At 36.6% G+C, this 57671-nt stretch carries 62 protein-coding genes, 3 pseudogenes and 1 riboswitch (2 of these 66 running past the window's edge); of the genes and pseudogenes, 23 read left to right on the forward strand and 42 right to left on the reverse strand.

Annotation, left to right across the window (positions count from 1 at the left end):
- The 8 genes from OU989_RS12255 to OU989_RS12290 form a co-directional block, all read right to left on the reverse strand.
- On the reverse strand, nucleotides 1–100 hold the beginning of the coding sequence (locus OU989_RS12255) for a hypothetical protein (protein WP_274793326.1). It extends 101 nt beyond the left edge of the window; the window shows 100 of its 201 coding nt (coding positions 1–100); its start codon is at nucleotides 98–100; the stop codon falls past the left edge of the window.
- Nucleotides 101–584: 484 nt separating this feature from the next.
- On the reverse strand, nucleotides 585–962 hold the full coding sequence (locus OU989_RS12260; RefSeq protein WP_274793327.1) for a cytidine deaminase family protein: 378 nt from the start codon (nucleotides 960–962) through the stop codon (nucleotides 585–587).
- Between the two features lie 492 nt (nucleotides 963–1454).
- Entirely contained in the window at nucleotides 1455–2546 is a 1092-nt protein-coding gene (locus OU989_RS12265; protein WP_274793328.1) for a low temperature requirement protein A, read from the reverse strand.
- Nucleotides 2547–2641: 95 nt separating this feature from the next.
- Nucleotides 2642–3157, reverse strand: a complete 516-nt coding sequence (locus OU989_RS12270; protein WP_274793329.1) for a DinB family protein — start codon at nucleotides 3155–3157, stop codon at nucleotides 2642–2644.
- Between the two features lie 303 nt (nucleotides 3158–3460).
- Nucleotides 3461–4225 (reverse strand): aminoglycoside adenylyltransferase domain-containing protein, encoded by a 765-nt coding sequence (locus tag OU989_RS12275; protein ID WP_274793330.1) that lies wholly within the window; start codon nucleotides 4223–4225, stop codon nucleotides 3461–3463.
- A gap of 311 nt (nucleotides 4226–4536) precedes the next feature.
- The gene (locus tag OU989_RS12280) at nucleotides 4537–4926 is read right to left on the reverse strand and encodes a VOC family protein (RefSeq protein ID WP_274793331.1); all 390 of its coding nucleotides are present in this window, start codon (nucleotides 4924–4926) and stop codon (nucleotides 4537–4539) included.
- 324 nt (nucleotides 4927–5250) lie between these two features.
- The gene (locus OU989_RS12285; RefSeq protein ID WP_274793332.1) at nucleotides 5251–5802 is read right to left on the reverse strand and encodes a GNAT family N-acetyltransferase; all 552 of its coding nucleotides are present in this window, start codon (nucleotides 5800–5802) and stop codon (nucleotides 5251–5253) included.
- A 110-nt stretch (nucleotides 5803–5912) separates the two neighbouring features.
- Complete coding sequence (locus OU989_RS12290; RefSeq protein WP_274793333.1) at nucleotides 5913–6134, reverse strand: cyclase; 222 nt, start codon at nucleotides 6132–6134, stop codon at nucleotides 5913–5915.
- Nucleotides 6135–6317: 183 nt separating this feature from the next.
- On the opposite strand from OU989_RS12290, the pseudogene OU989_RS12295 reads away from it, so the two are divergent.
- Nucleotides 6318–6736 (forward strand): annotated as a pseudogene (locus OU989_RS12295) (VOC family protein).
- A 54-nt stretch (nucleotides 6737–6790) separates the two neighbouring features.
- Here OU989_RS12295 and OU989_RS12300 read toward each other — a convergent pair.
- Nucleotides 6791–7159 (reverse strand): hypothetical protein, encoded by a 369-nt coding sequence (locus OU989_RS12300; RefSeq protein WP_274793334.1) that lies wholly within the window; start codon nucleotides 7157–7159, stop codon nucleotides 6791–6793.
- Nucleotides 7160–8062: 903 nt separating this feature from the next.
- On the opposite strand from OU989_RS12300, the gene OU989_RS12305 reads away from it, so the two are divergent.
- The 6 genes from OU989_RS12305 to OU989_RS12330 all read left to right on the forward strand — a co-directional run bounded on the left by OU989_RS12305 (nucleotide 8063) and on the right by OU989_RS12330 (nucleotide 12147).
- Nucleotides 8063–8404, forward strand: coding sequence for an ATPase (locus OU989_RS12305; protein WP_274793335.1), 342 nt, complete (start codon nucleotides 8063–8065; stop codon nucleotides 8402–8404).
- A gap of 363 nt (nucleotides 8405–8767) precedes the next feature.
- Nucleotides 8768–8971: a hypothetical protein gene (locus tag OU989_RS12310; protein WP_274793336.1), complete on the forward strand. Its 204-nt coding sequence runs from the start codon at nucleotides 8768–8770 to the stop codon at nucleotides 8969–8971.
- A 500-nt stretch (nucleotides 8972–9471) separates the two neighbouring features.
- Nucleotides 9472–9789: a hypothetical protein gene (locus tag OU989_RS12315; RefSeq protein WP_274793337.1), complete on the forward strand. Its 318-nt coding sequence runs from the start codon at nucleotides 9472–9474 to the stop codon at nucleotides 9787–9789.
- 194 nt (nucleotides 9790–9983) lie between these two features.
- On the forward strand, nucleotides 9984–10172 hold the full coding sequence (locus tag OU989_RS12320; protein WP_274793338.1) for a hypothetical protein: 189 nt from the start codon (nucleotides 9984–9986) through the stop codon (nucleotides 10170–10172).
- A gap of 126 nt (nucleotides 10173–10298) precedes the next feature.
- On the forward strand, nucleotides 10299–10478 hold the full coding sequence (locus OU989_RS12325) for a hypothetical protein (RefSeq protein ID WP_274793339.1): 180 nt from the start codon (nucleotides 10299–10301) through the stop codon (nucleotides 10476–10478).
- Between the two features lie 95 nt (nucleotides 10479–10573).
- A protein-coding gene (locus tag OU989_RS12330; RefSeq protein ID WP_274793282.1) for an IS3 family transposase occupies nucleotides 10574–12147 on the forward strand; the annotation gives its coding sequence in 2 pieces (ribosomal slippage) (nucleotides 10574–11216 and nucleotides 11216–12147; 1575 coding nt in all).
- Between the two features lie 72 nt (nucleotides 12148–12219).
- Here the strand turns inward: OU989_RS12330 and OU989_RS12335 are convergent.
- The 3 genes from OU989_RS12335 to OU989_RS12345 all read right to left on the reverse strand — a co-directional run bounded on the left by OU989_RS12335 (nucleotide 12220) and on the right by OU989_RS12345 (nucleotide 14703).
- Nucleotides 12220–13614, reverse strand: a complete 1395-nt coding sequence (locus OU989_RS12335; RefSeq protein ID WP_274793340.1) for a spore germination protein — start codon at nucleotides 13612–13614, stop codon at nucleotides 12220–12222.
- Nucleotides 13615–13863: 249 nt separating this feature from the next.
- Nucleotides 13864–14064: a cold-shock protein gene (locus OU989_RS12340; RefSeq protein WP_004225195.1), complete on the reverse strand. Its 201-nt coding sequence runs from the start codon at nucleotides 14062–14064 to the stop codon at nucleotides 13864–13866.
- 474 nt (nucleotides 14065–14538) lie between these two features.
- A complete protein-coding gene (locus tag OU989_RS12345) occupies nucleotides 14539–14703 on the reverse strand; it encodes a hypothetical protein (RefSeq protein WP_274793341.1) in 165 nt (54 codons plus the stop codon).
- A gap of 422 nt (nucleotides 14704–15125) precedes the next feature.
- Here OU989_RS12345 and OU989_RS12350 point away from each other — a divergent pair, with 422 nt between their 5' ends.
- Nucleotides 15126–16547 carry a VanZ family protein gene (locus tag OU989_RS12350; protein WP_274793342.1) on the forward strand — a complete coding sequence of 474 codons (1422 nt, stop codon included), beginning with the start codon at nucleotides 15126–15128 and terminating at the stop codon, nucleotides 16545–16547.
- 83 nt (nucleotides 16548–16630) lie between these two features.
- On the opposite strand, the gene OU989_RS12355 is transcribed toward OU989_RS12350, so the two are convergent.
- Together OU989_RS12355 and OU989_RS12360 are read right to left on the reverse strand one after the other, a co-directional pair.
- Nucleotides 16631–17866 carry a Na+/H+ antiporter NhaC family protein gene (locus OU989_RS12355; protein ID WP_274797338.1) on the reverse strand — a complete coding sequence of 412 codons (1236 nt, stop codon included), beginning with the start codon at nucleotides 17864–17866 and terminating at the stop codon, nucleotides 16631–16633.
- Nucleotides 17867–18005: 139 nt separating this feature from the next.
- Nucleotides 18006–18113, reverse strand: a riboswitch (SAM riboswitch).
- A 626-nt stretch (nucleotides 18114–18739) separates the two neighbouring features.
- Nucleotides 18740–19624: a LysR family transcriptional regulator gene (locus OU989_RS12360; protein ID WP_274793343.1), complete on the reverse strand. Its 885-nt coding sequence runs from the start codon at nucleotides 19622–19624 to the stop codon at nucleotides 18740–18742.
- A gap of 130 nt (nucleotides 19625–19754) precedes the next feature.
- On the opposite strand from OU989_RS12360, the gene OU989_RS12365 reads away from it, so the two are divergent.
- From OU989_RS12365 to OU989_RS12380, 4 genes and pseudogenes are all read left to right on the forward strand, one after another.
- On the forward strand, nucleotides 19755–20495 hold the full coding sequence (locus OU989_RS12365) for an acetoacetate decarboxylase (protein WP_274793344.1): 741 nt from the start codon (nucleotides 19755–19757) through the stop codon (nucleotides 20493–20495).
- A 142-nt stretch (nucleotides 20496–20637) separates the two neighbouring features.
- Nucleotides 20638–21669 (forward strand): ketopantoate reductase family protein, encoded by a 1032-nt coding sequence (locus OU989_RS12370; protein WP_274793345.1) that lies wholly within the window; start codon nucleotides 20638–20640, stop codon nucleotides 21667–21669.
- 576 nt (nucleotides 21670–22245) lie between these two features.
- Nucleotides 22246–23156 (forward strand): annotated as a pseudogene (locus OU989_RS12375) (class I SAM-dependent methyltransferase).
- A 388-nt stretch (nucleotides 23157–23544) separates the two neighbouring features.
- On the forward strand, nucleotides 23545–24744 hold the full coding sequence (locus tag OU989_RS12380; protein ID WP_274793346.1) for a Ger(x)C family spore germination protein: 1200 nt from the start codon (nucleotides 23545–23547) through the stop codon (nucleotides 24742–24744).
- 31 nt (nucleotides 24745–24775) lie between these two features.
- On the opposite strand, the gene OU989_RS12385 is transcribed toward OU989_RS12380, so the two are convergent.
- Nucleotides 24776–25531, reverse strand: coding sequence for a class I SAM-dependent methyltransferase (locus OU989_RS12385; protein WP_274793347.1), 756 nt, complete (start codon nucleotides 25529–25531; stop codon nucleotides 24776–24778).
- A gap of 261 nt (nucleotides 25532–25792) precedes the next feature.
- On the opposite strand from OU989_RS12385, the gene OU989_RS12390 reads away from it, so the two are divergent.
- The 3 genes from OU989_RS12390 (at nucleotide 25793) to OU989_RS12400 (ending at nucleotide 27792) form a co-directional block, all read left to right on the forward strand.
- Nucleotides 25793–26668, forward strand: a complete 876-nt coding sequence (locus tag OU989_RS12390) for an AraC family transcriptional regulator (protein WP_274793348.1) — start codon at nucleotides 25793–25795, stop codon at nucleotides 26666–26668.
- Nucleotides 26665–27240 carry a GNAT family N-acetyltransferase gene (locus OU989_RS12395; RefSeq protein ID WP_274793349.1) on the forward strand — a complete coding sequence of 192 codons (576 nt, stop codon included), beginning with the start codon at nucleotides 26665–26667 and terminating at the stop codon, nucleotides 27238–27240. Before OU989_RS12390 ends, OU989_RS12395 begins: the two co-directional genes overlap by 4 nt.
- A 123-nt stretch (nucleotides 27241–27363) precedes the next feature.
- A complete protein-coding gene (locus OU989_RS12400; protein WP_274793350.1) occupies nucleotides 27364–27792 on the forward strand; it encodes a hypothetical protein in 429 nt (142 codons plus the stop codon).
- 112 nt (nucleotides 27793–27904) lie between these two features.
- On the opposite strand, the gene OU989_RS12405 is transcribed toward OU989_RS12400, so the two are convergent.
- Complete coding sequence (locus tag OU989_RS12405; RefSeq protein ID WP_274793351.1) at nucleotides 27905–28750, reverse strand: alpha/beta fold hydrolase; 846 nt, start codon at nucleotides 28748–28750, stop codon at nucleotides 27905–27907.
- A 154-nt stretch (nucleotides 28751–28904) separates the two neighbouring features.
- Between OU989_RS12405 and OU989_RS12410 the strand changes: the two genes are divergently transcribed.
- Both OU989_RS12410 and OU989_RS12415 read left to right on the forward strand, forming a co-directional pair.
- Complete coding sequence (locus OU989_RS12410; RefSeq protein WP_274793352.1) at nucleotides 28905–29183, forward strand: hypothetical protein; 279 nt, start codon at nucleotides 28905–28907, stop codon at nucleotides 29181–29183.
- Between the two features lies 1 nt (nucleotide 29184).
- Nucleotides 29185–29670, forward strand: coding sequence for a tetratricopeptide repeat protein (locus tag OU989_RS12415; RefSeq protein WP_274793353.1), 486 nt, complete (start codon nucleotides 29185–29187; stop codon nucleotides 29668–29670).
- Between the two features lie 258 nt (nucleotides 29671–29928).
- Here the strand turns inward: OU989_RS12415 and OU989_RS12420 are convergent, their stop codons facing one another.
- From OU989_RS12420 to OU989_RS12435, 4 genes are all read right to left on the reverse strand, one after another.
- A complete protein-coding gene (locus OU989_RS12420; RefSeq protein ID WP_274793354.1) occupies nucleotides 29929–30972 on the reverse strand; it encodes a phosphotransferase family protein in 1044 nt (347 codons plus the stop codon).
- 13 nt (nucleotides 30973–30985) lie between these two features.
- Complete coding sequence (locus OU989_RS12425) at nucleotides 30986–31762, reverse strand: SDR family oxidoreductase (RefSeq protein ID WP_274793355.1); 777 nt, start codon at nucleotides 31760–31762, stop codon at nucleotides 30986–30988.
- On the reverse strand, nucleotides 31759–32994 hold the full coding sequence (locus OU989_RS12430; protein WP_274793356.1) for an acyl-CoA dehydrogenase family protein: 1236 nt from the start codon (nucleotides 32992–32994) through the stop codon (nucleotides 31759–31761). Before OU989_RS12430 ends, OU989_RS12425 begins: the two co-directional genes overlap by 4 nt.
- A gap of 137 nt (nucleotides 32995–33131) precedes the next feature.
- Nucleotides 33132–34025: a LysR family transcriptional regulator gene (locus OU989_RS12435; protein ID WP_274793357.1), complete on the reverse strand. Its 894-nt coding sequence runs from the start codon at nucleotides 34023–34025 to the stop codon at nucleotides 33132–33134.
- A gap of 140 nt (nucleotides 34026–34165) precedes the next feature.
- Here OU989_RS12435 and hutG point away from each other — a divergent pair, with 140 nt between their 5' ends.
- Both hutG and gltS read left to right on the forward strand, forming a co-directional pair.
- Nucleotides 34166–35131 (forward strand): formimidoylglutamase, encoded by a 966-nt coding sequence (gene hutG, locus OU989_RS12440; protein WP_274793358.1) that lies wholly within the window; start codon nucleotides 34166–34168, stop codon nucleotides 35129–35131.
- A complete protein-coding gene (gene gltS / locus OU989_RS12445) occupies nucleotides 35128–36312 on the forward strand; it encodes a sodium/glutamate symporter (RefSeq protein WP_274793359.1) in 1185 nt (394 codons plus the stop codon). The genes hutG and gltS overlap by 4 nt, the downstream gene beginning before the upstream one ends.
- A 49-nt stretch (nucleotides 36313–36361) precedes the next feature.
- On the opposite strand, the gene OU989_RS12450 is transcribed toward gltS, so the two are convergent.
- The 9 genes from OU989_RS12450 to OU989_RS12490 form a co-directional block, all read right to left on the reverse strand.
- Nucleotides 36362–37624 (reverse strand): polysaccharide deacetylase family protein, encoded by a 1263-nt coding sequence (locus OU989_RS12450; RefSeq protein ID WP_274793360.1) that lies wholly within the window; start codon nucleotides 37622–37624, stop codon nucleotides 36362–36364.
- An 814-nt stretch (nucleotides 37625–38438) separates the two neighbouring features.
- On the reverse strand, nucleotides 38439–38636 hold the full coding sequence (locus OU989_RS12455; RefSeq protein WP_274793361.1) for a hypothetical protein: 198 nt from the start codon (nucleotides 38634–38636) through the stop codon (nucleotides 38439–38441).
- An 8-nt stretch (nucleotides 38637–38644) separates the two neighbouring features.
- Nucleotides 38645–38815, reverse strand: a complete 171-nt coding sequence (locus OU989_RS12460; RefSeq protein WP_274793362.1) for a hypothetical protein — start codon at nucleotides 38813–38815, stop codon at nucleotides 38645–38647.
- Between the two features lie 38 nt (nucleotides 38816–38853).
- Nucleotides 38854–39066: a hypothetical protein gene (locus tag OU989_RS12465; protein ID WP_274793363.1), complete on the reverse strand. Its 213-nt coding sequence runs from the start codon at nucleotides 39064–39066 to the stop codon at nucleotides 38854–38856.
- A gap of 127 nt (nucleotides 39067–39193) precedes the next feature.
- A complete protein-coding gene (locus tag OU989_RS12470; protein ID WP_274793364.1) occupies nucleotides 39194–40030 on the reverse strand; it encodes a D-alanyl-D-alanine carboxypeptidase family protein in 837 nt (278 codons plus the stop codon).
- Nucleotides 40031–40107: 77 nt separating this feature from the next.
- Entirely contained in the window at nucleotides 40108–40725 is a 618-nt protein-coding gene (locus OU989_RS12475) for a histidine phosphatase family protein (protein ID WP_274793365.1), read from the reverse strand.
- Nucleotides 40726–40770: 45 nt separating this feature from the next.
- On the reverse strand, nucleotides 40771–41190 hold the full coding sequence (locus OU989_RS12480) for a DUF3995 domain-containing protein (RefSeq protein WP_396631797.1): 420 nt from the start codon (nucleotides 41188–41190) through the stop codon (nucleotides 40771–40773).
- Between the two features lie 99 nt (nucleotides 41191–41289).
- Nucleotides 41290–41799: a TetR/AcrR family transcriptional regulator gene (locus tag OU989_RS12485; RefSeq protein WP_274793366.1), complete on the reverse strand. Its 510-nt coding sequence runs from the start codon at nucleotides 41797–41799 to the stop codon at nucleotides 41290–41292.
- Between the two features lie 196 nt (nucleotides 41800–41995).
- On the reverse strand, nucleotides 41996–43684 hold the full coding sequence (locus OU989_RS12490; protein WP_274793367.1) for an AAA family ATPase: 1689 nt from the start codon (nucleotides 43682–43684) through the stop codon (nucleotides 41996–41998).
- A gap of 93 nt (nucleotides 43685–43777) precedes the next feature.
- On the opposite strand from OU989_RS12490, the gene OU989_RS12495 reads away from it, so the two are divergent.
- Complete coding sequence (locus tag OU989_RS12495) at nucleotides 43778–44212, forward strand: hypothetical protein (RefSeq protein ID WP_274793368.1); 435 nt, start codon at nucleotides 43778–43780, stop codon at nucleotides 44210–44212.
- 28 nt (nucleotides 44213–44240) lie between these two features.
- Here OU989_RS12495 and OU989_RS12500 read toward each other — a convergent pair whose 3' ends face one another.
- From OU989_RS12500 to OU989_RS12515, 4 genes are all read right to left on the reverse strand, one after another.
- The gene (locus OU989_RS12500) at nucleotides 44241–45209 is read right to left on the reverse strand and encodes a helix-turn-helix transcriptional regulator (protein ID WP_274797340.1); all 969 of its coding nucleotides are present in this window, start codon (nucleotides 45207–45209) and stop codon (nucleotides 44241–44243) included.
- 200 nt (nucleotides 45210–45409) lie between these two features.
- Entirely contained in the window at nucleotides 45410–45724 is a 315-nt protein-coding gene (locus OU989_RS12505; protein WP_274793369.1) for a YbjQ family protein, read from the reverse strand.
- Nucleotides 45725–45726: 2 nt separating this feature from the next.
- On the reverse strand, nucleotides 45727–46215 hold the full coding sequence (locus tag OU989_RS12510; RefSeq protein ID WP_274793370.1) for a nucleoside 2-deoxyribosyltransferase: 489 nt from the start codon (nucleotides 46213–46215) through the stop codon (nucleotides 45727–45729).
- A gap of 12 nt (nucleotides 46216–46227) precedes the next feature.
- A complete protein-coding gene (locus tag OU989_RS12515; RefSeq protein ID WP_274793371.1) occupies nucleotides 46228–46659 on the reverse strand; it encodes a GNAT family N-acetyltransferase in 432 nt (143 codons plus the stop codon).
- A gap of 183 nt (nucleotides 46660–46842) precedes the next feature.
- Between OU989_RS12515 and OU989_RS12520 the strand changes: the two genes are divergently transcribed.
- Both OU989_RS12520 and OU989_RS12525 read left to right on the forward strand, forming a co-directional pair.
- Nucleotides 46843–48015, forward strand: a complete 1173-nt coding sequence (locus OU989_RS12520) for an immunity 26/phosphotriesterase HocA family protein (RefSeq protein WP_274793372.1) — start codon at nucleotides 46843–46845, stop codon at nucleotides 48013–48015.
- 112 nt (nucleotides 48016–48127) lie between these two features.
- A pseudogene (locus tag OU989_RS12525) lies at nucleotides 48128–49162 on the forward strand (YdcF family protein).
- Between the two features lie 45 nt (nucleotides 49163–49207).
- On the opposite strand, the gene OU989_RS12530 reads toward OU989_RS12525, so the two are convergent.
- The 8 genes from OU989_RS12530 to OU989_RS12565 all read right to left on the reverse strand — a co-directional run bounded on the left by OU989_RS12530 (nucleotide 49208) and on the right by OU989_RS12565 (nucleotide 56168).
- Nucleotides 49208–49675, reverse strand: a complete 468-nt coding sequence (locus tag OU989_RS12530; RefSeq protein WP_274793373.1) for a hypothetical protein — start codon at nucleotides 49673–49675, stop codon at nucleotides 49208–49210.
- Nucleotides 49676–49680: 5 nt separating this feature from the next.
- Nucleotides 49681–50163 carry a DUF4259 domain-containing protein gene (locus tag OU989_RS12535; protein ID WP_274793374.1) on the reverse strand — a complete coding sequence of 161 codons (483 nt, stop codon included), beginning with the start codon at nucleotides 50161–50163 and terminating at the stop codon, nucleotides 49681–49683.
- Nucleotides 50164–50191: 28 nt separating this feature from the next.
- A complete protein-coding gene (locus OU989_RS12540) occupies nucleotides 50192–51019 on the reverse strand; it encodes a metallophosphoesterase (protein WP_274793375.1) in 828 nt (275 codons plus the stop codon).
- 17 nt (nucleotides 51020–51036) lie between these two features.
- Nucleotides 51037–51837, reverse strand: a complete 801-nt coding sequence (locus OU989_RS12545) for a hypothetical protein (protein ID WP_274793376.1) — start codon at nucleotides 51835–51837, stop codon at nucleotides 51037–51039.
- Between the two features lie 20 nt (nucleotides 51838–51857).
- On the reverse strand, nucleotides 51858–52556 hold the full coding sequence (locus OU989_RS12550; protein ID WP_274793377.1) for a DUF4274 domain-containing protein: 699 nt from the start codon (nucleotides 52554–52556) through the stop codon (nucleotides 51858–51860).
- A gap of 18 nt (nucleotides 52557–52574) precedes the next feature.
- Nucleotides 52575–54230, reverse strand: a complete 1656-nt coding sequence (locus OU989_RS12555; protein ID WP_274793378.1) for a DUF6138 family protein — start codon at nucleotides 54228–54230, stop codon at nucleotides 52575–52577.
- Between the two features lie 67 nt (nucleotides 54231–54297).
- Complete coding sequence (locus OU989_RS12560; RefSeq protein ID WP_274793379.1) at nucleotides 54298–55359, reverse strand: suppressor of fused domain protein; 1062 nt, start codon at nucleotides 55357–55359, stop codon at nucleotides 54298–54300.
- Nucleotides 55360–55619: 260 nt separating this feature from the next.
- Nucleotides 55620–56168 carry a hypothetical protein gene (locus OU989_RS12565; protein WP_274793380.1) on the reverse strand — a complete coding sequence of 183 codons (549 nt, stop codon included), beginning with the start codon at nucleotides 56166–56168 and terminating at the stop codon, nucleotides 55620–55622.
- Between the two features lie 420 nt (nucleotides 56169–56588).
- On the opposite strand from OU989_RS12565, the gene OU989_RS12570 reads away from it, so the two are divergent.
- Nucleotides 56589–57098 (forward strand): hypothetical protein, encoded by a 510-nt coding sequence (locus OU989_RS12570; RefSeq protein WP_274793381.1) that lies wholly within the window; start codon nucleotides 56589–56591, stop codon nucleotides 57096–57098.
- A 103-nt stretch (nucleotides 57099–57201) separates the two neighbouring features.
- Here the strand turns inward: OU989_RS12570 and OU989_RS12575 are convergent, their stop codons facing one another.
- Nucleotides 57202–57671 carry the 3' portion of a GNAT family N-acetyltransferase gene (locus tag OU989_RS12575; RefSeq protein ID WP_274793382.1) on the reverse strand. 49 nt of this gene lie beyond the right edge of the window, so only the last 470 of its 519 coding nucleotides appear in the window; its start codon lies beyond the right edge, outside the window; its stop codon occupies nucleotides 57202–57204.

Raw genomic sequence — 57671 nt, forward strand, 5'->3', positions numbered from 1 at the left:
GTGGACGTCTTCTTCTACGACGTCTCCCATAACTGTCATAATCATATTCATAGTCATCATCATATCTATCTCTGTCATATTGATCATAATAATCGCGCATAATGTTTCCTCCTCTCGATATCGGTATAGGTTATGCTAAATTAGGCTTGAGGGCTATGCATTTGCCTATATTTAACATTATTCATGGTGATTGGCATTTAATCCGTTATTCAATTCCTTATTCCAAGCTCCCAAACAAAGAGCATTCGTTCGCTTTTTTTATCCAGTAAACATCCTAAACTTAATTACAAACCATTTAAAATTTATATGAAATATATCCCATCAAAAAAGCCTTCATCCTAAGATGAAAGCTTCCCATGGTTAGTTATTCGGTGCATGCAAGCCAAGCGCTTCTTAAAACGCTTGGATAGTAGGGCTTTTTGTTACAGTAGTTTTTTTATGTATAAGTAACCCTAAATTGCACAAATTAATATCGAGTGTATCGCACGCACTTGCTGTGGCGCTAGTTGACCGTCACGGCCTCCCCATTTATTACTTTGGGTCACTTCCAACTCAAGTGACCCTTTTTTATTGTTTCAATATATTTACTCCCAACGAACAGGAAGTAAGTCGTTTATAGTAAGGACAGTATTGTCTTTTACCATTACCTCACATTTATAGTTATCGTCATGAATTTGACAAATGAATTCTCTACATCTTCCGCATGGAGGTATTATTGTTCCATCCTGATAAACTGCAATAACTTTTTTTACTCTACTTTCTCCATCAGTAATCATAGCAGCAATTGCTGCATGTTCTGCACAAAATCCCATGGAGCAAGGAGTATCTATACATACCCCTTTATAGACCTTACCATTGTCACTTAAAATGGCTGCAGCAACCGAACCTGCATAAGAATTTTTTGAAATTTGCTTTGGGTTTAAGACACTTTTTGCAATATTATATAGTTCTTCAAATTTCATAACTTCGACCCCTTTTAATCATATTGTTTAGTAAATTGCTGTAGTGTCTGTAAATGCTGCAGCTTTTTTATGTTATCCTTTATATTCCAACCCAATGAGTTATTACAAAAATCGATAAATTGGTGTGTAAAGCATTGAGGTAGTGACTCTTTTGCAACGTAATGGTAGGATAATTTATGAATTTTTTAAACAATATTTTAATCATTCTTTTTCTATTCTAAAGGCAATAAACTATAAAACCCAATGTAGCTGAGCATATAAATAGTAGTGTTAAGCTAAATTAGTTTAACAGGGACCTCCTGAATTGTTACTTAGGGTCACTACTATCCCAGGTGACCCTTCTTAAATTAAACATTATGGAAAAACACTCTATTTTGAAGAAACATTCAAATAGAGTGTTTTTAGCTTGGATAATCTGCTGCATCATGTCTATTATGTATAGCCACTCAATTAACGAAAGATTACTCCATTTTATCCACTTATTAGTCTCACTCAAGTCGTTGTTAATTTAGCATAGATGATAAAAAACAGCGTCATTTCTCCCATAATTACAACGTTTGGCACTTCTACAATCAAATTAATAATAAAGAAGGAAGCTAAGATCCCTATAAATAATACTAAATGATAAAGTTTTAAACGATCTTGACTAAACCTGTATTGATGAAAAACAATAGTAGTTGTCATGAAGTATAGGCATACGGAACCGAAAATAAAATATAAATCAAATGAATAATGAACCTCATTTAGATACAATAGTTTAATGGAAGCAGCAATCATGCTCAAAGACATTAATATGAATAGATGCCCATAAATAATGGTTTGGCCTGATGTTTTGATCGATTTGTCAACTTTCTTTTCAACATTTTCAAAATACTGCCACCACATTGAAACTATAAGAATAAACGATATGAGGGAAAATAAAATAGCATCCCAATCCCCTTTTTGAGGCTGCAGCACATAAAGGGTGCTAACGACTGATTCTCCGAAAAGAATGAGTGTTAATGAAGCAAAGCGTTCTAATAAATGAGACGTATAAGACGGAGCTTTCACCAAATATTTACGCCCCAAAAAAGGCACCAGGATATCAACTAAAATCCCTGTATACAAAATGCTATAACGAATCCATGAATCAAAAAATATAGAAAAACAAGAGATGATGATGCCAATCCAAAAACGTGTACCAAAAAATTGCGCTACCTTTTTCCTATCGCCCTCTTCAAAACGTTGAACAACCAAATATTGGATAGCTGTTAGAGCTCTTAACCCAATATAGCCAAAAAGAAACGACAGATAATATTCATCAAAGTTAACCGATAAGCTGGCTGTCATAATAAGGACAAATAGCATCTGAAAAATTGTAAAAATACGCTGATATAAAAAATCTTGTCCAAAACGATTAATAAACAATGTTTGTCCTACCCAAGACCACCAGATAGGGATAAATATTAAAACAAACTTCAAAAAGTATTCCGGGCGAATTTCCCCCTTTTCAACATGAAGTAATACATTTGTGGCAGTCGAAACAGCCGCTACAAATATCAAGTCATAAAAAAGTTCTAACCAGGTTATTTTCTTTTCTTCCATTATCACCATACTCCTTCAAATTTTGAAACATCACTTATTCTCTTAACTGCTTAGAAGGTTATGGTTTGAACCTATAAATACAACTTGTAAGCACACTACCTTTTTAATTCACTATGACCATCTGCTGAAGCTTGCAATGCCGAGGAAAGTCCTCGTCTAATAAAGTTTGCAGAAACAGGCGCTCTCCCTATTTCCCTTGCCCATATCGATAATTGGCCTATATGATGAATTTCATGTGCTATAGTATGGCGAACGATTTCACCCCATGTATGTGTTTCAATTCTTCCGTCTTCTAATGTGTTATGAAGTAAACGCTCTTCCATACTGTCATCCCATTGGTTTACAAAGCTTTCAACCTCTGCATGAAATGCCGATGCCAATTGACGAACCTTTTCCAAGCTATTATAGTCGTCAAAGCTCTCCTGAAAATCGGTCTTACCTTGTAAAATACGGATCCAACTCCATTCGACATCAATTATATGGAAAAGTGTATGTAATATACTACCCATTCCCCCAGTTCTGTTTTGCAGGAGTTCCTCTTCGCTCAACTCTTCACACCAACGAAACCAGTCTTCTCTTACCATCCAATTATATTTAAAAAATAATTGCAAAAAAACCCCTCCTAGTTGAAAAATAAAATACTAGCAAGTTATTATTTCGTCAAATGAGGGTAGGATTCCTTTTTCTCTCACATATGCTCTTACTCTTTCTGATCTTCCACGCCTGTTTAATTTAAAATCCAATTAGACCTTCCACAACTACATTTCGTTACCACAAAGTCCAATGGTAATCCCCTCATTTACATATAATTAAAAAGGGATATCTGGCAGCAAAAAACTACCGCACGCGCTGCTTGTTATCCCCCTTCATCGAAATTGATAGATTTATTCACTTTCAAAAGCTAGTACAGACTTTTAAAATTTGATATTATGATTAGCATTACTCGTATTTAGTATGTAATCCATGCACTGAATCATATCGTTAATACGTTGTTTTTTTGAGTTGTAATAACGGATGTTTGAACCTTCTCGAATACTTATGGCATCTTTAATAATATTGTGCCATCTTTCAGGTAATTTTTTTAAAGCATATTTACTTGCCTCAACTTTTGAAACAATTTCACGTTCTTGCAATGTATAAAATTGTCTTAGCATCCCTGTAATTGACCATTCAACTTCTAAATCAATTAATTTATTAGGTAACAGAATTGACATAGATTGATATTTTTTTCTAGCTTTCAATCTATTTGCCCAATAGGTGTTCATATTTTTTAATATGTAGTCATTTAGAATTTTGTCATTTACATTGAAGTCGTATGTATCTATACTTGTGCCTAAAATTGTTATTCCTTTATTTTTCAGAATCCACCAAGTAATGGGATTAACCCCTTCATTACTCCATTTAATTTTACCGTCATTTACGTATAAACAATTTTTTATCTCCGACTCGTCTTTTCCAACATCCTCAACTAATAAATAACATCCATCCATCACTGTTCCCTTATATTTTTGATTCAAAGCTTTATGCAGATTAGCTATTTCTTTCACATCTAATTCAGTTAAAGGTCTGTTTATCACTGCGATAAAATCAATATCACTAGAACCTTCGCTATACGCGTTAAGAGCAATTGAACCATGTAAATATAACCCTTCCAGTGTATTTGGAATTTGTTTATTCAATCGTGTAAGATATTCATTTAATATAGTTTGAACCAACATAGACACATTTGAGTTCAGAAAAATCCCCTTCTTCCTAGCATTGATATTTATAATATCAAAATAATGGAAGGTTTTCTAATTTCGATAATCCCCCCGAATGTAGATGAATGCTATTCCCTCTATCTGTATTTGTTAAGAAGGACTACAAAAGATGGTCGGTCGTTAGTCCTAACATTTAGCAATTAAACCTCATCTCATCGACCGACATCCGAGTTTATTTTTCTATGATAAGACATACTCTTAAATTTCATTAAAGCAATCGTTTACAATCATTAAGATGCTTCTTTACAAATCATTAATAAATTCCCATCTAAATCTTTGAATACAAAATAAAAATGATCCTGAATCTCTGTAACAAGTTCCACATGATTTTCCTGCATAAATTGATAAGCAGCCTCAATATCATTCGTTAAAAATTGAATGGCTGGAACTTGGTAAGTAGAAATATCACCATCCTCTTTTCTCCACTTTGGCATGGCATCTAATATTAATCCAGCCGTACCTTCCATCGGTACCACGAATACGTGTCCAAAATATTCTTCTCCTCCTTCCAATCCAAGAATTTTTCTGTACCATTCTTTTGCTTTCTCTAGGTTACGAACTGGAATAAACACACCACCGATTTGGTTTTTAATTGGTGTTCTGTAGTCAGGTGTAGTCATAATACTTCCTCCTTTAATGATGTAATACACTTTTAATTCGCTATTTTCTAATATACACCTTTCTAATTTTGAAAAATTCTTGTGCAACAAGCCTATACTTAGTTCAATCAGAAAAAAAGAACTGCATAGGCAAACTCTTTAAGTTATAATTAACGTCTTTCGTCTTCAATGTGTTATAATGCTTGTAACTGACTAGCCTAAACATAAGGGCATAAACCAATTCGAGCCGTAGCGTCTGTAAACGCTGCGGCTTTTATGTTTGTGGCAGTTTCAAAACAAAAGAAAAAGCCCCACTTCATTGCGCGTGTGACTCTTCTAGACCTCCTAATATTCACTTTTCAAAAGTGAAAAGATGACAAGATCAACATACTTCCCTTTTTCAAATTCATGCTGTCTTAAAACACCTTCTTTGGAGAAATTCAATTTTTCCACTAATCTTATTGATGATGTATTTTCCGGTTCAATTTTCGCCTCTATTTTATTGATTCCCATCGATGTAAAGGCAAAGTGTATTATCTCGCTTAAAGCCTCTTGCATCATACCCTTCCCCCAATAGTCAGGTCTTAAATCATACCCAATTTCTATACGGTTATGTTGTTTTTCATAATTCAAATAACCACATGTTCCAATCACTTTTTGAGACTTAGCGTCTTCGATTACCCATCTTAAGCCAATTTGTTCCTTGAAAATTTTATCGTACCAATTTACTTCATCTAATGCATCTGCCATTGAATCAAATACTTTTAACGGCATATACTTGACTACATTTTCATCGGAATAAAGCTCAAAAAGATCCTGGCAATCCTCAACGTTTCCTTTTCGTAAGATAAAGCGTTCTGTCTCTATTTTTGGAAAATCTTTAAATTCGAACCCCATATTCCTCATAACTCCCCTTTTTCACCAAAACTAACATTTACTAATTAAAAGTAACATATTGCTTAGGAAAATAATCCAAAATATTTAGGTCCTCTATAACAATAGTAATATTATTCATGAGTAGGACTTCGTTTATGTTTTTCGTTAATAATTTTCTTATTAAGGATTCTTACTTTTCCCACCATCAATAACCTCATATCTTCTACTATATACTTAGCTAACTCTTCATCCGATATGTCATCACCATCAATATCAAGACGGAATTCCTGCCCTTGAATTCCACCCCCGTTTGTAAACTCAATTTCAAAGTCAAATAAAACTCGTTTATCCATTGCAGTCCCCACCTTACCTTTAGCGTGCTATCAATATATTCTGCATGGAATGAACTAATACCTTGTTTCTAATTGGCTGCTGCCGCTTCATAAATGCGAAGAAACACTCTCTTTTGCTCAAAATGGTTGCATCTGCTACTCTTGTATTATCAGAATTTTCCTTTTTAAAAGGAGGAACAATCATTGAGTGAAAAATTATTAAGAGTAGGTACCACCTATATTCCAGTTGTAAGTGTAGAACAATCAACAGAATGGTATGTAAACAAACTAGGAGCGGAATTAAGTTATCAAGATAAAGACAAGGCTATACTTAATTTTGCTAACCAAAGTATATTTCTAGTTAAGTCTAAGGAAAATCAAAGCGCCAATTTTTATGATATTTACGGCAATGAGCATTTTTCCTTAACTTTTGAAGTCAATGGTTTACATGCTTTAGAAGCTATACATCGGGAGTTTATTGAAAAACAAATTAGAGTGGGGGAAATTGAGGAAAGAGGACATACGGGGAGAAACTTTGTTTTTATGATGTAAATGGCAATAAGTTTGATGTATGGAGCGAATTAAGCCCGCTCTTTAAGGAAAAATACGAATGCTCAAAGTAATCTCTTAACCTATTTTGCCCAGGCTAATTAAAATCAGCACCTGGGCATTTTGATTTATCTATACATATCTAATAAATTTAACAAATACCTTTCTGTTTCGTTGATTGAAAACATGACTTCCTTATGAAGTTTATCTTCCATAACATTATCATCATTAAAAAGCTCTAAGTATTTATTTACTTCCAGAAAGAATTTTTCATGTTCCTGTAAAAATTCATCAATTTTTTGGTCACCAGGTGTTACGGATAAATAAATAGTTTTAAATAAATTAAAGTCACTATATGCATTACTTAAGAAATAGATGGCCAGCGTTTTATCGCTATTAACATGTGATTTCACAAAAGTTAGATTTTGCTTTAATTTAATCAACGCATTGATAAGATTTGTAGTCTGTTTAAGCATATTTGCTGTATTACTATACATTTTAATAACCACCTCCAACTCTAATAATAGCAAAAAATCATCAAATTGGAATAATTCTCTGCAAAAGTTGTCCTTTCTTCCCTGAATAAAACACTTTATAACCGAAACCATAGGGAAATGTGGCATGCACTAACTAAAAGGCATCAGGACATCTTTCACAAATACCAGCCTTTTAATTGGAACGATTTTGTTTTTATAGTTTTTTCTTTACTAAAGGCAATAAACTATAAAACCCAAGTCATCGAATCATATAAATAGTAGTGTTAAGCTAATTTAGTTTAACTTGGTACCTCCCGAATTGTTACTTAGGGGTCACTACAAGGTGGCCCTTAATAGTTCTCTATTGATCTTTCATCTGTTAAATATTTATTTAGTATAAAAACAATGAATGATATGGCTGAAATGAAAACCTAATTTCAATTCATAGCAGTTATCTACATATTGTTTCATAAATTCTTCAGGAAGCTGTGGCGTTTGCTGACGCTGCGGCTTTTTTGTGCATTTTTCTGTGCTATAAATTTGATTCACTTACTTATACGCGATAATTAAACGATACGAACAGTAGCACTTGAGTTCAAACATGAATAAAAACTAAATGACAAGCTATAGAGCAGGAAATAGATGTTTATGTCTTATTCCTTTTTTTGAGTATTTGAATTGATAACGTCCAATTTAAGTTCTTATAAAGATATAGATATTTCTACTATGTAATAAGCCTTGGTATATAAGAACACCTTTGTTTATAAGTTTTCTATTGAAAAAATATCTACTAATTCATCTCTACAATTTTTTTATTTTTTGGAAATATGATTAATACGACCAAGGAAAGTAACAACCTATTACATATTATGAAAAGGTAATCTGCAGATTATAGATCTTTACATTGGAGGGGGTGAAAATTACATGCCATTAACAACTGGACCAATAGAAAATACAGGAAATCAACCAGCTAATGCAACTAGCGTTCGTGTCAAAATTCTCAATCTTACTGGAGGTCAACTTACTGGCGTAGTTCGAGTTTTTAGACTAAACGGTACAAGACACCTTATATCAACAACTCCATTTAGCGTGGGTGCAAACGCTTCTGCTTTTGTAACACCAGGTTTAGGAAATTCGGCTCAATATGAAGTTGAAATTGCTCCTAACCAAACAGGAGGATTATATAGTGTTTACGGACGAACTGCTTCAGGGGTTATCATTACTGCCCAAAGACTTGTGCACTCAGAATTAACAGAAATTCTTTAATTTCCCATCAGATTTTAACAGTTAAAATCATAAAAGCCCTATAGCTTGCTATAGGGCTTTCCTATTCATTCATTTACCTCCGACTTATCCCCTTTCTGTATTGATCAGTAACAAGAAAAAAATCTATCTCCTTATATTTCTTCAAATTTCATATTATACTTTCAATTATTTAAGCTATACAAAAAATCACATTCATTAAAGGTTGAAATCATTTCTTTATAGACATATTACCAATCGCCTTCCAATCTTTATTCATAAAATATTTATATAGGATAAGATGTATTCTCTTGGGGATTTTTTCCTTGTAACAGATACCTATAATTTACAGGGTCCACAACATATTAAAAAGGGAGGTGAGGAAAGATGAAAAAATTGGACCAACAAAAATTTATTTGCCACAGTGAAAATAATCGAGTATTTCGGCACCGTATAAACGCTATTGACATAGATTCCAATGAATCACCTTTAGAGGTTATTCCTGAAGAAGAAGTTATTCTCCCAATAAAAAATAGATATTTCTATAAACTTGCAGATGATATTGCTTTAACAAATGGAGCAATCTTCTAAATTTATTTTCGGATAATAATGGCAATTCATGAACATAATTAAAACACTTTAATCCTCATGGATAGATCAATCTTTACCTTAAAACTGTCACCTAAGAGACACCGGTCAGTATAAAGTAACTTAAGATTCGTTAACCCGAAACCCAATTCATACTGGTACAATCACAACCAGAACTCCATTAGAAAGGTAAATATAGTTTAGCTTTTAGCCTAACACTCCTATTTTGGTGCTAAGGGTTACTTTTATCTGAGTGACCCTTAAGATCTTTGTTTTATTTGTCTAAAAATCAGTTACATCTAATCCCTAATATTTACCGATACTTCACGAATAAATTACTGAAAAATGAATTCTTTATGGAAGGCAATATGACTGATATTTGGATCGTTATCCTTCAATTATAGTACTGCCTCCCTGCCGAAGTATATTTACCTTTTAAGGATGCAAATAAATTATAGAAGTGCCATATTATATATAGGAGGATTTTTAAGTAGTGATGGTGATTGGGATTATGCTTTACACCAACACCACTAATAAAAAGTTATCGATCACTACTTTATGGACAACTATATATCATACAAAAGCCAATTGAACGTATTTTATTATTTCAGGAAACAGGTGAACAGTATACTCGAGAACAACGAGCACAACTATTTGAGCTACTATATGATGCATTTGCGGATGTTGCTAATCATACTGGTGGCGGTCTACAGATGGAGCCCTCTATTAAAGAACAATATTTTGGAGGATTTCAATATAAAGAACGAATATCTTCAATGCTTGAATGCCTACATAGAAGCGAGAACCCCAGAAAAACGTGAGGAAGCCCATTTACAACTGAAGGAACAATATGAAGCCTATCAGATATTTTTAAAAAAGGCGGAAACAAATTAGTTAAACCATTTGAGTAAGGGCTTCGATACACCTGATTAAGTTTCATAAAAAAAACCTATATGTTAACTTAAATAATAATCCGTGTTAACATATTATATATCATTATTTTGGGGGTGTTTTTTTGTCTGGCAAGAATAAATCATTGCTTGGCTCGGTTACTAGTTTGGCTTTACTTACTTTAGGAGGATATCGAATCTTTACAAACAACTTAGAAGCTATGTCCATTCTCGTAGCCTATGTTTTCTTTATTTGCGGACTGATAGGCTTTATTTTTAATGTAATAAAGTTATCTAAAATTCCTAGAACCTAACGTTGTCATATTACAACCTTTCAAATTTAAATCGAGTACCGTTCCCTTTCTTTTTTCTAACAGGCCCAGAAATACTTCATGGGTTTACATATGTTAAGTCTAGAGCACAAAGAAGGGCGGAATGAAATGGATCCACGGTTAGCACAATTGCTTCAAAAAGTAAGTTTATATGGTACGTTAGCGAAATACTATGAACATATTGATCCAGAGAAACATATGTATTTTTACGAACAACATTTTAAGTATGAAACACAACTTGTTCAACTGTATTGGCAACTTCACAGAGAAAATCCATATGCCTATTAATTCAAAAAAGACCAGTAGCTCCTTTTTTTGATATGCTCCCTATTAGGTAGACAGATGAAAAAATAAAATCTGTTTATCTAAGGGGAGTATTTTTTATGGGGCGAAGCAAACATTCACTCGAGTTGAAACTATATATCCTTCAATTGTTCGAAGAAGGTCACTATTCTATCAATGAATTGTGTGAAAGGTTTTCAATAGATCATCAAACTTTTCATAGATGGAAAATGAAATTTGAGGCAGGTGGACGTGAAGGATTACAAGAAGCTACTTCATGTAAGTTCTATTCAAAAGAGTTAAAATTAGCGGCTGTGGAGGACTACATTCAACGAAATTATTCACAGATGGAGGTGTTGGCGAAATACGAGATTAGCAGTACCTCCGTTTTAAAAAGCTGGGTAAAAAAGTATACTAGTCATAGTGAAATAAAAGATTCAGGTAAAGGAATGAGTCAAGCTATGACCGAAGGAAGAAAGACAACTTTTGAAGAACGTATTGAGATTGTCGAGTACTGTTTGAAGCACCAGAAAAATTATCAGTTGGCAGCGCATACCTATGGTGTTTCGTATCAACAGGTATATCAATGGACGAAGAAATTTGAAACGAATGGTGAAGAGGGATTACGTGATCGTCGTGGTCGCACAAAAGATGAAGTCGAATTAACCGTTGAGGAGAAATTGAAATTAGAGATTCAACGTATTGAACGTGAAAATGAACGTTTACGTGCAGAAAATTTATTTTTAAAAAAGTTAGAGGAAATCGAAAGGAGGCATCGTTAAGCCAAATACGTCTACAGCAACGCTATTTAGCGATTCAAGATTTACATCGAGAGGAAGAACTTTCGATTCTTTTACTATGTGAAATAGCTGATGTTTCGCGTGCAGCTTACTATAAGTGGTTAAGTCGCAAGCCTTCTAACAGAGAAGTTGAAAATGAAGCCATTTTAAAGGACATTCATCTCCTTTACCAACAAGTAGATGGTATTTACGGCTATCGTCGTACAACGTTGACAATCAATCGTCAGCGAAAAGAAAATAATCAAACGATGGTTAACGAAAAGCGTATTTATCGTTTAATGCAGATTAGTGGATTGAAGTCTGTTATTCGTAGAAAGCGCAAGCCTTATCGTAAATCCCCAGCACATCATGTGGCGGAGAACGTATTAAATAGAGCATTTACATCGAAAAAGCCCAATGAAAAATGGTGTACAGATGTCACAGAGTTTAAGTATGGAAACGGGAAAAAAGCTTATTTAAGTGCAATTATCGATTTATATGATGGTTCAATTGTGAGTTATGTGTTAGGTCATTCGAATAATAATTCCCTTGTTTTCAAAACAATCAAATCAGCTATTCAATCATTACAATCAGGCGAACAGCCATTAATACATAGTGATCGAGGTTTTCAATATACATCGAAGGAATTTAAGCGAATTGTGGATACAGCCAATATGACACAGAGTATGTCCCGTGTTGGTCGATGTATTGATAACGGACCAATTGAATCATTTTGGGGCACATTGAAGTGTGAGAAGTATTATTTACATAAGTACGATTCATATGAAGAGTTAAAACTAGCGATTGATGAGTATATTCATTTTTATAATTACTATCGTTATCAGAAACGATTAAACGGCTTGAGTCCGTTAGAATTCAGGACTCAAGCCGCTTAATACATTTTTTATTATTTCCACTGTCTACTTGACGGGGTGCAGTTCATTTAGAGAGCCTGGTCTTTGTTTTGCTCAATTTTTCTTTGTTCCTGAAATACCTTTCTTGTCCCTTATATAGTCTATTGGAGCTCGAATAATACTATCGAATAAATCAGTTGGTTTACGTGGTATAGCAGGTGTCATGAAATTAGTGCCTAAAGATTTTAAGCTTAGTAAATGATGGATTAGCCATGCAAGGGCGAGCATTTGTCCAAACAAGCCAAACAGTCCGGCAGATAAGATAAAAATATATCGTACAAATCGACTTGCATTACTCATTAAAAATATAGGGGGAAGAAAGGATAGTAACGCTGATGTAGCTACTAATACAATAAGAATATTACTTAAAAGACCAGCTTGCACTGCAGCTGTTCCAATAACTATACCGCCAACGATACCGATTGTTTGCCCTACCTTTGTCGGCATTCGAGAACCCGCTTCTCGTAAAACTTCAACGATCAGTTCAATAAACAACACTTCTATAAGAGGTGGAAATGGAACTTTACTCCTCGATTCCTGAAGATTTAATAATAATTCATATGGTAAAATTTCCGGATGAAAAGTTAAGGCTGATATATACATCGGCGTAATCATGATTGTAAGGAAAAAGCCAAAAAAGCGTAACATTCTTAATAATGAAGCCGTCGTCCATCGGTTATAATAATCCTCAACCGACACAAACATCTCAAAAAATGATGTTGGACAAACAATCGCAGTTTGGCTATTGTCTAGAAAAACAATAATTCTGCCGTCAATTAAATAGCGACAAACACTATCGGGTCTTACGGTCATGTAATATTGTGGAAATGGTGAAAAAGGATTGTCTTCAATTAGTTGTTTCAAGACTGAGACATCAGTAATTAAAGGATAATCAATTTGATCGATTCGATTTCTTAAATTCTCTAAATTTTTCTCATTGACTATGTTTTCCATATACATAATAGAAATTTTTATATTTGCCTCGGAACCAATGATACGGTTTTCATTTTTTAGCATAGGGCTTTGAATGCGCCTACGCAGTAAAGAAATATTCGTTTCTAACGATTCAGTAAAGGCATCCTGTGGGCCAATAACAGTTGATTCTGTTTCTGTGTTAGCAATTGCCCTGGTCGGTGCACTATAAGTATCAACACTTACCAATCCGTTCGTTTCATGAAAATATAAAAGCGTTTGCCCCGCATTTAATTTTTTGACAGCTTCACTAATTTTCTTTGAATCCACATATTCAGAAATTTGATGTATTTGTTTAATATTATTGGCTAAAGGGATATAAACCATCGTTTGAATGGTCATCTTTTCCACTAAAGAAGAAAAGTAAATAACCGTCACATCTCCTTCTTCAGTAGAAGTCATTTTAAATTTAACATCATCTACTTCGTAAGTTTCCTGTTTTAGTTTAGCAATTATTTGCCAAGCTGCCTCGTCCATCCAAACGATCCCCCTTTGCTCAATTTTCTTTTTAGTTTATCTGGTTCTTCATGTAATTATGCTAAAAAATGAAAGCTATATATATAAATAAAATAAGAAAACCCATTGCCAATTAAGGCAACGGGCTTGAATTACGATGACATTTAAAATTTAACACATCTTACTAAACAATTTCTGAACAAATTTCTCTGAAATAAAAAAGAAAACCACTCTATAACAAGTGGTTTTCTTTCTTCATTCATTTAAGAATTAAAGTTTTACGATGTTAGCAGCTTGAGGTCCGCGTTGGCCTTCTTCTACTGTGAATTCAACTTTTTGGCCTTCTTCAAGTGATTTGAAACCTTCACCTTGGATTGCTGAGAAGTGAGCGAATACGTCTTGTCCGCCTTCTACTTCGATGAAGCCAAAACCTTTTTCTGCATTAAACCATTTTACTGTACCTTGTGTCATAATCAATGACCTCCATTTTAAACTTATTAAATAAAATCATAATACTTTAAAAAAAAACACATACTACAAAAAGTATTAATCAAAAAACGAATACTCTTTGTAATATGTGAATTCATTGTTTGTTTACGCACGATTTTATTAACTTAACTATATAACAAAAAATTATATTTGTCTAGTCCAAACGTAAATTTTTTTAAATTTGGTCTTGGAAACCAATTTGGTTAAAACCTTTGATCTTGTCTAATTAAAGTGATTTACTAAAAATTCACAACATAAAAGGGACATTTTTTTGTATAAGTAGCCTTTTTTTACACAAATTAATAGGGAGTGTATCGCACGCACTTATTTGGTTGTGACGCTAGTTGACCGTCACAGCCTCCCCATTTGTTACTTAGGGTCACTTTAAAGCCCGGTGACCCTAAATTATTTCTTCACCTGTTGAAGCAAAGAAAAAAGCATCTCTTTTAAAGATGCTTATTGAGACAATTCTTCAGATGAAGTTTTTTCAAACTCTAATATATGTCCATCTATTTTTGCTTTTTCTTGTTCCTCGATAAATTCTTCTTTTAGTTCATCAAGTCTGGAATTATGTGTTTTTTGATAACCCGGAAATAGATTGTAATCTACTGGTTTCCCCATAAGTTCACCTCTTATCTCAGTTTTTATTTTATTATAGGGTATATTGATATTTTCTGACAATTGTTTATACTCTTTTTGATTATATGGACTGACAAGACACTACAACTGAAGCCTTATAAATCATTGATAAATATACATAATGGCCTAGGAAAATATTATTTGAATACTATGATTTCATTAAACCTTTATTAATATAAATGTCACTATTAAAATAAAAACACTCATTTGACGTTTCTATAAAATAGGTGTTCAAGATTACCCCTCTCCCCTCCCCATATATGATGAAAAAATCTTAAGAAATCTTCATAAATATTCTCAATAATTATTAATAATTGCCATTTACAATAATGAAGGTCGACAGTCAACACATGTTTTATGTGTGTGGACCATGAACAGAATCAATTAGTTGGGAGCGTTTTATCTTGGGAGTAACAGAAATTATTATTAATATTCGAATTTTAATGTTGCCCGTCATCATTATTATTGGCATTGAGTTTTTGCTTATTGCCCTCTATTATTTCGTTTATTATAAAAAACAACCATCCGAACGAAAAAAACTAAGTATTACTAAAATGATGCTTGGCGCACTCTTCATTGGGTATATCGTATTTGTATGTGAGCTAACGATTATTGGACGTGGTTCTTCTCATTTCCTAGAGATGAATCTTCAACCATTCAGTGGTTATATCGATGCCTGGAAAAAATACTCGTTACGTGATCTTCAAAATTGTATTTTTAATATATTAATGTTTGTGCCGCTTGGGATTTTCTTACCCTTACTTTTCTCTAAATTTAAAGCTTTTAAGAGGCTTTTCCTTGTAGTCGTATGTGCTACACTTTCAATTGAAACATACCAAACACTTACAGGAGCAGGGATTTTCGAGCTTGATGACTTATTCAACAACTCACTTGGTGGGGTTATCGGATACCAATTATACAGACTAGGGGCTTCTATTGTTCATCACAAAAAAGTAAAAATAAAAAGTCTTGTTGGAACTTTGGCTATCCCTCTTATCATGGGATTGATTTTTATTGGGATGTCATTGGTATATGCTCAACAAGAATTTGGACATCTGCCAATAAACGCTTATACAAAATCCAATATGTCAGGTGTTCATGTATCTACTTCATTGCAATTAGACTCAAACCCTACTGTTGCGCCCGTTTATAAAAAAATTATTTATAATGAAGAAGTTGAAACATTGTTGCAAGATAAATTAGGGTTATCGGAGTTGAGTGCAAAGAATTATAAAGACGACCGAGAAATTTTATTGCAAGACAAAGCAGGTATGCAATATACATTATTTATAAGTTCAATGGGGAATTGGTCGTTAACAGCGAATAATTATTCGCAGCAAGCGACATCGACTGGTCAGGAACACTTGATTGATAAGGCGAAGGCATTGATGGACGAACTTTCTATCCTCCCTCAAGAAGCAGAGTTTTCTGTACTGGAAAACGGGGAATTTGAATGGAATCTTCCAGATCGTCCCGATTTAAATGTCGACTATTGGTATGGGGATGTAGTTCTTGATCTTACACAAGATGGACGTGCATATTCATTAGCCTATAATGTTCAAAGAAATCAATTTACACGGGAAGTAGATATCTTGTCCCCTGCTGAAGTATATGAGCAAATAAAGAATGGAGAATTTCCTCAAATAAAGTATAATGCACTCGTTACAGAAGAAGAGCTGGTTCTAAAAAAAGACGATCAGCTTGAAATTGAATTAATCGAGCTAACGTATATGTATGACACAAAAGGTTTCTATCAGCCAGTATACAACGTTTCTGGAACATTAAACGGAAACAACTGGTTTACACTAATACAGGCAAGAAAGTAATCCTTCTAAATCTAAACCATTACTTTAAGAGATGAAAAAGACCAGCTAAGCTAAAATTTTGCTTTGCTGGTCTTATTTGAGCTTTAGGCTTTCTTTTTTGAAGGGTATCCGATAGAAATAGCTATCATTCCGCAAATACCAATAAGAATGGGATAGATCGAGTATTGCAGCATACTTACTGGTGATATTTTGGCCACGCTTGCGGCAGCAAGGAATTGAGCCCCATACGGCAGAAGCCCTTGGACTGTACAGGAGAAAATATCTAATATACTTGCGGATTTTCTTGGCTCAATGTCATATTGTTCAGCAATATTTTTAGCAAGTGGCCCAGCAATTAATATCGCAATTGTATTATTAGCAGTAGATAAATTCGTTAAACCCACAAGGCTAGCAATGCCGAATTCAGCACCCTTTTTCGATTTAATTCTACTTGTCGCAAGGTGCAGCAAAAAGTCAATGCCTCCGTTAAACTTAATAACCTCTACCATTCCAGCTATTAATATGGCAAGAAAGGCGATTTCATACATACCGGACATGCCTTCTCCAATCGTTTGCAGAAGGCTCATCAAGTGATAGCTACCATCTACTAAGCCAACAGCACCTGAAAGGACAATCCCTAGTGCCAGCACAAGGAAAACATTCATCCCAGATAACGCTAAAATGATCACTAAAACATATGGTACAATTTTAACCCAATTATAGCTTACATGCGCCACTTGTGCTGTTTCACCCATTGAAATGATTGCTAAAATAATGCTCGTTACAATCGCTGCTGGCAATACAATCCAAAAATTAACCTTAAACTTATCCTTCATTTGTGCGCCTTGTGAACGTACGGCAGTAATGGTTGTATCTGAAATAAAGGATAAATTATCACCAAACATTGAGCCACCAACAACAGCCGCCATCACTAAAGCAATAGAAAGGTCTGTAAGATCACTTATTCCAACGCCTATTGGAGCTAATGCAACAATCGTTCCCACGGATGTACCCATTGAGAGGGAAATAAAACAGGCAATGATGAACAAGCCCACAACCAGTAAGTTTTGCGGAACGACCGATAAAGCAAAGTTAACAGTGGAATCTACTGCCCCCATACCTTTTGCAACCTCTGAAAAGGCCCCAGCCAAGAGAAAAATAATAACCATCATCATGACATTTAAATTCCCTGCACCTTGACAAAAAATATCAACTTTTTTCGTAAACGATTCTTTTCGATTCATGGCTAGAGCCACAGCACCTGCAATGGTGATAGCAACAATGACAGGAAAGGCATAAAAATCACCTGTAATAACCCCAGAACCAATAAATAATATCATAAAAACAACAAATGGGATCAGCGCCCATGGATTCTCTTTCTTCACTGTTTTACCTCCAAAAAAATTAAAATCAGCCTTTTTCCATAAAAAAAGGCCTCATCTTGAATGAACAAGAAGAGGCCTTATATTGAAAATACACCTCTTATCTATCAAGTCATTTCTTGCTGGATTTGGCACAGTAACTTAATGACTAAGTTCCGCTGCCGAGATTTCATCGGGCCAGTCCCTCCATCTCTCTTGATAAGAAGAAAAAATATTATTTTTTTGACACAATATTAAAAGATTAAAATAAAAAATTAATATTTGCAACAAGTTTTTTCTTTAACTTCTATACGTACATAGATTTTCCGATTAATCTTAGAAGAAATCTGCTTATTGTAGCTGATTTTGTGTATTACTGAATAACGCCGATAGCGGATATTCCATCTTGCTCCTCGGGTATTCATCCTGCTTCGCGGGTATTTCACCTTACTCCGCGGGTATTCAGCCTTGCTCCGCGGGTATTTCGCCTTGCTTCGCGGGTATTCAACCTTGCTTCGCGGGTATTCAGCCTTGCTCCGCGGGTATTTCACCTTGCTCCGCGGGTATTCAGCCTTGCTCCGCGGGTATTCAGCCTTGCTCCGCGGGTATTTGCCTGCTAAATAATAGAATATAATCCCAGGTCGCTTATTGTGCAACTAACAAAAAACCAGGTGCTCTTCTAAGAAGAACGCCTGGTTTTATTGTGAAAGTGAATCTTACTAACTTACTTAGTTTTGATTCGTTATAATACTACGCTAAGTTGAGGCAATGAACAAGTTAAAATATTTTCCAACAAAATTTTAGGGAATTTTTATGTTTTTTCGAGCATTTCAGGAACCCGTTTCAAAGGTATTAAATTTTGTAGTGCTCATTATTTTCTTTAAAGTAAGTAATAATAAAGTCCCGTAACTGTTGAACGGCAGCTGACGAGATGGAATTTTTTACCCAGGACAGACCTACTGTATACGTTGGATGCATATTAGCTATTTTTACATAATGTAAATTGAACTTTCTACAAACCGATATGGGCAACAAGGCTACACCCTGTTCCAGCTGGATAATTTCTGCCAGGAGGGTTGAATCTACTTCATAGTTTTTGATAGGCATAAATCCCGCTCTTTCACAAAGTGACGTTGTAAAACGGCTATATTCTGCATTGTTGGCTAAGGAAATAAAGGATTCATTTGCAAACTTAGCTAGAGAAACCTCTGATTGACCAGCCAATGGGTGATTAGAAGGCAACACAAGTACTACATCCTCTGCCACAAGCACACAGGTTTCAATTTCTTCATCAATGATTGGAGGGCCAGCTATGCCCAGATCAATATCCCCTTTCTTTAAATTTATACGTATATCATCCCTTGTCTCAATTCCCTGTTGAATTTTGGCATGAGGAAAATCATTAATATATTGACTAATTAGTCCAACGAGAAATCGGGTATTTGATATGGCTATTTTAACTGTACGAGCATTGATTTCATCAAGTGATTGAATATCCATTTTTGCATTTTCTAGTTCGATAAATACCTTATTAACATGCTTGAGCATAATCTGTCCTGCAGCACTTAATTCAATATTTCTTCCTTTTCTATGAAATAATTTTGTGCCTAGTTCATCCTCCAGACGTTTTATAGTCAAACTTAAGGATGGCTGTGCAATATTTAACTGTTGAGCCGCCTTCGAAATATGCTCTGTATTTGCTACTGTTTGAAAATACTTCAATTGTAAAAGTTCCATTTCGCTTAAGCCCCCTAATTCATTTATCTAAATAAATATATTTATATCTTATTATGTATTAGACGCAATGTAAAATCCGCATTAAAGTAGTTATTGTAAGAAGACAAAGTTGAAAGAATGGTGGTTTTTCATGAGAAAAGATGAAGTAATGAGACAATTCACAACACCGTTGGATGCAGGTGCTTATCCCATTGGACCTTATCGCTTTTATAACCGTGAATATTTAAATATCGTCTATAAAACAGATATGGAAAAACTTAAGAAAATTGTTCCAGAACCATTGGAAGTGAAGGAGCCCTTTGTCAAATTTGAAATCATGAAAATGCCAGATGTTACAGGGCTAGGTTCTTATACAGAGTGTGGTCAGGTCATCCCTGTTAGCATGGATGGTGAAGAAGGTGATTATTTACATGCAATGTATGTTGATAGTCTCCCCGCCATTGCCTCTGGTAGAGAAATTGCTGCGTATCCTAAAAAATTAGGTAAGCCTAGTTTATTTGTAGATTCTGATACATTAGTTGGTCTCTTAGATTATGGTTCATTAAGAGTGGCTAATGCAACAATGGGATATAAACATTTCCCACTGGATCATCAAGAGGCACTGAAAGAAATTATCAAACCCAATTATATGTTGAAAAAGATGCCTGGTTATGATGGACGACCAAGAATTTGTGAGCTAGTGAGAAGTGAAATTACGGATATTAAAATACTGGGAGCATGGTCAGGTCCAGCGAGACTTGAACTTTTTGCCCATGCACTTGCCCCAATGGCTGATCTACCAGTGTTAGAAGTTGTATCAGCTTCCCATATTGTTACAGAACTATCGTTGGCATCACCTACTGTTGTCTACGATTATTTAACTGAAAAATAGAAAGAACACTAATCCATACATTATCTAATCAAGCAATGACGCCGTATGGAACTATGCAGATGAAGCTATTAGAGAAACAACGTGACAAAATACAAATAGCTAAGCTTAATTGAATAATTAAATAAACCAAGGAGGCATTTAGATGAGAATCGCCGTTTTAGGAGCAGGATCTTTAGGAACAATCGCTGGTGCATATATTGCTGCCGGTGGACAAGATGTCGAATTAATTGATGTTTATCAAGAACATGTAGACGAATTGAATCAATCAGGGGCAAAAATAACAGGAACTACTGACTTTCAAGTGAAAGTAAAAGCCATTACGCCTAAAAATATGTCAGGAACTTATGATTTAGTTTTACTGTTAACAAAACAATTGTATAATGACTCGGTTTTACAAGGCTTACTACCATTTTTAAATGAAACAAGTGTCGTTCTTTCTTTACAAAATGGGATTCCAGAAAAAAAAGTCGCTGCAATTGTAGGGCGAAATCGTGTGATTGCTGGATCAGTTGAGTTTGGTGCTACATTCATTCAACCGGGCATATCTAGTTTGACAACAGAATATAACCACTTCAAACAATATGCATTTCAAATTGGTGAATTAAATGGAGAAACAACAGAAAGAATTAGACAAATACAAACAATTTTAAATCTTGTAGGTGGCACACACATCTCAGACAATTTAGTTGGCACAAAGTGGTCTAAACTATTAATTAACAATGCTTTTAGTGGTCTTTCTGCCGCGCTCAATACGAATTTTGGTGGCGTTCTTGATCATGAGACGAGTAGTATTAGCGCCGTGCATATTGCGGATGAAACGATAAAAGTGGGGCATGCTGCTGGAGTACAATTTGCCAAAATGAATGGCTTCGATATAGCTTCATTAGAAGTGAAAAAGGCTCATGATATCCCTGAACGTGTCAAAGCCTTCCAACAATTGATGGCATCCTCTAAACTACTTAAAGCAAGTATGCTACAGGATTTAGAGAAAAAACGTAAAACGGAAATAAATTATATTAATGGAGTAGTATCGGAGCTGGGCGAAAAGCTGGGTGTTGCCACACCTTTTAATAACCTTGTCGTTCAATTAGTAAAACAGGCAGAAGATTTACAGAGCGTTACTAATTTTGAAACAAACATGCCATTCTTTGCTGAACTAGTTAATCATCATTAAACAAAATGACCAGTCACTCTTCACAGAGTGCTGGTCATTTTGCGTTTAGGTAAAGACTATGAAAATCTTCTTGAATAGACTAACATATTGTTCTGAACAAAATCTGAACAATGATACAAAAAAGACTAGACCCTACAACATGCTGTAAGTCCTAGCCTTTTAAGTGAAAGTGAATCTAACTAAATTTTTGCTTAGCTTTTGATTCACATTATAATACGAATGAACAGCCTAAAGGTTTCATATTTTTTTAATAAAATGGGTCTCCCTACACAAAAAGACCAGGAAATCACGAAAATGTGATCCTGGCCCTTTTGTGAAAAGTGAATATTACTCGTTTACTTTAGTTTTTTTGTATTCTACTAATAAGTTAGACGGCTGTTAGTTAAAAAAGTTACATTTATTTTTAAAATTTTTTATTTAATTTTATAGTATGATCTATCTTCCCCTCTCGTATAATCAAAGTACTGAAAACTTGACAAAAAAATTATTTTATGCTAAAATTTACATTTAAAATATTGTTTTGTATAATAGGATTCTCCTGGCCAGGGGAATCCTATTTTTTTGAGGAGTGTTAATATGAATAAACAGCAATCTAGTATCACTTCATTAATAGCTGCCTTTAGTAGAGCTTATCATAGTCAAATGGATACACCGAAAATTTTTGATGATTATGTAGCAAAAGAGTTAATCTCACCTGAAGAGTTTCAAAGTATTCAAGATTACCTGATACAAGGCATCGACTTCTTTAACAAGGACATGGCTATACCAACTAAAGACAATGTAAAAAATTTAGTAAAATGGATAACGCAAATTCAACTCGCTCCTACTCCCTTGGCACGTGCAGCATACAACGAAAATGTCTTGCATCATGAAATCCGGCTTGGTATCGAGCAATATGTCATTTTAGGCGCTGGCTTGGATACTTTTCCTTATCGTCATCCTCAGTTAGAAACAGTTGTAGAAATTTTTGAGGTTGATCATCCTACAACCCAGGCTTTTAAGAAGAAACGATTACAAGATCACTTCCACCAATGAAGCATCTTCATTTTGTTTCAATGGATTTTACTAAACAATTCCAATCTCAACCCCTCTTTGAGCAAGGGTTTCAGTATAAAAAGACGTTTTTTAGTCTGTTAGGTGTCTCCTATTATTTAACGAAAGAAGAATTAGCAAGTTTACTCACTCACTTATTTGCTCTTGTTCCATCAGGCAGTTCCATTGTGTTGGATTATGCCGATGAAACTCTCTTTCAGGAAAATGGCCTTTTTAATAGAGTGGACAACATGGTGAAGATGGCTGCTGCAGGTGGCGAGCCGATGAAATCGTGTTTTACTTATAAGGACATGGAGAAGATGTTAGATCCATTGGGTTTACTCATATACGAACATCTTACCCCTCCTGCTATTCAACAGCTTTATTTCCAGAATCGGACGGATTACTTATCAGCTTTTGAAACCATCCATTACATGCATATTGTTAAAAAATAAGTATAGTTAATTTATTTTTATATTATTCTTAATTTTCTTTCTATTTCCCAGGCAATTAACTATTTCAATATATAAATTTAGTATACTATAGTAGTGTAAAGCTAATTAGCCTTACACCTCCTAGATTCGTTACTAGGGTCACTGTGAATGCAGTGGCCCATCTATTATTAACAACAACCCTTAAAAGGGCCAACTTAAAGTTTTTTACTAAAAAATAAGCCTCATCCCAAGTGTATGCACGTTTACTAGCCAGACAAGCGGACATGCTCTGCTTATCCTAATAACAGTTTACAAAAAGAGTTACCTCAATATCACTTTTTGATTATTTTGGCTGTTATTTGCTTATCCTTAATAATGTTGGACTATCTTTGCCCTTTTCCTTGAGGAGGTGCCGATCATCAAGCACACACTGTCATTCATACTATTGCTTTTCATTATTCTTTTGTTAGGTGGATGTTGGAGTAAACGAGAGTTAAACGAATTGGCTATCGTTACGGCCTTTGGGGTCGATAAATCGGAGGAGCTTGTTGAAATTTCCGTGCAAATTGTTAACCCTAGTCAGGTAGCCTCAAACAAAGCCTCTAGTTTCCAAGTCCCTGTTTTTACCTACCATGCTAAGGGAAAATCCTTATTTGACGCCATGCGAAAATTAACCACTTTGACGCCAAGGAAACCCTATTATTCCCATGCGCAAATTATAATCATCGGTGAAGAGATGGCTAAAGAAGGAATGAATAGCATTTTAGATTTACTACAAAGGGATCCAGAGGGTAGAAGCGAATTTAACATTATTATTGCCCATGAATCGACTGCCCAAGAAATTTTGAGTATTTTAACACCATTAGAGGATATTCCAGCTAGTAAATTGTTTAAATCCTTAAAGGATACTGAAGCAACCTGGGGAACGACTGAATCTGTTATTCTCGACGATTTAGTTCAATCTTTGGGTCATATAGATAATAGCGCCGTATTACCTAACATTCAAATTCATGGTGATGCGGATGCTGGAAAATCTAGCAGCAATGTTGAAAAAATTAAGAGCCCCGCACAATTACAATATGGTGGACTGGCTGTTTTTAAAAATTATAAGCTTATTGGTTTTTTGACAGAAGAAGAAAGCAGAAATTATAACTTTTTACACAATAATATTAAGAGTACCTTTGAAACGCTTGCCTGCCCTGAGCAAGGGAAAATATCGACAGAAATTATTCAATCTTCAACAAAAGTGACAGGACGTATTCAGCATGACATTCCCTCGATTACGATTCAACTGGATATTGAACAGAACGTCGCTGAAATAAGCTGCCCTCTAGATTTAACCAAGCCCAAAACCATCGATGCTCTAAATAAAGCAACGAGCAAGCAAATTAAGGAAAGTATAGAGCGCACAATCCAAACGATTCAACAAACCTATCAGGCTGATATTTTAAAATTTGGCGAAGTACTACATCGTGAGGATTATAAAGCTTGGAATCGAATAAAAAAAGATTGGTCGACTCTTTATCCAGAGCTAGAGGTTAATCTTGTAGTCGATGTCCAGACAAAAGGAGTAGGTACCGCAACAAAATTAAAACTCAATAAAAAATGACCAGTCGCTACGATGACTGGTCATTTTGTTTTTAGCGAACAGCTTCAAATGTCATGAGTGACGTTTCTTGACTTGGCTGTTTAGTATACATGTAGTTTGCTGAACAAGTAATAGTAGTGAAACCAATACTTTGTAATAGAAATTTAAATTCCTCTACACCATACCAACGCAATGGGAACTTTTGTAGTTCCGTATCCACTAATTTTCCTTGTCGCCATTTTTCATATTTTAATACTGTTAATGTTTTCTGCTCCACCCAGTTCATGGCTATCGATTTTCTTTCAAGCGCAATTCCTTCATCTTCCGAAATTTGATAATAGGTTGTCGCCATTTCTCCCGTTTTCCAGTCTGTCGGAAATAATAAATCAATGATAATCCGTCCACCAGGAACTAGATGCTGATACATACACGTTAACGCAGAAACAGCCTCCTGATAACTTTCGATTAAACAGAACGAGCCAGTAGGCATAACAATCGCCTCGTATAGCCTACTTAATGAAAAATTACTGACATTGCCCTCATAAAGCACTGGTGTCAGCCCTCTTTCTAGACATTGTTTTCGACAGGAAGCTAGCATTTCCGGAGAATAATCAATCCCCTCTATATCAATGCCTTTTTCCTTTAAAGGAATATAGAATCGACCAGAGCCAACTCCAGCTTCAAGTACCTTACCTGTAATACCCTGCAATCGTTCTAGATAATATTCAATATCCCCACCAAGGGAGTATCCTACTGGTTTTGTAAAATCATAAAGCTCTGTGCTTAACGGTCCGTAATTTTTGTACATTTTTTCTCCTCCGATTGTTGCGGAAGAATCAAATTTTTAATCCCCCCACACCTTCATGTTATTTAGTGTAAATACAGAGCTGACTTTCATTATATACCACTCACTTTCTTGTAAATTTAGTTAAATTATACATTTATTAATTAATTTTCTCAATGTTACTATTGATTTCTAGTTGATGACAATTTAATGTACGAAATAGCACAAATTATCAAAAGCTCATCCACCATAAACGGTAATATAGAGGCAAGAAAGGATGATGGTATGGATTATTTTGAAAGAATTCAAAACGCCATAGAGTTTATTGAGGAAAACCTTCAGGAAAAGTTAATGATTACAGCTATTTCTTCCCAATCTTACTTTTCACCATTTCATTTCCAAAGACTTTTTCAGGCCATTACAGGTTTTTCGGTGCAGCAGTATATTCGGAATAGGAGGCTTTCAGAAGCGGCTTTCCTCTTAAAAACAACCTCACAAACTATACTTGAAATTGCAATCAACTTTCAATATGGTTCTCAAGAGGCATTCACAAGGGCATTTGTACAGTATTTCGGAATTACACCTGCTAAATATCGAAAAGGGGCCTACTCCATACCACTTCAAGCCAAAATGAACTTTTTGGACTATAAATTGGAAGGAGAACTCCCTATGCAGCGACCAGAAATACTTCAATTATCTAAAAAACTAATCGTGGGCTATGAATACAAAACAACATTACAAGACGATCACTATTATGGAGATATTTCAGGCTTTTATTTGAATTTTGGTCAACAAAAATATTATGAGCGCATTTCCTATAAAGTTGCTCCTAATATAGCATATGGAATTTCTTCACACTTTCAGGAGGATGGGCAATTTTCCTTTATTGTTGGAGAGGAAGTTAAAGCATTTAAAGATCATGTAGAGGAAGGTTTTATTCATCTTGAAATTCCAGCTGGTAAATATGCTGAGTTTTCATTGACTAGTACTGCAGAGGGAATACAAAATACGAGACGTTACATTTATGGAGTATGGCTTCCCCATTCTCATTATGAGCGAGATACTGGTCCTGACTTTGAAGTAACTGACGTCATGCACTCTACCTATCCACATGCTTTAAACATGAAAATTTATATTCCCTTAAAGGAGCAACCATCATGATAATTGAAAAAGTATTTAATGAGTTCCCAATCTTAGACTCAACAAATCTAGAACTCAAAAAAATAGAAGACATTCATATACAAGAGATATTCGCTATTTATGATAATGATAAGGTTTTTGAGTACTGTGGAATTATCCCCAAACACAACCTGCAAACTGTTCAAAAAATGATAGGCCATTTTGAACGAGATTATATGAAGAAAAGCAGAATAAAATGGGGAATTTTTGAAAAATCTCAACGCGAAAAATTAGTTGGCATTATCGAAGCAATGGATTTTAATCAAAAAGTAAATATGGTGACAATCGGTTACTATTTAGCTGAAACATCTTGGGGAAAAGGTATTGCAACAGAGGCACTTCAAATCGTTGTAAAATTTTTATTGGAGGAAGTTCATGTTCATCGAATCCAGGCAGAGGTTATGCCTTTAAACGAGCCTTCGAAAAAGGTGCTGCTAAAAAATGGCTTTATAAAAGAAGGTCTATTACGACAAGCTACAGTGTGGTCCGGTAAAGGGGTTGTTGATTTAGAAATATATGGACTATTGAAAGATGATTATAGTAAAAATGACTAGACTCTATTTGTGAGTCTGGTCTTTTCTTTTAATCTTCAGATAAATGGACGTTTTACCATCTTCCAGAAGGCTCTATGACATAGATTAGAAATAGATAAATGACATAAAGGAGCGTTGTATGAAATGGATGACAATAGATATTTAACACGAATAAATTGGGAATTTAATAATTATCATAAATTTGCTAAATGCTATTGTGAATCAAAGAACTATTACTTAGGCCAATATGATGGCAATGATCATTTGGCTGAAGAAGATTCCTATAAAATCAAATATTATAATAGCCCTCAATTTGAAAAAACAGTCCAGGAGAAAGGTCAGAGCAAAAAGCATTGTGAAAATTGTATCTGTCATCATTTAGAATGTTTCGAACCAGGGACATTAGTAGATGTTTTCCTATCTGATGGCACAAGATTTTTACGTATTTATTTCCTCTACTTCGATTCCCAAAACTGCTGTGGGAATTTCCTTCAAATCGAAGGAAATAGACTGCCTGTCATCATTGATTGCCGTAAAATTGAAGCGATTCGTAAAAGCTGTACAGCAAAATAACTCTTTGGCTCTTCCCTTTTTGGAAGTAGCCTTTTTGGAAGTAGCCTTTTTTGCAAAACATAATAAGGAATAAGGCCGGTTATACGCCATATAGCGTAACCAGCCCTCATAATTATTCTTTTTTGATCCATTGTATAAGTTGTTCATCGAAATACGCAGGTTCTTCAAACATTGGATTATGACCGCTTTTTTCAAAAATGACTTTCGTTACGTGGGGAACTTGATCTACTGTTTCCCATAAGGCTACAGGTGCAACTAAGTAATCATACTTGCCTAAACCTACAAAGATTGGCTTATGGAATTGGTGTACAAGTTGACTTAGATTCTGCTGGGCAAAAGCCACACCCCAAAGATAATCAATGATTTCCATATTCGTATCAACGTCTTCCCACATGGATGCGGCATTAAAAGTATAATCATAGAAGCTATGTGCCCCCATACGAATACACATATGAACAAAGCGTCGTTTGGGGTCCTGTTCAATATCCTGCTCCAACAAAGCAATATCTTGCTCAAATTGTTTTTTACGCGCTGCACTTGCATGTGTTTCAAAATAGGAAATGCTTTGCTGCTGTCTCTCTTGGCTATTTGTTGGGGCTGTATTCAATAGGATGACTTTTTCAACATGCTGGGGATAGGCTATAGCATACGTCATCGCCATAAATGCGTGACCTGAATGTCCTAAAATAATCACATTATCCAGCTTTAGTATTTGCCTAGCTTGTTCAATATCTTCAACTATTTTATCTAAAGTATAATCTTCTTGTTTCATAGGTCGTTTTGTTGATTTCCCAAATCCTCGATGATCTAAAAAAATAAGTTGAAAATGTTGGGATAATTCCTGTGAAAACAGACGTGGATAATAAATACTACTACCCACAATTAGAATGGGCTGACCATGCCCCTTTATACAATAGTTCAATTCAAATCCATCACAAACCATTTTATTATATGTCATATTGGTATCCTCTTTTCTTTTTTTGTGCTATCACGCCCTTTCCTCTTGGTGTTCCCGTGTCTTTTCCATTGAACGATCTAGCATTCTATTCACCTCAAAGATGGTACTTTTACACAAACAATACCATTTGTAGCGCTTTCTAGCAATTAGTATCATGTATAATGAACAAAAGGAGGAAGTATATGAAGGAAAGTCTAATGGTGCGGCTGAAAGCATTCCTTCTCATACTAATTATGTAGAGTTCATCACAACATTTGGGGGCGCCTATGCCGGAATAGCGGTCCATGCTTTTTCTAATGGTTCCAGTATCGGAAATGAAACCGTTGTTAATTTAGCGCTAGATTTTCGTCAACAATTCCTCGATTATCTACCTCCAAATATTCTAGCTACTAACTATGTTTATGAATGGGAAAACAACAAAGGAGTTAAATAAAATGGATAAACAATTAGAACCTATTATTACGTTAAGAAAAAATGGCCAGCTTGAGGAAGCTAATCAATTAATGGTAGCTCTACTAAAGGGAAACCCTGAAAATGGCTACTATCAATTTCAATGTGCCTGGACATACGATTCTTTAGGAAAAGAAAAGGAAGCAGTTCCACACTATGAAAAGGCGATTGCATTAGGACTTGAACCTGATGTTTTAGTTGATGCCTACCTCGGATTAGGTAGTACCTATCGTACTCTAGGGCAATATGAACAAGCAAAACAGATACTTGAACAAGCCATGCACGAATTTCCGGAAGCTGAGCATGTCAAAGTCTTTTACGCCATGACACTCTATAATCTTGGCGAGCATAGTAAATCAATGGAAACATTGCTAAATACATTAGTACGGACAACCAGTCATCAAGGTATAATCGATTATAAAAAAGCTATTCACTTCTACAGCGATAAGCTTGATCAAATATGGTCATAATATTAAACGGGTTCTCGAATGAACCTGTTTTTGTTTTGCCACCGCCTTTCTCATAGCCCTTTATAAGTGAGAAAATGTATGATAAAATAAGAACACACATTCGCTCTCTCTTATTTTTTTACGGGCGATGTTAGGTTATGTAAATAGGTCTTCGTGCGAGAAGTCATACATAGATAAAAAATATAGCGTCGGATAATCTGTTATAAATGCCTATAAAAAACAGCTACTTTTGGTGAAAAGTAACCGTTTTTCTATTCTTTATATCGATTCTGAGGCTTGTTGAATTAATGCAGCCACCATTTTATCCATTTGGGCAAAGCGATCATCCTGTGTTTGCCCTTTCACATAGCGGTAATAAATTTGCTGACAAATGACGGCTAATTTGAAATAAGCAAATGTACAGTAATATTGAATGTTTGAAACGTCTCGCCCGCTTTTCTCTGCGTAGCGTTCAATAAATTGCTGTCGTGTATAAAAACCTGGCATGATGGTTACAGGTGGTTCACCAAGTGCATGTAACAGCATTTTCGGGTCATCCGCCTGCATCCAGTAACTCATCGCCACGCCGACATCTGCTAGTGGATCCCCTACCGTCGTCATTTCCCAATCGAATAGACCAATCATTTCAGCATAATCATTAGAGAACATGGCATTATTCAATTTATAATCATAATGAATAATTGTTGCCTCTTTATTATTTGGAACATGTTTCTTTAACCATTCTGTCAAAGTAGCTACTTCGGCAATCTCTGCCGTTTTCGCCCTTTCATAGCGCTCGATCCAGCCATGGACTTGTCTTTCCATAAATCCATCAGGCTTCACCATATCCTTTAATGATGTATCTTGATAAGGGATGGCATGAAGTGCAACTAAAGAGTCGACCATCATTTCAGACAACTGGCAAGCTAGTTCCTCTGAAGGTACTGTACCTGTTGGAAAATGTGTATCCAGGACAACACCTCTTTTGCGCTCCATTAAAAAGAAATCACTGCCAATAATATCGGAATCCTCCACATAAACATACGGCTGTGGAACCGCTTTGAAGAAAGGATGCAATGCCGATAATATTGTAAATTCTCGCTTCATATCATGTGCCTTCTTGGCAACTGGTCCAAGTGGTGGTCTACGAAGAACGACTTCAAAATCAGCTATTTTTAAACAATACGTTAAATTAGAATGTCCTGCACTAAACTGTGTTATTTCCAGTTTCCCCTTTGGAAGTTCAGGAAAATGATTTGCTAAAAAGGCTTGTAATTTAACAGCATCTAGACGCTCACTTGCCCTTACTTGCATTGTATCCATTTTATTTTCCCCCTTATATAATGGAACTCATGCCTCCATCTACTACAATGACATCACCTGTTACATAGTCTGAAGCTGGGGCCGCTAAAAATAATGCTACTCCCTTGAGATCATTTTCTGAGCCTAAACGTTTTAAAGGTGTAACCCCCATCAAATAGTCTTGTCCACGTTCAATTAAAACATTGGACATTTTTGTTGGGAAAAACCCAGGTGCAAGGGCATTGACATGAACACCGTGTGGTCCCCATTTGACCGCTAAATCCTTCGTTAATGTGATAACAGCCCCTTTACTTGCATTATAGGCAATGGTATCCATAAAGGCTGGTAAGGTACCACCCAGTCCTGCAATCGAAGCAATATTAATGATTTTGCCGCTTTTTTGCTCTAACATAATTTTGCCAACTGCTTGACTCATCAAAAAGGTCCCATTAACATTGACATCAAATACTTTTTGCCAGGCTTCATAAGGCATATCAATAGCAGGTGTGCCCCAAGATGCCCCACTGTTATTGACTAAAATATCAATCTTACCGAATGTTGTGATCGTTTTAGCCACCACATTAGCAATATCCTCAGGCTTTGTGACATCACAAGCTAACGCTAATGTTTGGACACCTAATGTTTCAAGTGCTGCGGCAACCTCCTCACAGGCTTCTACTTTTCGTGAGCATAGAACTACATTGGCCCCTGCCTCTGCAAATCCTTGGGCAATTTGCGCACCAAGACCACGGCCACCACCTGTTACAATAGCTGTTTTACCTTGTAAGCTAAATAACTCAAGTACTGTCATTTCACCAGCTCCTCTTGTTTAGTCGCATGTTTTTTTAATTCCAGCTTAGCAATAGTATTTCGATGTACTTCATCTGGTCCGTCTGCTAAACGCAATGTGCGAGAATTCGCCCACTGTGCCGCAAGCGTTGTATCGGGTCCGACCCCTGCCGCGCCAAATGCTTGGATAGCTCGATCAATGACGCGCAGTGCCATATTAGGTGCAACCACCTTAATCATCGCAATTTCTGCTTTCGCCTCTTTATTCCCCACCGTATCCATCATATAAGCTGCCTTTAAGGTTAAAAGTCTTGCCTGTTCAATATCGATGCGAGATTCAGCAATACGCTCACGCATTACCCCTTGATCTGCTAATGGGCGATGAAAGGCATGTCGCTGTTGTACCCTTCTACACATTTCCTCCAATGCACGTTCAGCTGCGCCAATTAGACGCATACAATGATGTATTCTTCCTGGACCAAGACGACCTTGAGCAATAGCAAAGCCTTTGCCTTCTCCCCACAAAATATTGTCTACTGGTACACGCACATTCGTAAATGTCACCTCACCATGACCCTCTGGCGCATGATCGTAACCAAAAGCCGTCAGCATCCGCTCTACTTTTACCCCTGGTGTGTCCATTGGTACTAGAATCATAGACTGCTGCTCATGGATTGGTGCTGTTGTATCTTTATGCTTTCCCATAAAAATGGCCACTTTACAGCGTGGGTCACCAGCACCTGTTGTCCACCATTTATGGCCATTTAAAATGTATTCATCCCCATCTCGCTCAATGCTTGCCTCAATATTCGTAGCATCACTGGATGCAACAGCAGGCTCGGTCATCGCAAAGCAAGAGCGAATTTCTCCTTTTAGTAACGGTTCAAGCCATTGCTTTTTTTGTTGGGCAGAGCCGTACCGTACAAGCACCTCCATGTTACCTGTGTCAGGCGCATTACAATTGAAAACTTCTGGTGCCAGAAGGGAACGCCCCATAATTTCACATAAAGGCGCGTATTCTAAATTTGTTAAACCTGCCCCATATTCGCTATCTGGTAAAAATAAATTCCATAATCCTGCCTGCTGTGCCTTCTGCTTTAGCTCGTCCATAATCGGTGGAATCGCTCCCCAACGATCCTCCATTGCTTCAACCTGTGCCGTATAAACTTCTTCATTTGGATAAATGTATTGCTCCATAAAATTCGTCAGCTTGTCTTGTAACTCCACCACTTTTTCACTATAAGAAAAATTCATGGAAGATACCCCCTTTGCTTGAATTTTGATAAAATGAATGAATGTTCATTTTCATTCTTACATTAAATGTTACCGCTATATTTTTGGTAAAGCAATGCTTTATTTCGTGAATTTTCTAATATAACAGAAAATTATTTCTATATTGTCTTTGTTTCAAAATACTGCAAAATGTCTTGCAACAATTGACGAATGGCCAAAGGTAAATGACGCTTTTTTAAATACACCAAATAAACATTTCGACTTAGATTTGCCCCTTCAATTTCTTTTTTTATAATGGTTTTAGCTGTCGGGCCTTGTAAATAATTTTCCGGTAAAATAGTTACTCCTAAATTTTCTCGGACAAGGGAAACAGCTGTTTCAAAGCGTTCAATTTCAAATTGAATATGAATATTTTTACCTGCCTGTTCAAAGGTATCTAAAATATCACGTCTTGTTTGAAAGCCTTCCGTACTAATAATAAATGGCTCTTCACTTATATCAGAAATAGTTACTTTTTCTTTTTTGGCTAATGGGTGGTGTAATGGTAACACTGCAACCAATCTCTCTTCATATAAGGTTTTGACTTCCAACTCTGGATCATCCATCAACTGATTGGTAATGATTAAATGAGTTTTATAGCTCTTTAAGGATTTTTTCACACGCTTACTGCCTAAAATGTCAACTAAATGGATGATCATTTCTGGATAATCTTTTTTATAATTGGCAATAACTTTAGGCAACCAATGCTTAATAGATTCCATGACACCTATAGTGATTTCCCTCGTACCGTGGATAATGACTTCATCCATTTCAATTTTTAGCACTTCCATATTTTTTACAATAACTTTTGCACGTTCAAATAACACCTCACCCGCTTCTGTTAACTGCAAATTTCTCGTATTTCTCTCCAATAAAGGTGATCCTATCTCCTCTTCTAATTTTTTGATGGCATTACTTAATGATGGCTGTGAAATATGCAGTCTTTCCGCGGCTTTTGAGAAATTCATATGTTCTGAAACGGCAATAAAATAGTGTAATTGTTTAATATCCAAAAGCAAAATCCCCCTACATTTATAGCTAAAAGCTATAGATTAATATTAATTATATATTAGTAATTATAATTATGTGAATATATAATGAATTACAACAATACTTTTTCTACAATAATATTAGCAATGGGGTTGATAAGGTTATGTATACACTAACAGATCAAAAACAATGGAAAGGCCGTATAGATTCTACGACAAATAAAAGTAGCTTTCGTTTACATCAAAAAGTACAAAGATTAGCGATTAATGATGTAAGCGCTTCAGCGAAGAAAAGTGCTGCACTAGTTGGGTTTATCTGTGATGAAGGGGTACGTCGAAATCAAGGTCGTGTAGGAGCTGCAAATGGCCCAAATGCACTGCGAGAAGGGCTATCTAGCTTACCGTGGACGTTTGAGGACGAGCAGCAAATTATCGATGTCGGCAATGTCGTTTGTCTCAATCATGCTTTAGAGGAAGCACAGCATGAGCTTGGCGAAGTTGTCGGAACCGTATTGCAAAAGAACTTACAATGTGTGGTGCTTGGTGGTGGACATGAAACACTGTATGGCCATTATTTAGGCGTTCGCTCTGCCTTACCAAAGGAGGCTAAGGTTGGTATCATCAATATCGATGCCCACTTTGATTTACGACCATACGATGAACAACCTTCTTCAGGTACCATGTTCCGTCAAATTTTAGAGCAGGATCCACATACCGATTATTTTGTCGTTGGTATCCAACGCTACGGCAATACAAGAGAATTATTCGAAAAAGCAGATGAATTAAATGTGAAGTATATTTACGAAGATCAAATGACCGTAGCCAACCAACAGCAATTAATGGATGACCTACAACACTATATGGATCAGCATGATTATATTCTTTTAACATTATGTATGGATGTCTTGAATGCAGCATTTGCTCCAGGTGTAAGTGCTCCTTCACCATTTGGACTTGATCCATCCACTGTACGTTCACTACTACAAAAAGTAACGGCACATCCTCATACACACTCATTTGATATTTGTGAGGTCAATCCGTTACTAGATGAAAATGGTCGCACTGTAAAACTAGGGGCATATTTTGTCTATGAAGCATTAAACAACTTACTTGGGGGGCAAGGCTCATGATCGAAATAAATCAAATTACAACTGTGTTTTTAGCCGTTGCACTCTTTGCATTGGGTAGCTTTCTCATTAATAAAATAGGATTTTTAAAACGTTTCTGTATTCCAGCACCAGTTGTGGGTGGCTTGCTATTTGCCGCCCTTGCAACGATTTTAAAGACAACAGGTGTTATAGAAATTTCACTTGATACTTCATTACAAAGCTTATTTATGATTACATTCTTCACTACAATTGGATTAGGGGCAAGCTTTAAACTAGTGAAGCTCGGTGGTAAATTACTTATTATTTACTGGCTAGCATGTGGCTTCCTCGCTTTAATGCAAAATGTGATTGGTGTTTCTCTTGCCTCACTCATGGGCATACATCCTTTAATCGGAATGATGGCTGGCGCAGTTTCAATGGAAGGTGGTCATGGGGCTGCCGCTGCATTTGGACAAACATTAGAGGATTTAGGTATTTCTTCTGCCATGACAATAGGTGCTGCTGCCGCAACATGTGGTTTAGTTGCCGGTGGTTTAATCGGAGGTCCAATTGTAAAATACCTAGTAGGTAAATACAATTTAACACCGGATGAACAAGAGTCTGAAGAAATCGACTATGAAAATAAACAGGAACAAATTACTTCTGAATCGTTCTTTACACAAGTATTATTAATTACTTTCTGTATGGCTGTTGGGACATATGTTGGGACATTATTCTCAGAAGCAACAGGGTTCGTCCTACCAGGTTATGTCGGAGCTATGTTTGTCGCTGTATTAGTGCGTAATATTATGGATAAATTCAAACCTGAAGCCATTAATATGAAAAGTATTTCCTTAATCGGGGACGTGACATTAGGTATTTTCCTTTCAATGGCGCTAATGAGTATCAAATTATGGGAAATTGCTGATTTAGCTCTTCCTTTATTCATCATCGTCTTTGCACAAGTATTCTTTATCGTTGTATTTAGTACTTTCGTGTTGTTTAAATTACTCGGCAAAAATTACGATGCCGCTGTAATGGTTGCCGGTTTTGCAGGACATGGCTTAGGAGCAACCCCAAATGCCATGGCTAATATGTCAGCCGTTGTACAACGTTTTGGTCCATCTAAAAAGGCCTTTCTCGTGGTACCAATTGTCGGCGCATTTTTAATCGATGTGTTTGGTATTCCTATTATTATTACAACGATTAATTTATTTAAATAAACAACAAGCCGTGTATAGGTCTCTACAAGACTATTACACGGCTTTACTATTATTGTAAAATCTCACTTACCGTTACAAAGTCGTAGCCTTGTTTTTGTAAGTATTGCATAACATTTTCTAGACCATTCGCTGTCGTTTGATGAATATCATGCATTAAAATAATGCTACCATCTTTAACAGATGCTTTAACAGAAGCTAAAATCTTATCTGGATTGTGGTGCTTCCAATCCAGCGTATCAATCGACCATAAAATGGACGGAATAGTTATGACGGAACGGACTTGCTCATTCGTCGCTCCATAAGGTGGTCGAAAAACGGTAGGATACTGCCCAATGGCCGTATAAATGGCATTACTTGAGCCATTGACTTCTTGTTTAACACCCGCTATAGATAAAGTCGTTAATTTCTTATGGCTTAACGTATGACTACCAATTTCGTGTCCAGCCTCATAAACCTGCTTGACGATCGTTGCATTTTTTGAGACATTTTTCCCTACCATAAAGAACGTAGCCTTCGCATCATATTTTTCTAAAGTCGCTAAAATTTGTGGTGTCACTTTGGCATCAGGCCCATCATCGAACGTTAAAGCTACACGTTTTTTCGCACCTTTTGCTGCTGGAATTCCTTTATTATATACTTTATTATTCGTTAGTTGAATATTGGCTAGCTCTGAAGCTTTGACATACCCCTTTTGGTCACCCACTTCCACATAGGACCAGCCAGCAAGTGTTATGTAATACTGAACAGTCGTTTTATTGGCAAGTGTACCAAGGACCTCTCCACTTGGGCTAGCTGTTAAACGTAATTCAGCACCATTCACTGCATTAATTCGTTTCTTTGTTGGGACAGGTTTTTTTAAAGCGTTCGTCGCAACATAGCCTGTATCTTCACCATATTGGACGAATGACCAGCCACCCGGTGCTGTACCATATACAAAAACCACGCGTCCTTCATATAGCTGTCCAACCTTTTGTGCGTTTTGCCTTGGCGCTGTAAATAACGTCGTGCCACCCTTTTGCATTACTACATAACCCTCAGACTTCAACTTGACTAAAACATCAGACGCCACATAGCCCATCTGCTCTGGCGTTTGAATATGTGTCCAGCCTTTGCTTGCTGCTAGCACAGTAACAAAGCTTCCCTTCGTTAGTTCACCAATTTCTGCACTATTCGAGGAAGGCTCTTCATAGATGATAGTATCCTTGGTTACTTTCTGAATGACCACGGACCCTTCAGCATTGGTAGTTAATGGTCCAATCAATAATGCCAATATAAACGTCAAAAATATAGTATAGGGTAATAATTTTTTCATTGTTCTACACCGCCCTTAGATGTCTTTCCATGTCGTTTGCTAAAAAAATACGAAGATTTAACTTTAATTATAGAGTAATCGTTCATGCCAGAAAATAGTAATAATCAACTAGATTCCATTCTATAAGACCGTTCACATCTGCGCGTTTGTAAACCTTTATACACTGCTTGTTCCCGTTTTTCTACGAACCACAGCATAAAAAACGTTATATAAAGATTTCACCTCCTTTTGCGGGTCACGCTTGGAGTGAATGGCGGACCTGTGGGGGGAATTTCTTTGGGAATGTAGCGCCTTCTTCATCATGATGAGCGACTTTCTCAAGGATTGGAGCATCTCCTTTGCTTTGGTCAGCGCTTTGCTCCGGGAATGGGGCGCATTTTTCACTTTGGTGAGCACTTTGATCCTTAATTGGAGCGCTTCCTTCACTTTTATGATCACTTTTCTACCTAATTTGAGCGACTCCTTCACTTTTATGATCACTTAGAACCTTAATTGGAGCGCTTCACTCTCTTTTATGATCACTTTACTTCTAATTGGAGCGCTTCCTTCACTTTTATGATCACTTAGAACCTTAATTGGAGCCCTTCACTCTCTTTTATGATCACTTTTCTCCTTATTCGGAGCGCTTCCTTCTCCTTTATGATCACTTTACTACCTAATTGGAGCGACTCCACTACTTTTATGATCAATTTTCTCCTTATTTGGAGCGCCTTCTTCTCCTTTATGATCACTTAGATCCTTAATTGGAGCGCTTCCTTACTTTTATGATCACTTTACTCCTAATTTGGAGCGCTTCCTTCACTTTTATGATCACTTAGAGCCTTAATTGGAGCGCTTCCTTCACTTTTATGATCACCTTTTTATCTAATTGGATCGACTCCATTACTTTTATGATCACTTTACTCTTTATTTGGAGCGCCTTCTTCTCCTTTATGATCACTTTTCTCCTTATTTGGAGCGCTTCCTTCACTTTTATGATCACTTTACTACCTAATTGGAGCGCTTCCTTCACTTTTATGATCACTTTACTTCTAATTGGAGTGCTTCACTCACTTTTATGATCACTTTACTACCTAATTGGAGCGCTTCCTTCACTTTTATGATCACTTTACTACCCAATTGGAGCGACTCCATTACTTTTATGATCACTTTACTCTTTATTTGGAGCGCCTTCTTCTCCTTTATGATCACTTTTCTCCTTATTTGGAGCGCTTCCTTCACTTTTATGATCACTTTACTTCTAATTGGAGTGCTTCACTCACTTTTATGATCACTTTACTATCTAATTGGAGCGCTTCCTTCACTTTTATGATCACTTTACTACCCAATTGGAGCGACTCCATTACTTTTATGATCACTTTACTCTTTATTTGGAGCGCCTTCTTCTCCTTTATGATCACTTTTCTCCTTATTTGGAGCGCTTCTTTCACTTTTATGATCACTTTACTACCTAATTGGAGCGCCCACTTTTCTCCTTAATTAAAACTTCTTCGAATCTCCTAGAACGGCCCGCACTATTAAGACGTTTCAGGCTATGAAAAAGTTGAGATGTTTTCATAGATTTCCCATCTACAGGGCATTGTAGGCAGTTAAAGCATCTTCAATATGCGGGGGTGGTGTCCGAACATCGCCTGGGGCATTGGTTGTTATGAATAGAAATGATTTGCCTTCTTTTTCGATGATGGACGCGAGACATAATCCGGCTTCAGGTGTATACCCCGTTTTTCCGCCTAATATGGGTCCTTCTAAACCAGGCATTTTTGTAAACAACGAGTTTGTGATAATTAGCTCATTAGGTACATGGGTCGTATAGCTTTTTGAAGTAAATATGTGATAAAAGGTAGGGTTCTCTAACGCATAACGTAGCAGTTTACTAATGTCCCGAACGCTTGATACATGTGCCTCGTCATGTAGACCACTTGTATTAACGAAATGGGTATCATTCATGCCTATTTCCTGTGCTTTGTTATTCATATAAGTGACGAATTTTTCCTCACTGCCTGCAATTGCCTCAGCAAGTGTTCCCGTTGCATCAGCGCCTGAGGCAAGCAAAGTGCCATATAATAAATCCTCAATTGTCACAAAATCACCAGCATGAAAGCCTGCCATTGAGGCATTCTGAGCAGTATAGGTAGCAATCGTTTGCGGTTCTACAATGGTCTGTTTTTGTAGATCTTCCGTTAATTCAATTGCCACTACGGCTGTCATGATCTTTGTTAAGGATGCAGGATAAATAATGGCATCAGCATTTTTTTCAAATAATACTTCGCCTTGTGTATTGAGTAACAAAGCATTTTGACTATGTAATGATGGCAGTTCTAGTTGAACCTTTTCATATGTTTTGTTTGTATAATACAAAGCGAACACCACGATACCAATACAGCAAAGCAACACCAAATTTTTCATAAAAAAACGCCTCCTACACAATATAATAAGAGGCATTTCTGAATATTCCTTCCTAAATAAAAGCAATTAAAAAGGTTTTATAGATAATAGTCATCTTCAAAATTAGAACAAATTCTTGTTATTTTTTTATTAGCTAATTTAAAAAAGATATCTTGAGAAACTTCTAATTTGAGAGCATCCTCCTTCTGAAGACCCGCGTAAATTCCTCGTAAGATCCGACTAGTTAGCCCATGTGAGACAACAATTAGCTTTGAGTATTGTTGTATATCTTCCAGCCATGAGGTTAACCTGCTTACTACAGCTTCGTAGCTTTCCCCACCTGGCGCACGGAAATACCAATTAAAAACATCCGTGTCGGCTAACAAGTCTGGCCAGGTGTGCTGTATTTCTGCCATGGTTAAGCCAGCCCATTGCCCTACAGCAACTTCTGTCAAGCGATGATCCTGTTCCACATCATTCACATCATAACCGATTGTTTCACAAAGCAGGGCAGTGCTTTGCATAGCTCTCCCCAGTGGACTTGTAGCGATTTTCCAATCGGTTGCATCACCAATTAGCGTTTTTAGCATGCGTGCATGTTGTTGAACCTGTTCTCGACCAAGTTCGGTTAATGGTGAATCGAGCTGTCCCTGATATCTTCCTTCTCTATTATAGTTCGTCTCACCATGACGAAGTAAATAAATCTTTTGCTGCATATTTTTCCCCCTATCCCTTGCTTTCATGTTAGAGGATGATTGCTGTTAAAACAATAGCTCGAGATAAATGAAGCCTAAAAACAAACATAACGGACTATAAAATCTCGTATCGTTTTTGGCAAATTGTGAATGTTTGATGCTTTTAAAAAACCCAACATATTTAAAATCACCAATAGCCCTTGCAATAAATACACATGCACAAACTGAACTTCCTACTTTAGAAAAACTAGAGGGTTGAAAATACGCCACAAATCCTTGCTGAATGAGGATAATTAGGCTTGCCAGTAGTATAAGGGTAGCAACACAGAGCGTTCCCCATTTTCTTGGCACGAAAACTGCTTGTTGTCCCCCTCCTTTGACTGGAATCACTGCACCAATTCCCCATCGTCCCCCAAAAGCCCAATAAATATGAATGATACTAATCATCCATAAAAGGACAATCGCCATAATTGATAAACTATACATAATAGGTTCCTCCCTCGCACTCAAAACATACGATATCGTATGTTTTAGCGATAAATAGAGTCCCAAGAAGCATACTGCTGCTTTCTAGGGACATCAGTTCTACTGTAATAGTAGTTTAATCATTTTTTCTAAATCAAAATGAGGATTAGCTTCAAATCGTGTCATCCAGCCTATATAGGTTAAATAAGCTAATCTCGCACGATCTTTGGAGACCTCTTTCGTCATCCCCTTTTTTTGATAGAGCTTTGCTACACAGGCAATGCGTTGTTCCTCAATTTGAACAATACGTGTTGCGACATTGGCATCATATTTAGCCCAAGCATATATGCCGATTTCTATCTTTTTATCTTTATGAAAGCTTATGCGTAACAGCTGTTCTAAAGTTGCATCCTCCTGCTCCATACTTTGAATGATGGCATTTGTTGCATGTGTTTCCCAATAGTCAAGCATGGCATCTAATAGCTGCTGATGATCACGGAAATAATGATAAAAGCTACCTTTGCTAATTTTTAACGACCGAGCTAATGCCTCGATGCGTACCTTATGGATGCCGTCTTCTGCTAATTGTTGTAGGCCCGCCTTAATCCAGTCATCTTTTGTTACTTGCATATGAACCCCCGAAAAAAATACGTTAGCGTATGTTTTGTATTATATTACCATTTTATTCATTGACTATCAACTCTCTTTCTTATGACGGACATTAATATTATTATTGATTGTAAAATTAATCGTCATGACACGCGGTAAAATACATGCACACACTAAAATAATTGCAATTAGCTTTTTCATTCTTCTACTCCTTGCTTTAAAAAGTATTATCAAATAAATTTTCTGAAATACCTTGTATAATATCTTGCTCCTCAAAGGTCATCAGTTCTTCCTTTGTAATCATTGCTTGCTGTATCAATCGATTGGATTGGATCGTTACTAGTTTTTCAAACAAGTTTCGGATATAACGTCCATTAGAAAAATTAGGAATCGTTTCAATAGGTATTTGGTGGAGTTGAGCTTTCATACGCTGGGCAAATGCTGCCCCAAATTGGTAATCATTTGTTTGACAAAGCATAGCAAAAATATCATAGAGCTCATCCGTACTAAAATTATCAAACTGCACAAAATGATTAAAGCGTGATTTAAAGCCTGGATTTGATTGTAAAAATTCCTCCATAAGCGCTGTGTAGCCAGCAACAATAATGACTAAGTCATCTCGTAAATCCTCCATAGCTTTTAATAAACTATCAATTGCTTCCTTACCAAATGCATCCTGTTTATCATTAATCAATGAATAAGCCTCATCAATAAACAAGACACCCCCCTTTGCTTTATTGACGACCTCCTGAACCTTTAGGGCTGTCTGTCCAACATATCCTGCAACTAACCCTGCACGGTCTGTTTCAACAAAATGTCCACTCGATAATACGCCTAAATGCTTATAAATTTGCCCAATAATACGTGCCACTGTTGTTTTGCCTGTGCCTGGATTACCTGTGAAAACAAGGTGGTAGGTAATAGGAAAGCTTGTTAAACCATGGTCTACACGTAAGCTTTGAATTTTAATAAAGTTAATTAAATTATGTAATTCTTTCTTTGCATTTGGAAGACCTACAAGACCATCCAATTGCTTTTGAAGTTTGTTAATTTCCTGTTCAATTTCGGGCGTAATACGTAATCGTTCGTCATTTATAAATTCTCCGCTATAAATAATTTTGCCCTCTTCATTATAATAATCGCCTCGTCCATGTTTTTTCCCCTGCACAAGATCTCCAATATAAGAAGCCTGTCCATTATCATAATAAAGCGTTCCATGACCCGTCATTGCATCCTCTTTAAAATGTCCTTCCGCTTCCAGTACACCTTCTCTAGAATAGACCTTTCCTTTGCCATGCTTCAGATCCTCAAAGAAATAACCTTCATAATAGAGTGTAGTCACTCCACGGTCAAGCTCCTCTCCTGTTGGAGACTCTGCAGGATAATATAATTTCCCAGCTCCCTGCATATGATGCCAAATAAAATCACCCTCGTACTGTAAAAATCCGGTCGGATAATATTGCTTGCCTTTTCCTTTTTTCATACCATGGACAAAATCACCCTCATATTGTGGTTGATTTAAATGTGGATACATTGATCGTAGTTCTTGATACGGTGCAATTACATCTTCTTCATAATATAAAATGCCATAGCCATCCATTAAATCATTACGAAAATGGCCTTCATAATGAATTTGACCATCTTTATACAAAATACCATTACCTTGTTTTTTATTTTGAATAAATTCACCTTGATAAATGAGTTGTCCTTTTAAATACATGATGCCATTGCCTTGCTTCATATGATTGATGAATTCACCCTCGTATAATGGTTGGCCTTCTTGATCAAATAGTGTGCCTTTGCCATCATAAATATCGTGACCAAAATCGTTTTTTTTGACGCCACCTCGATACATGATTGTACCATCTGGATAAAATAATTCTTTTTCTTCATAATTATATGTCATTTGATTGCCTTCCTTTATCATTTCAGTATATGCTCAATTATAGCGTGGAAAAGAATACATATGTGTGAATTTTTAGAATTTAAGGAGACGAGCATGAAAAAACGATACAAACTACTACTAGGCATTTTACTCCCACTACTTATTCTGTATATCTCGACAATGCTGTTAACAAGGGACACAGATTTTACAACAGAGGTAACAGAGCGTCTCGATCTAGAGGAAATTCATGAAATTGAAATTATTCGTTCTTCAGATGAAAAAACAATCACTTTGACAGATACAGCCAAAATCAATCAGATGATGGAGCCATTTAAAGACCTGCCGTTAAAAAAAATATGGTTTGCTAAATCCGATTTCAAGGAAGCTTATTGGATAACTTTATCAACTAATAATGACAGAGAAATTGGCTTACGTTTAGATGATGACAAGCATTTATTTGTTTATTTATATGAAGAAAACTACATGAAAGATTACAAACTTACCCAGGATTTTGATATGACATTCATTGAGCAGCATTTTCAGAAATAGAAAAACCCGTGCACTTAAGCACGGGTTTTCAAATACAACGATAATTTTGCTGTATAGCTTGGATTGTTGCAATAATCTCTTCTCTTAGCTCAATTGGCTCTAATACCTCGATAGTCGCACCTTGACTCAGCAGCCACATTTTGATGCCTATTCCAAATACCTCTGCCTCGAAAAAGTATTCGCTATCGTTTTGTGAAAGTAATTTAGCTGAGGGTAATCGATTGAAGATGGTCTTAGGTGATTTTCCTTTGTAGAGAAATCGAATAGGTAAAAGTTCACCCGCATCCATAAACGGCTTGCGCTTGTGAAGTTCTTCCACTTGAAAATGGTCAGTAAATGGCTTGTAAAATTTATTCGTTAGTTCACGACTATCTTGAATGTGATCCATTCGATAGGCAATGGGTACATCCTTTTTGGAATGATAGTCATAAGCAATTAAGTAAAAGTCATACTCTGAAAAGATAATAGTAAGAGGCTGTAACATTATTTCCGTTGGGGTTATGTCATCCTCATGAAGATAATCGATTTGAATGATTATTTTTTTGGATATGGCTTCTGAAATACGCCAAATTAGTGGAATGAGAGATTGTTTACGATATGTATCTACATCAAAATGATTTTCATTTAAAACCATTTGTTCCCGTTTATTTGCCTGCACATTGGAAGCAAGCTTTTCAATAATAGTACTCAACTCTGATTTTACAAGCGCCTTAGATGCTATCAAAATTTTAATAATCGTCAATACTTGCTCTTTCGATAAACGGTTGTTATTTGTATGGATTAGCTTGTACACCTTTTCTGAACGCGCATATTGCAAATGGCAATCGAGCTTCGCCTTGGCAATATATGCTCGTATTTGATCGATGTCTCGTTGTATGGTTTTTTCACCAACCTGATGTGTTAATGCTTCCTGCTTCTTGTTGATCCCATGGCCATCCATTAGTCGATTAAACATCGACAGAACCCGATAGCCTTTGCTTTGCTGTGAATCCACCATATATCCCACTCTTTCTTCCTTCTATCAATTCTAGATATTTCTATATCTTATTGGTACTATACGCCTCCTACAATAAAACACCATTCAAAGAACGAAATAAACGTTATTCTTGACATAATTAACTAAAATTTTACAATTAATTAGCTAATAATAGCTATAAAAAAGGACTTTAATAAAATGCATTAAAGTCCTCACACCCATTATCTTAATTTTACAGCTGTTCCGTACACTAACACTTCTGATGTACCATCCATGACAGATGAAGTTGCATAACGAACCCCAACTATTGCATTTGCGCCCAATTGTCGTGCTTCCTCCTCCATGGCTTGTGTGGCGATTTCACGAGAACGAACGAGCATTTCAGCATATTCTTTCATCTCGCCACCCACAATATTACGAAGTCCAGCTATCATGTCACGACCAATGTTTCGGGATTGAACAGAATTTCCTTTCACTAAGCCTAATGTTTCGATAATGTCTTTGCCTGCGACAATATCTGATGTAGCTAATAACATGATTATGCCTCCTTGTTTGACAATTTTTGTACTGCTTCCACCGTCTCTTGAATGGAAGATGTAATGATTCCATTACGTTTAATTAAACCAATAACAAATAAATTACGGTAAACAAACTGATTTTCTAGTCCATCTCGGACAAGTGCCTCGATTTTTTTCATATTATCTCGCCCTTGCTGACGAACATCTGTCAGTACACCAACAATAGGACGATTGAGCATAGCAAACGCACCAATTTCAGCGGCTACCCCTGAGTCAATTTCAACCCCATCTAATACAGCGATTAATACATCACTCTTTTCTAACATCTCTAAATCAGCTTGCGCAATTGCCAAACTATCTGCATAGGCAGACTTATCATTAATGGCATCGTTCTCCTGTGGTACGTATAAAGCGATGCCTGGCACTGCCTCACGAATAGCTGCAGCTAGCTGCTCGTTGACTAAACGATCTCCTAACGAAAATAATCCATTTGCTAAATATGCTTTCATGTTTCGAACTCCTTAAAGTGGTTTTTCTAATATAATTTTATGTCTGCCTTTCTCGTCAACAAATGTGGACACGATATCAAACCCATGTTTGAGGTTGGCGATAAGCATTGCTTTGAATGCATTTCTGCCATATGTACGAACTTTCTGAAAGCCTAATGTTTTGATATGTGCGTGCTGTTGTTTCATTAATTCACTTGCAATCCCCAGCCCTCGTTTCGTTTCATGAACGCCACCCAACCAACTATAAAATACATTATCTGGATGTGGATAGCCTAGTTTAAAGCCAATTAAAGTGTCATTTTCAACTGCTAATAGACAAAGAAGACCTTCTTTCTTTTCTAGCTTTTCGAGTGGCAAATAATCGCCGTCAAAGACATGCGCATGGACTTCCTGTAGTTGCTCCAACCAAGCATAGGGTATGCCTTCCGTCATCACAATATGCATGTTCATCACCTCTGTCTATCATTATAGCAGTTCTATAGCCTGAAGAAAAAGGTGATCATCTAATCCAAAAGCAATCATGATCATTGCACAAAAGTAACTATTTTCGGCTTGAGCTATTTTCGACACCTATCTAATTCAGTATACTTGACGAAAATAGGAAACGATAGGTAGGAGGAAGTTTAGTTGACACCATTTACTAGTTGGTTAACCAATTCATTGCGCCCTTATTTCGGCCTTGACACCCTAGAAGAACACTGGGACATATTTCAAATTAGAGAGGATTATTTTATTTTCCTCGAAGGAGATGTCATTAAAAAAAGAATTTTCGTTAATGAGCATAGCTACCAAGAAGCAGATGTCGACATTTCAACACGTAATCGTGAAGTCATTGTCCCTCAAACCGCACGTGGAAAAGAAAAGAAATTGAATTACACAAATATTTCTGCAGTGAAAGCTACAGGCGTTGTTTTTTCGGCTGGTTTAGGCAATCAAAATCATCCATCTAGCTATATTACGGCTCGTAATACCAAAACATATTATCAGTTACCACTAACAGGCTTTGAGCATTTAACGACTAAATCAGCTCTATTGAATTGGCTTCAGCAATTTCCATCCCTACTTCCTGTAGATTACCCTGACAAGCTAGCTAAGCTAACAAAGATGAAAAGTTTACGCTATAAGACTGTGCCAGGCGATATTTTTCGTGTAGAAATTGATTTATTTGAAGATGGCTATGTGCTTGTAATCGGTGATTTACGTCAAATGCAGAAAGATCATTTATTTGCAGAGGATAGTATTTGGCATAATGTTATGACGATGCCTTTATTTGTCCGTCCCTACTTGTTGACAACGACAGAGCGCTCGCCTTCTCTTGAGGAAATCCAATCCGCTCCATTGGCCGCCCAAACCTATATTGTTATGGACGATCATTTTATGCGTGGGTGCTATGAAAAGGTGGGTCACAAAATGCTAATAGAATCAGATATTGTCTTCCCAATGGGATATGGCGTGACACTAGACTATGGTAAAGAGCCTCGATATCGTCTTTCCTGGGGCTCAGGAACAATTAGCAAACCTGCACCTTTAACCTCATTTCAAACAGCTAGTCGTTTTACCAATCATGGCGTCTATGCAGGCGTAGCAAGTGATTGGTTGAAGCCAGAAGAAGGAATTGTAGAGGAGTCACTAGATCACCTTGACTATCGCGAGGAACGACAACAGGCGTTAGCTGAATTCGGCTTGCCGGAAGACATCACTTATGATGATTTTAATCGCCAAACTGGTGGATTGACGCGCGAGAAATATATTCATTATGTCAATAAAATGTATAGTCGCAGTCGCTCTCACAAAAAATAGAGGGAGTATGCTCATGCTCTCTCTATTTTTTATTGATGGTTGATTTCATCCAATAATTACTTATAATATAAAGATATCATTAACCCACTCCATCACTAGAGGTGCTTTTTTTATGTATTTTGGCATTATACCACTTATTTTTTTCATCATTTTTCTTATATCATATTTAAAAGACCCGAGAAAAATGATCAACGGACTATTATTTAATGTATTTATCTGCTCATTTCTATTATTCTGCGTCATTCTATCTTTAGCATCTGACCATTACTTTATAAGGCTCATTGTCATTATTCCATTAATTGCCTTATTCATCTTAATTCCTTTTGGCATTGTTGCTTTAATGTTTGGTTTATTTTTAAATGCAAGAGTATTAATGTAGCGAGAGGGCAGGCGTTTAGCTAATTCTTTAACTTTGCTTGTGGCTATAGGCATTTTACTTTTTATGCTATTACCGATTATTAGTCCTGCTAGCTTGTTTTCAAGTCATCTTCAACCGATATTTGGAGCGATCTCACTGATTACGTTTTATTTCTTTATCCACCTATCCAATTTTTTATCAGCCTATTTTCTCTATCAATTCAATCGACCACGATTAAATCAGGATTTTATCATCGTGTTAGGTAGTGGGCTAATCAATGATAAAGTACCACCGCTGTTAGCAAGTAGAATTCAAAAAGCGATCGATTTTTATCATAAGCAGGCAGCTGTTTCCACACCACCGACCATCATTTTATCTGGTGGACAAGGGCCTGATGAAAATCTTCCAGAGGCTGAGGCGATGCAACGTTATGCCATTGAAAAGGGAATACCTATCGAGCATACATTACAAGAAAATCGCTCTGTTAATACTTATCAAAATATGCTGTTTTCGAAGCAACTCATGGATGAAATAACACAAGGTAAAGCTTACAATAGCATTTTTACAACAAATAATTTTCACCTATTTCGTGCGGGTATTTATGCAAGACTTGCTGGCTTAAACAGTCAAGGCATTGGCTCAAAGACGGCCTTTTATTACTGGCCAAACGCTATGATTCGTGAATATGTTGCAATTGTAGTTATGGAGCGAAAGCGTCATATGAAATTAATTGCACCTATTCTCGGTATTGCCATCATTTTATCTGTTGTTAGTTATTTCATCCTATAACGTAGTACTGATTCGTGCACTTTTTAAGGTGTCACGGATCTTTTTTTACACCAAGTACTGTTTTATTTGTTGCTCATAGACCGTCTCATAGTAATATTTGCGAGGATAGCACTCCTTTTGGAGTACCTGATAAAGGATGGATTGACCTTCCTCGTAACGAATGGAAAAATCGCAATGATCATATAGTTCTCGTGACAACTGTTTGATTATACGAACATCTTTTACAGTCACCCTCCAGCCGAACTGAATTAGATCCTGTTGATCAAGTGGATCACGATACGTATCAAGCACAATACAGGCATGTGGCAGATGCTTATTGGTAAATACTAAAACATCCCCTGTATGGATGGATTGATCAAAAAAACGTTCGTAAATCTCTTTTATAGGCACTTGGATATCCAGCACATCCATAATTTCCTGAAAAGTTGGGTGAGGGATATAGTCATCATTTGTTTCATCTGGATATTCAACTAATTCCAAAATGGAAGCCATTATCCAAAAATCATAGGTCATTTCATTCACTTCCATTTTTCCATTGATGCTAAATGGCTAATTTCTTGTTCCATTCTCTCAATAAGATTGGCAAGGTTGGCTTGCCATTCAGGCCAACTTTGGGATTCAGACCATAATTCAACAAGCTCTCTACTCCCATGTTGGTCAGGAACATCGTCTTTAATATCTTTTAAATATCTTAAAATAAATGTCAAAGAGCTTTTATCTGCCGTCATGTGTATGTTTGGATCATTGCTGTCTTTACCGTAAAATTGACCAGTATTGAGATAGTGGATGTAGAATTCCGCTAGTGCCATTGCACTCATATCATAGAAAAAATCGATATCTTCAAAGGTCTCCCCGAAAAAGCCTTGATTTTTCATTGCCTGGATACTATTCCTTAATAGTAACTGTTTTGATTCATTGTGTTGGTTGATAAAATCCTGTAAAAAGCCCACAACATCTAATCCTTCATCACTTTCCAACGCTTTATAACCCCAAGTCCCCATTTCATGCTCCTCCCTTTCTTAACTTCCTTTAATCTAATGAAGCTTTCGTAAAAATAAAAGCTCGGCCATCTGTATTTAAAATTTGCAACCCATTATCACACTCTACCATCTCCGTATCCCAATGAACGTGTCCACAGCAAACAATTAAATTAGAAGCTTGCTGTAGCTCATTCCAAATACTTGCGTTTCCAGGTTGCCTATGTAGCCTCACTTCAGGACTTTCATGTAGCAATAAAATTGCAGGGTTTTGCCTTAATAACTGACGTAAATGGGTTAAATAATCAGCTTCGCTCATACGATTCGATTTATCAGCCCTACCAATAACTCCCCCTAATGCTGCAATCGTCATTTCACCGCAGTGCAGCTTGCCAGCCTTAGGGAAAAAATGAATACCTGCTGTAGCGCCCAATATAGCTCTTGCCTCACATGAGAAAACATCATGATTCCCCGCAATACCCGCCACAACACCAAATTTACTATGGAAAGCTTGCCATACCGACAATGGATTGCCACTGGACCCCCTCTTTAACGGATCTACATACAAATCTCCACATAAGCAAACCACCACTTTGGATGGATTTAAATCAGAAAAGTGCGTTTCAAACAATTGTGCTAATGTATCAGCAAGCCCTTCTCCCAGCAATTTTTGCTCGTGGTCAATAACTCCCTGTAAATCAGAGGTAACGACCAACGCATCTAGCTCCTTAGGTAGGCCCACCATCTCTCCCCAATAAATAGGAAGCACTTTATAGGCTATGCCTTTTCCATTAGGGGCGGCTGTTTGGTATGGTAGTCTCTTTAATGGTTCCTTTGCAATATCGACAATTTTAATTGAACGATGGACTGGTTTCTTCATCCGTGAACGCTCCTTTCTTACAGATAGGAGCCAAAGTAGAACTTCAACTTTTCTTGTGAATAGCCGTCTTGCCCCCTCCAAGTAGCCATTGACATGAAATCTGTTCCTCGTCCTCGCTCCTTCCGAAAGTCATTCTTTGATACAAGTATTCCTGCATAGCCCCATATTTCCATGACAACATCTCGTTCATATTGATTGGACTTAAAAACATCTTTCCACCGTTTCTCAAGCTGTCTAGCTGCATCCGTGTCTTGACAGGATCCAATCGCCTCTACCATCTTTTTCAAAATGGCTACATCTTCCTCGCAAACAGTAAATGCCTGTTGTTCTTTCACTAAGCATTCTAAATCCAGCAAACAATACAATAGCCAATTTAGACGAATACCTCCCCACTTGATTCGTTCAAAATTCAGCACATTTAAGTCTTCATTTACATACAATTCTTTTGGCATTATTTTTTGTTCATTACAGTAGCCACACGCACTATAGGCTACCGAAGCTACAGGTCGTTCGTGATAGGCATGATTCGGTAGATCATAGGTAAGGGCCCAGCTAGATAGGGCACTGCGCAAATGAACTTTGCGAGTTGACAAACTATGCAAAAATGCTTGGATCACCAGTTCTTTTGTTAAGACTTCATCATGGAGTTGTCTGAGCCTTTCTATACATTCATCATGGGATATCGTTAAGCGATCAAACATCAAACCTTTATCTTTCGCATACTGAAAGTCTTCAACTGTATAGGTAGCCCCTTCAGCTCTCCATCTACCCGATTGCCAATAGGTTTGCATTAAAATTTTCTTGGCTTTTTGATCCATTATAAATCCCCTTATCTCTGTCATGAATAATCTATTTGTGCTGCTAATTTTTCGGCCATCTCTTTCCATGGACGTTTCCACTGTGAACCCGCAATTTCTTCCTCTGTTTGTTCTAGCCAATAATCACCTTCCATTAGCTCAAACATCTCCATTAATGTAATAGGAGCACAAATTGGATTGGTCATTGCCGCGAGCATAGGCTCTGGTCCATCATCCCAGTTATAGCTAATAACAATGGCGTGTAAAATGATAGCCGACGATATCTTACTAATGCGGCTGCACATCATTTCAATAGATTCCTCATATAAAATGGCGTTCACCTGTTGCTGTTCTTCTTCGCTCAAAGTCAGTCTAATTGTGCCAGGAGTATCCAGCAATAAATCTGCTATCCCTTTATGCTCTCTTGCCGCATACCAAGCCGTTGCCCTAATCCCTTCTGAAGCGTTTAACGCTACACCCCTAGTAAGTAGGTAGGAAATAACATCTCTTTGCTTAAACTTCACCGCTTTTTTCAGCGCACTATCTCCTAGCTTATCTTGAGCTTCTAAGTCTATGTTTTCTGTTAGTAGAAGCTTAATACCTTCAAGTGGCATACGATGGGTAATAAACAGCATTAACGGTGTTCTTCCCCGCTCATCGCGTTCATTTACATCAAGCTTGGTCACAGCCTCTAATACCCTCTCAAGGTCTTTAGATTTACTAACCTCTAGCCAATCCATTTCGATTACCTCCATTATTTAATTCATCCATTGTAATATTCTATCTAGCTCCTTACTCGATGTTTCTTCTTGCTTCCTACGCTGGGCTAGCTTCTTTGGATTACCAAATAGTCGGTATAACACAACTTCTCGCTCGTAGTCCTTCTTATTTTCTAACTCTTGCACAAGAGCCCCAAGTAAGTTTGGCTGCCACATATCAATGCCTTTTAGTGGCTTAGCCGATTCATTCGAACCCATTAATATGGCTACCAAAACAGGCATTAGCTCTACTGAGAGGCCATGAGCTTCTATAAAGGCCTCTGCATAACCATCTTGCACAGACTGATGCTCTATATCAACGAGCGCCATGTAGGTTTGGATAAGCGAGAAATAGGCATCACTAGAAAGGCCTAATCCAAATACTGCATAGGTGCCCGGCATTGCTGATTTTTCACTTGGCTCCACATCCTGATACCAAGCAAATTCTTCCATAGCTACTTGTGCATAGTCCGCTATTAAAGGGAAAAGGGTAGGAAATGCTAGGCAATTGGCAAAAAACTGATGAAGCTTTGATTTAGCCAATTTTTTTATAGGAAGATAATTTTTTACTTTAGACTTCAATGACAACTTGTAGCCTTTAGGAAAGCCTTCCTTTAGAAGATCAATGATATAATGAAGTGCTTCTCGATAAGCCGCTTCCTCTTCTGCTATGATTCGTATATCAATTGTTTGCAATATATCATTCGCTTGTCCTTGAAAAACATCGCGCTTTCGCGTGCTTTCAAAACGACCGCTCCCTGTTTGCAAATAATCAACTGCCTGCTGAGAGCCGAGCTGCTTGGCAAGCTCAAGGTATTTTAGGCAAGTAGCAGGCTCTTTCTGACCTATTTTTAACGCCACATACAGGAAAAAATCTATATGTTCCTGCTCAAGTTGTGGAGGGCGATCAGTAGTTTTAAGCACCCACTCTTTAATATACTCTCCTGTTTGTTCAAAATAGTGCGTTAAAAAATGCTCCTCTGCCCACTGCTTAAATGCTGAAGTATAATAATAAATCCATTTATCTAAACGTTCTTTGTTGGCAAGATGCTTCTCTTGTAGTCGACGAATTAGTGGTTCGATTTCATCAGCTACTGGATGAAAAAAATGCGGATTGACCAAATATTGTGCGAAGAAAAATTCATCATTATCACTTGGACGCACAGGTAGCTTAGCCATCACTTTTGTTTCAATAAATGTTGTCAGCGCTTCTTTTGTCAACTCTAGTTTGCGATTATTCAACAGCTTCTCTTGATAATGGAACACCGTATTATCCTGTTCGAATTCAAGCACGATTTGAAAGTGGTAATCAAAAAATCGAGGGCCGTATTGTTCTGATAGAAAAATCGTTTCCACTTTTGTACATAATGCCGTAAAAAGTTCTACTATATAGCTTTTTTCTGTAAACTCTTGTATGTATGGACCCGACTCCACCTTATAGGCACTATCACTCCAACTAAAGGGCTCATAGACATCAATAAAAATAGTACCGTTAGGCGTTTTTCCTTTTTTCCAAGTAACTTTTAAATAATTAAAAATGCCTGCTTGTAGTCGACTTTGACCTTTCAATGAACGTATTCTCTTACTTTCTTGTTGATAAATGGACGTAAGCTGCTCCCATACATCTGCTAGAAAATGTTCTACACATTGCTCCAAACATACAACCTCCTTTTCCATGCTTAGCGAAAAATCTCCCGCTAAAAAGCCTAGCGAGAGATCCACCTTATCCGATTGTTTTCACAACCGCTCCTTCTTGATTTTTAATATGCGTTTTCAAAATTTGAAAGCTCACTCCTGCTAACGTAGATATAGTAAATTGGCCTTCTTGCGGCACAAGATTTTGACTTAGTTCCTCCACCGCGTCCTTGTTTAATGTTATGGTAATTTCCTGTTCAGTCTCATGATAGCCCACCTGATCATCCGCTTTAAAAAGGATTGTAGTTTGTTGACCAACTAAGCTAAGATTCTTATTTTTTAATAGACGTCCTCGTAATAATTTACTTATAACCTCCGCTTGCTTGGCTCCTAGTTGCATAATATTGGATTGTTTATGAAACCAACCCTTTTTCCCCTCTTCCCAAGCGAGTTGATCGACAAAAAGAAAGCCTGTATTGGACCCCTCTTCCTCTATTCCTCGCTCAACTGCCTCTTGTACTTTGGGATTTTGTAGTAGAGAAGGTCGTGTTAAATCAGTAATATAGCTTGGTATTTGCTCAATCCCCGCCTCTAACACCCCTAATGTATTCCATGTCTGCATCGCTTCAAGCTCATCCTCTGAAATACCAACCATTTGAATAAACTCCATCTTGCCATTAGGTGTATCCATTTCTGCAAGCTCTGGGTCATGTGTAAAGGCCAGTGCGGTTAATTGCGTATCAGAATCAAGACAAATAGGACCATTGGCATCCAAATAATCGCCTTTTCTAAAAACATTGCCACTATTAAAAACATATCTGCCCATATTTTGAAGTAAGTTTAAGGCCCAAGCAGGTGGCTCCTCCTCGTCCTCGTGACGCACTAATCGAAATGTCAATTCAAATCCATACCCACTGTATTCCTTATTTTCCAATTCCTTTTCATATAATTCCGAGAATCCATATGTAACAAAATGCCAATGTGGAATGGGTGATTCACTTTTATAGGCACTTATCCCATCTAAAGGGTCTTGTCCGCCTAGTGAATAAGGGATCATCGTTCCATAATGCATAGGCTCCTGGTCGCCATATACTTTTGCTAAGGCCTGATCAATTGCATCCCATCCAACTGCTGTTACTTCTTCGCTCATTTCTAAGTCCTCCTTAGGTGATCATTCAATCGTTGCACATACATACCTAATAGTTATAATACCAATTTTATGGTAGCTCTTTTAACAGGAATAGGACTCATTTTCTGTTTTTCAGTACCTAGGTTTATTTTCATTCGGAACAAGGTAAATATGACTAATGACAGTAAACAGGCTATCTTTTCGTACTAAACAAAAAGATAGCCTGAGTATTATGCAATTTTCAACGTATTGAATAACATGGTGAAAAGAAAACGGATGACTTAGCCATACATCATGGCAGGCTCACGTACAGCATGTAAATAGTCTGCTAGTTTCCCTGCGTATACTTTTTCTAAATACGGTAATTGTGCTAGGCAATGAGGCGTCATTAATGCTGGATTTTGGACTATCTTTAAACCGCCCACTTTTAATAGCGTCGCTACAAATTGGGAACAAAAATAAGCACGCTCACGTCTCACTTCCTTTTGCATCACTACCCCAAAAAGACCGATAAAATTATATTTATAGCGATCTCGATTCCAATACATATATCGAACAATTTTCATCATCTCTAAATATTGATAATGAGATATCCGACAACGATAAATAACACAATCAGCGGATTCAAATAGTCCTCTTTCCGCATCCTCTCGTAAAAAACCTCCACTTAATGGATTATTTAATTGTCTTCTACCAAAGCTATACATTTCAAATAGCCCCTCATCAAAGGCTATGGATGCATGATTCATCTCTTTGCCTGTATACATGCCAATTGCTTTCGATAATAATGTGCCTGTTTTGGTTAATACTATGTAAATCGTATGTGCCATATCTTCACCTACTCCAATGTTCTCTCCTACTACCAATACGTTTTAAATCTTCAAATGGTTTCGTGAATTTCCTTTTTTTATAAGTATACACAGCTAATCTTAAATTTTTCCTTAGTAGAACCTGAAGATTTCCTTAAGATTTCACTTTATGAGGGTGTATTTACAATGTAACAGATCCCTTAAACTCAACGTTTCTACGATGCTTATTTTTCTACTACCTTTATTTATATGTATGTATTTGTATTCTTATGTGAGGTACATTTGGGTGCAGATACTTTTTTTCTGGGGTACTTGTGGTGCAAAAAACGGCTAATAGATAACTACTTATTAGTTTATATGAGTGATTATTTATGCCAATCCACACTTACAAAATTAAACATTTTTGATATAATTTTACCGAAGGCCGGAAAGGAGGAAAATATGAGGAAACGACTCTTCATAACAATTAGTGTTCTTGCCGTCGTAATTGGCTTAATGGTATGGGATGTGTACGAAAATAAAGAGTTAAAAAAACATGAAGCCATTGCTAAAGCTGAATTTGAAAAAATTTATACAGTAGCAGATATTTTTGAAGATGCCATTTTAAATAAAAAACCAACTTCTTTAAACATCCTTATAATTGAATCAGAACCGCTAAATCCTGAAAGAGTAAATGTCACAAACGAAAAACAACAAAAACAAATTATGGATGCGATAAACAACTTGCAAGTACAAAAAACACTCGGTGCAACTCCTTATGAAGATATGGATTATTCTATTAACATCGAATCAAATAAAGGCTATGGATTGCACGTATCCGAAAAGAAAAAACAAATTGCATTTCTAGATTTAGATAACGATTCAACTAAAACAGAAAATAAATTTCTTTATGAATACAAGATTCTAAAAGGTGCTAATGAATTTTTCAATGCTTTAAAGGATATTCAATAACACAATATACAAGCAGGTTTCAGCTCAGACTATCGCCAAAAGGAATCGACAAGAAATATCGATTCCTTTTTGTTATGAAATGGTACCAATTTTTATTCCTCACCTATAAGTTCTTTTGAAATAAAGTATGCCCATCTCCAATGCCGACTTGTTCAAAACCATTGCTACGATAAAAATCATTTAATTTATTATTTTTCTCTACGCAATCCAATCGTAACGTATTTTTTCCTTCCTTTTTAAGATACTGTTCAAGCCATTGTAATAATTCTTTTCCTAAACCAGAGCCCATATTAGAACGAGATACAGCTAATCGATGAAGATAGACGGCTTCATCATTTACATGTCCCCAAGTATGTTTGTCCCAAGAGCTCGGTGTGTCATACAGCGTAAATGTTGCTACAATCTCTTCATGTCGTTTAACAATAAAAGTGTCCTTATTACTGATCGCCTGCCTTATTTCATCATCTTCTCCTCCAGCAGCTAAAAATCCCCATTGATCGATTTCTTGTTCCTTTAGCCATTTTGCTACATCCTTTAAAAGATGAACTATTTGGTCTGCTTCTTTACTCGTTG

It is taken from the genome of Lysinibacillus irui (assembly GCF_028877475.1).
GTDB lineage: Bacteria > Bacillota > Bacilli > Bacillales_A > Planococcaceae > Lysinibacillus > Lysinibacillus irui.

What these genes read in the sequence shown, in the direction of transcription:
- OU989_RS12260 (WP_274793327.1), bottom strand. Translation starts at nt 962, where the DNA reads ATGAAATTTGAAGAACTATATAATATTGCAAAAAGTGTCTTAAACCCA.
- OU989_RS12265 (WP_274793328.1), bottom strand. Translation starts at nt 2,546, where the DNA reads ATGGAAGAAAAGAAAATAACCTGGTTAGAACTTTTTTATGACTTGATA.
- OU989_RS12280 (WP_274793331.1), bottom strand. Translation starts at nt 4,926, where the DNA reads ATGACTACACCTGACTACAGAACACCAATTAAAAACCAAATCGGTGGT.
- OU989_RS12285 (WP_274793332.1), bottom strand. Translation starts at nt 5,802, where the DNA reads ATGGGGTTCGAATTTAAAGATTTTCCAAAAATAGAGACAGAACGCTTT.
- OU989_RS12290 (WP_274793333.1), bottom strand. Translation starts at nt 6,134, where the DNA reads ATGGATAAACGAGTTTTATTTGACTTTGAAATTGAGTTTACAAACGGG.
- OU989_RS12300 (WP_274793334.1), bottom strand. Translation starts at nt 7,159, where the DNA reads ATGTATAGTAATACAGCAAATATGCTTAAACAGACTACAAATCTTATC.
- OU989_RS12305 (WP_274793335.1), top strand. Translation starts at nt 8,063, where the DNA reads ATGCCATTAACAACTGGACCAATAGAAAATACAGGAAATCAACCAGCT.
- OU989_RS12310 (WP_274793336.1), top strand. Translation starts at nt 8,768, where the DNA reads ATGAAAAAATTGGACCAACAAAAATTTATTTGCCACAGTGAAAATAAT.
- OU989_RS12325 (WP_274793339.1), top strand. Translation starts at nt 10,299, where the DNA reads ATGGATCCACGGTTAGCACAATTGCTTCAAAAAGTAAGTTTATATGGT.
- OU989_RS12335 (WP_274793340.1), bottom strand. Translation starts at nt 13,614, where the DNA reads ATGGACGAGGCAGCTTGGCAAATAATTGCTAAACTAAAACAGGAAACT.
- OU989_RS12340 (WP_004225195.1), bottom strand. Translation starts at nt 14,064, where the DNA reads ATGACACAAGGTACAGTAAAATGGTTTAATGCAGAAAAAGGTTTTGGC.
- OU989_RS12345 (WP_274793341.1), bottom strand. Translation starts at nt 14,703, where the DNA reads ATGGGGAAACCAGTAGATTACAATCTATTTCCGGGTTATCAAAAAACA.
- OU989_RS12355 (WP_274797338.1), bottom strand. Translation starts at nt 17,866, where the DNA reads ATGATATTATTTATTGGTTCTGGGGTTATTACAGGTGATTTTTATGCC.
- OU989_RS12360 (WP_274793343.1), bottom strand. Translation starts at nt 19,624, where the DNA reads ATGGAACTTTTACAATTGAAGTATTTTCAAACAGTAGCAAATACAGAG.
- OU989_RS12365 (WP_274793344.1), top strand. Translation starts at nt 19,755, where the DNA reads ATGAGAAAAGATGAAGTAATGAGACAATTCACAACACCGTTGGATGCA.
- OU989_RS12370 (WP_274793345.1), top strand. Translation starts at nt 20,638, where the DNA reads ATGAGAATCGCCGTTTTAGGAGCAGGATCTTTAGGAACAATCGCTGGT.
- OU989_RS12385 (WP_274793347.1), bottom strand. Translation starts at nt 25,531, where the DNA reads ATGTACAAAAATTACGGACCGTTAAGCACAGAGCTTTATGATTTTACA.
- OU989_RS12390 (WP_274793348.1), top strand. Translation starts at nt 25,793, where the DNA reads ATGGATTATTTTGAAAGAATTCAAAACGCCATAGAGTTTATTGAGGAA.
- OU989_RS12395 (WP_274793349.1), top strand. Translation starts at nt 26,665, where the DNA reads ATGATAATTGAAAAAGTATTTAATGAGTTCCCAATCTTAGACTCAACA.
- OU989_RS12400 (WP_274793350.1), top strand. Translation starts at nt 27,364, where the DNA reads ATGGATGACAATAGATATTTAACACGAATAAATTGGGAATTTAATAAT.
- OU989_RS12405 (WP_274793351.1), bottom strand. Translation starts at nt 28,750, where the DNA reads ATGACATATAATAAAATGGTTTGTGATGGATTTGAATTGAACTATTGT.
- OU989_RS12410 (WP_274793352.1), top strand. Translation starts at nt 28,905, where the DNA reads ATGTATAATGAACAAAAGGAGGAAGTATATGAAGGAAAGTCTAATGGT.
- OU989_RS12415 (WP_274793353.1), top strand. Translation starts at nt 29,185, where the DNA reads ATGGATAAACAATTAGAACCTATTATTACGTTAAGAAAAAATGGCCAG.
- OU989_RS12420 (WP_274793354.1), bottom strand. Translation starts at nt 30,972, where the DNA reads ATGGATACAATGCAAGTAAGGGCAAGTGAGCGTCTAGATGCTGTTAAA.
- OU989_RS12425 (WP_274793355.1), bottom strand. Translation starts at nt 31,762, where the DNA reads ATGACAGTACTTGAGTTATTTAGCTTACAAGGTAAAACAGCTATTGTA.
- OU989_RS12430 (WP_274793356.1), bottom strand. Translation starts at nt 32,994, where the DNA reads ATGAATTTTTCTTATAGTGAAAAAGTGGTGGAGTTACAAGACAAGCTG.
- hutG (WP_274793358.1), top strand. Translation starts at nt 34,166, where the DNA reads ATGTATACACTAACAGATCAAAAACAATGGAAAGGCCGTATAGATTCT.
- gltS (WP_274793359.1), top strand. Translation starts at nt 35,128, where the DNA reads ATGATCGAAATAAATCAAATTACAACTGTGTTTTTAGCCGTTGCACTC.
- OU989_RS12450 (WP_274793360.1), bottom strand. Translation starts at nt 37,624, where the DNA reads ATGAAAAAATTATTACCCTATACTATATTTTTGACGTTTATATTGGCA.
- OU989_RS12470 (WP_274793364.1), bottom strand. Translation starts at nt 40,030, where the DNA reads ATGAAAAATTTGGTGTTGCTTTGCTGTATTGGTATCGTGGTGTTCGCT.
- OU989_RS12475 (WP_274793365.1), bottom strand. Translation starts at nt 40,725, where the DNA reads ATGCAGCAAAAGATTTATTTACTTCGTCATGGTGAGACGAACTATAAT.
- OU989_RS12480 (WP_396631797.1), bottom strand. Translation starts at nt 41,190, where the DNA reads ATGTATAGTTTATCAATTATGGCGATTGTCCTTTTATGGATGATTAGT.
- OU989_RS12485 (WP_274793366.1), bottom strand. Translation starts at nt 41,799, where the DNA reads ATGCAAGTAACAAAAGATGACTGGATTAAGGCGGGCCTACAACAATTA.
- OU989_RS12490 (WP_274793367.1), bottom strand. Translation starts at nt 43,684, where the DNA reads ATGACATATAATTATGAAGAAAAAGAATTATTTTATCCAGATGGTACA.
- OU989_RS12495 (WP_274793368.1), top strand. Translation starts at nt 43,778, where the DNA reads ATGAAAAAACGATACAAACTACTACTAGGCATTTTACTCCCACTACTT.
- OU989_RS12500 (WP_274797340.1), bottom strand. Translation starts at nt 45,209, where the DNA reads ATGGTGGATTCACAGCAAAGCAAAGGCTATCGGGTTCTGTCGATGTTT.
- OU989_RS12505 (WP_274793369.1), bottom strand. Translation starts at nt 45,724, where the DNA reads ATGTTATTAGCTACATCAGATATTGTCGCAGGCAAAGACATTATCGAA.
- OU989_RS12510 (WP_274793370.1), bottom strand. Translation starts at nt 46,215, where the DNA reads ATGAAAGCATATTTAGCAAATGGATTATTTTCGTTAGGAGATCGTTTA.
- OU989_RS12515 (WP_274793371.1), bottom strand. Translation starts at nt 46,659, where the DNA reads ATGCATATTGTGATGACGGAAGGCATACCCTATGCTTGGTTGGAGCAA.
- OU989_RS12530 (WP_274793373.1), bottom strand. Translation starts at nt 49,675, where the DNA reads ATGACCTATGATTTTTGGATAATGGCTTCCATTTTGGAATTAGTTGAA.
- OU989_RS12535 (WP_274793374.1), bottom strand. Translation starts at nt 50,163, where the DNA reads ATGGGGACTTGGGGTTATAAAGCGTTGGAAAGTGATGAAGGATTAGAT.
- OU989_RS12540 (WP_274793375.1), bottom strand. Translation starts at nt 51,019, where the DNA reads ATGAAGAAACCAGTCCATCGTTCAATTAAAATTGTCGATATTGCAAAG.
- OU989_RS12545 (WP_274793376.1), bottom strand. Translation starts at nt 51,837, where the DNA reads ATGGATCAAAAAGCCAAGAAAATTTTAATGCAAACCTATTGGCAATCG.
- OU989_RS12550 (WP_274793377.1), bottom strand. Translation starts at nt 52,556, where the DNA reads ATGGATTGGCTAGAGGTTAGTAAATCTAAAGACCTTGAGAGGGTATTA.
- OU989_RS12560 (WP_274793379.1), bottom strand. Translation starts at nt 55,359, where the DNA reads ATGAGCGAAGAAGTAACAGCAGTTGGATGGGATGCAATTGATCAGGCC.
- OU989_RS12565 (WP_274793380.1), bottom strand. Translation starts at nt 56,168, where the DNA reads ATGGCACATACGATTTACATAGTATTAACCAAAACAGGCACATTATTA.
- OU989_RS12570 (WP_274793381.1), top strand. Translation starts at nt 56,589, where the DNA reads ATGAGGAAACGACTCTTCATAACAATTAGTGTTCTTGCCGTCGTAATT.